Raw genomic sequence first — 55,255 nt, 5'->3', positions numbered from 1 at the left:
ATGACCACGACGATCATGACGATCACTCATCTGCTAAACATGATGACCACGACGATCATGACGATCACTCATCGGCTAAACATGATGATCATGGAGATGAAGCCTTTGAATGGGCTGGTGTCTTTGAACTTTCACGAGGAACATACAAATGGTCTTTTGCAAAAGTCGATGGAGACTATGCGGACCCTGCAATGAAAATGGTCATTCTTAAATCTGGGGATATTGAAGCATCAGAAGAACTTGCTGAAGAATTATTAGAGTCCAAAAATTCAGAAGTTAAACGCAATAATGACAAACTTGTTGCACAGGGAAAAGCCTATCTTCTTACATTTAATGAGAGAAAAGACAGCACAACATTCAATGTAGAAATTAAAAAAGCTGGTAAATATGCATTCTTTACTGAGCATATGCCTTTTGAGTTTGAAGCCAATGAACATTTCTTTAAAGATGTTTCAGGCGATGATATTGAACCGATAGCTCAAGTTCCAGATGAAGGCGGTGATCATCATCACCATGATCATGGTGGACTAGATCCCCATGTTTGGCACGATCCTCATAACATCATCAAAATGGGGAATGTCATTTCTAAAAATCTCAACACGAAAATTTCATTCTTTGATAGAGAAACTAAAAAAGTTTTAAAAGAAAGAACTCAATCTGTTAATTCTCTTTTAGAAGACTTAGATCAATGGACTCAAAAACAAGTAGCGACAATCCCTTCTAATCAAAGGACGATAGTTTCTAAGCATAAAGCTATGGAATACTACGGGGATGCTTTTGGTTTGAAAACTATTAGCTTATTAGATTTTCTTGGTCATTCATCTAGCCTTAGGCCTCAGACCATTTCTAAAGTAATCACAGAGCTAAAAGAATCAAATGTACAAGCTATCTTTGCTGAGCAAAACCCTCCTTCAAAGCTATTGAAAAACTTAAGTAGACAAACTTCTACCCCTATAGCAAAACAACAGATTTTTGTTGATGGTTTAATGCCTACAGGAAATACTATTTCTGTCGCTGTTCATAACACATGTACAATCGTTGATTCTTTGGGTGGTTCCTGCAATAAGAAAGCAGGTAATCAATTAGAAAATAGGTGGGATTCATTAACTAAACGTTAATGTAAACATCTTAACCTTCTGTTGAAGCTCACATTCAACTTTAACTAAAATGTCTAAAGCTAAAGGTTTAGAAACTTACAAAAAATACTGGGAAGGTCAAGCAAGTTTCATGGATCAATCACCATGGAACCAGCAAAAAATATTAAAGTTAACTCTAACAAATGATTTTGAGAAAAATATTCAAGAACTTGGATTTTCTAATCACTCTCTTGCAAGAGAAGGTGGGAAATTAACTTTACGCTTAAAAGTTCCCTACAACTACTCTGAGCTTGATGATTTTGAGGAAAAGGCTATCGAACTATTGGACATCGATAAAAATTACTTAATCGATATGAGCTTGACCAATTCTAATTGTACTAAAGACTTAACCAAAGCAAAATGACCGTCGAACAAAAAGTACCTGTCACCATCCTTACGGGCTTCCTCGGCTCTGGGAAAACCACTCTCCTTAATCGGATTCTGAGTGAAGAACACGGTAAACGAATCGCTGTAATCGAAAATGAATATGGTCAAGTTGGTATTGATCAGGGTCTGGTCATTAATGCTGACGAAGAAGTCTTTGAAATGTCCAATGGTTGCATTTGTTGCACCGTTCGTGGAGACCTGATTCGCGTACTGGGAAACCTCATGAAGAGACGAGATAAATTCGACTATGTGTTGGTTGAGACAACAGGACTTGCTGATCCTGGCCCTGTTGCTCAGACATTTTTTATGGATGATGAAATCCGTAATGAATTTTCTCTTGATGGCATTGTTACTCTCGTTGATGCGGCTCATATTGATCAGCAACTCGGTCGCAGTGATGAAAGCTCTGAGCAGGTTGCATTTGCAGATGTCCTGGTCCTAAATAAAACGGACTTAGTCTCTGATGAATCTCTCGATATTCTTGAATCACGACTACGAGATATGAACCGTATGGCTCGTGTTGTGCGTAGCAAGCAAGCGAAGGTGTCTATTGATACTGTGCTAAACCTGAGTGCTTTTGATCTAGATCAGGTGTTAAAGCGTCGACCCACTTTTCTTGAGCCAGAATATCCATTCGAGTGGACAGGTGTCTTTTCTCTTGAGAAAGGTCGTTATGAACTTAGCCTCGAAGAAGGTCCTGATCCCACTATGTCTCTTGTAGTTCTGGAAGACCAGGGGATTGACGAAGCAGCTCTTAATGCTGGTGCTGAATCTTGCGTAAGACTTTACGCTGACTCTGCGGAACTTCTTCATCCGGGAAGCACAGTCCCACTTGAAAAACATGTCAGTCTTCAGCTTCAGTCTAATGGGCGTAAATCTTTCTTTTTAGAACTTGATAACCCTACTCATATTGGGCTGTTCACCCAGCACACAGCAGAGGAATTTGATATCAAAGTATCCCGGCTTGATACTTTAATTGCTAAAACTGAAAGTGATGGCAAAAATGATGCTTTGGTCCAACCTGAAACTGAGCGGACTTGGGTAGCAGAGCATGAACATGATGATGAAGTTCGCTCAATTGCTATTGAGCGAATAGGTGATGTCGATCCAGAAAAACTCAATAACTGGTTGAGTCGACTCCTGTCAGAAAAAGGTGTAGATATATTTAGGACAAAAGGGTTTATAAGTTATGCGGGTGAATCCAGGCGAATGGTTTTTCAAGGGGTTCATATGCTCTTCACTGCTCAGCCCGATAAAGAATGGGGGAATGAACCTCGCCATAATCAATTAGTGTTTATCGGTCGAAATCTTGATGAAGAAGAAATGTGTCGGGAGTTCGACAAGTGCCTGGTGTAGAAGGATTCCCCCCCCAGGGGATGATTCACGAGGGCTGGAGTGCTGAAGTTGAAGACTATGTCATGGTTTGTGGGTGGATCTTAGGTGGCAAAGCACTCTTAGCAGGTGATGTTGCAGGTGGACTTTATTTATTTGAGGGTAAATCTGGAACCCCCCTTTGGCAGAAAAAAGAGGTCCATAAAGGAGGCCTACTCGCATTGTCTATACACCCAGATGGAGATATTTTTGCAACTTCAGGACAGGATGGACGTGTTCTTATTTGGAATAGCGAGGAAGGTGAGCCAACCAACGTAATAGAGCTTGGAGACGGTTGGGTCGAACACCTGAGATGGTCATTACATGGACGTTTCTTGGCTGTAGCCTTTTCTCGCAGAGTGCATGTATATGGGATTGATGGCCACGAGCATTGGAAATCAGGAGAACACCCAAGCACTGTTAGCTCGATCGCTTGGTCAAAGTCGAATGAATTAGCAACAACATGCTATGGCCAAGTAACTTTTTTTGATGTAGTTCGTGATGAGGTTAATCAAAAGTTTGAATGGAAAGGCTCACTTGTTTCTATGGCTCTTAGCCCTGACGGTGATGTTGTGGCCTGTGGCAGTCAAGATAATTCTGTTCATTTCTGGCGTCGCTCAACTAACGAAGACTCAGAGATGACTGGTTATCCAGGCAAGCCAAGTCAATTATCTTTTGACCAAACCGGTAGACTCCTTGCTACTGGAGGAAGTGATGTCATAACAGTTTGGAGCTTTGAAGGCAAGGGCCCTGAAGGCACTGTCCCTGGACAATTATCTCTTCATGCTGAATCGATTTCTAGTCTTGCTTTTTCAAATCAGGGAATGCTTCTTGCTTCAGGAGCTAGAGATGGTTCAGTTCTTGTTTGGTTTCTCAAGAGTAATGGTGATGGTGACCCACTTGGTGGAGCATTCGCAGGAGAGCTTGTCTCCGCAATTGCCTGGCGACCTGATGACTGTGCTTTGGCAGCAGTAAATTCAAAAGGAGGCATTAACGTTTGGAATTTCAAAATGCGTACTAAATCTTCCCCTAAAGGGTTCTGAAAACATTAAGCTCACGCTTCGTTAGCCAATCAGTTGCGAGACTTTCTCTTTCTTTTGAGTTCAATGCCTCATAAAAGATATATTTGTTTAAATAATCTCCTAGTTTTAATTGTGAGGATCAAGGGCATTTACATGACGAGGTTTTTTAAAATAATTTCTTTAGTTCTTCTTCTTGTTCTGATTCAGTGCAATCCTTCTCCTGTCAATGCGTGTGTCGAAGGTTTGTCATGGGGTATGGATCTTCAAAGTGTAGAAAGACATCTAGGCGTGTCATTAAACCCTGTACAGGAAGAATTAAGTAAGGACCTTTTTGAAGTCAGCGATTTTCAGATGAGCGGGTTACCTGTAAATAGAGTTCGTGTTCGTGTCGAAGATGAGTATGGTTTGAAACAGCTTGCTTATGAAATGGATTATGAAAATATGACTGAGGTATTGGCTGGATTAAGACATCGTTTTGGTCCTCCAGTTGGAACAAGTGTTGATATTGATGGAAGATCTCCTCAGCAACAATGGATTTGGCATACAGGAGAAGATGTTATTACAGCAGTTAAGAATGAAGACAGACCTTTTTTACTTTCTTATCGACCATCACTTTTAGACCCTTCTTTCCTTTGATTGATGAGGGGATATTTAGGAATGGATTATTGTTTTAGTGCCTTATAAACTGTCCCTATAACTTAGGGCTCGTACTTCATGATCCAGTAGTTAATTTCAGTCATAGTATGTAATCTTAGCGATACTCGATGGTTGGAATGGAGTTGGAATGAAACCTCATTCTTCCATCTCTTCTTTGATCTGCTTGTAATAAGCAACTTCTTCTGGATCTTCTGAACCAAGACCATATTCCATAGTTGCTGCGATATAAATTTTGTGTTGTCGATGAGGACTAAGCGTCATCTAACTATTGCTCCAGTATTTCAAGATTGATAAAACAGTGATCGTAATGACTCCGTATGTCCAAATAGTCCCACTGTTATCAGATAGTCTTTCCATCCATGGAGGAAGCCCTTTGTTGTCGATGATCAGGATGTAGATGAATCCAAGAATTAATAGAGGAAGGATCAGCGCTAGGAAGGGATTCATTCGCAATGTCACTGATTACTTCTATTATCTCTTATATGGAAACACCTAAATGGATACCTTCAGAAGAAGAACGTGAAGTAATGGAAGCGGTATGGATGCAAATTAAAGGAGCATGCGAGAAACTAAAAGAAGAAACCAATGCTCAAGACGAGCACATCAGAAAGATGCTTCAAGAAATGGCAGACCGTTATTACTCATGATGGATAAAAAAATAATGACTAGACATACAAAGGATTTTGTAGCAACAACAGCCATGAAATTTTCAGCTAATTCAACTACTACAGTCTTAGACCCAAAGACAACAAAAAAGAAATATCCAGAAGCAAGGATAATAGTTCTAGATGATAATTTTAATACGTTTGAACATGTGGCAAATTGTCTCGTGACAATCATCCCAGGAATGAGTGAAAAAAGATCATGGGTCCTTGCCGTCGAAGTAGATAGGGAAGGTTTAGCGGAAGTATGGAGAGGTCCGCTTGAACAGGCAGAGCTATATCATCAGCAACTGATCAGCAAAGGATTAACAATGGCACCAATTGAAAAAACATAAAATTTATCACCCACATAGAAACTCTCAAATATTTATGAAATATCTTCAAAGCCTTGCCCATGGGCTACGAAATAAAGATGCTTCTAGAAATGAAAGAAAAGTTGGAATGAAGTTGGAATGAAATTATCCGATTCCTTTAAAACCCAGTCATTCACTGATCTTACGTACTTCATTAACCAGTAGTTAGGTTCAGTCATATCAAGGGGCTTGGGTGAATTGCAGTGTGTGAATATTGTGTGAATGGATTTCTGCAATTTCTTCTGATCCATTCCCACCACTCAGATGCACTTGTTCATTAGTGAGTGAAGATCACAACAGGTGTTTATACTCTTTGCGAGTTGTTTTTAGTTGATTAGAAATTAGATAGGAGTCCGAGCTCGTTGGTATTAAAATAAGAGCTGGACTCAAAGGGGGACATCGAAATACGTCCCCCTTTTTTATGTCTAAAAATATTTTTAGGTGGTTCGCTTTTATGTGAATAAAATGATTTACCTTTACCTATCAAGTTATTTTCTAAGATCTAAGCGACTTGTTTAAAGCTTTTGGGCGCAATCTTAAAGTTATCTAATGAGCCTTGGGTCCTATCTTCATAGAAAAAATATTTACATAATATTCAATAATTTTTATAAAATGTGCCTAAATCAGGAAATTATCTTTTAGATTTTGAAGTTAACTTTTAACTAAAGCTGATATTAATTAAGGTTATTTTGCCATATAAAAATAGTTTTATTGATTTATCTGTAGCAATTAAATAGTATTTAAATTTAATATAATGCTCTATTTTGAGCTTTTACAATATGAATAAATCCTTTAAGAGTCAACTTTTCAGGACTAATTCTCTTCCCTGGCTCTCAAAAGTGGAAACACAATCTACACACTCCGTAATATTATCTGTTATAGTTCTTAACAGGTCGAGTTAATCGGCTCACCTTCTTTCAAGCTTTATTTAATCAAATGAAAAAAGTATCACAAAAAACGCCCGTTGAGCCTGAAAAGCTTATTGCAGAGCGTATCAATGGCTGGGCTGCAATGATGGGTTTTTGGGCCGCTATTGGTGCATACCTAACAACAGGTCAAATTATTCCTGGCCTTGTATAGAAATGGAATTCAATCCTTTCAAGCCTTTACAGCAATTTGCTCAGGCTACTTACAAAAAGATCTTTGCAAATTAGTTTTGGAGAGGTCTTAAATGGGAGTAGGTAAATTATTCCTTGCATCTATTTCATCGGGAGTTATCACTTTAGATGAACTGCAATGGATTGCTAGAAACCAACTAAGGTTCTCTAGATGCGAACAAGCGGCAGCTTTAAAGCTAGGTTATTTATTGGACTCTGGCCAGCTAAGCCTAGGCTGTCGGCTTTGATTTATGTACTAATTCTGAATCATTAATTCACTATCACTTTTTATACCATGACACCTGACGCAGAAAAATTTAATGGCTGGGCTGCAATGCTTGGCTTCGTTGCAGCCTTTGGCGCTTATGCCACTACAGGCCAAATGATTCCTGGAATTTTTTAAGAAATTACAGCTGCAACTCCTTTACTTACTACTAAGAAAAGCTTGGTAGTCACTAACATTCCAAGCAAAACATGTTTACTTATTAATCTCCAATGCAATTAGAAGAAAATTCCACCAACTATACAGAAGATGATTAAAGGCTAATTTAAGATCGGCAATGGTTGGGTTTATGGCACTTCTTTATAGCTATAGATTAATAAGAAAAATACTTCCAGTAGTTTTCTAATAACAAATAACTACTGGACTTTAGCCTAAAGAAACAATGATAGATTGACTATGATTAGTTTCTTTGTACTGATCATGAATTGTCAATTCTTTTAGTTTTGTCAAAAAGCATTTTGAAAGAGCTTAATGGACTCGAAGCTTAATTAACTAAGAATCTATTTTTTAATCTTTTACAAACTTTGCATATGACTCAAACAATTCTTAATTCTAGAAAGACACCATTTCACTATCTAATTGAATTTGGCTTCTTTTCTGTGATTGTTTTCACTGTTGTATTCCAGAGAATTTTATGAATTTTTCTTCATTCCTTTTTATTATCTCATGGACTGGATTGTTTTATATCGGGAACTTACTTTGGAGAGGTTTATCTAGTGATGTCAGTTCTCTTTAGTGATCAGACTCTTCAAAATTTGCTACAATTTATTCCTTGCTATTCATCAAATGTCTTTAAACATTGGAGATAAACTACCTGATTTTTCCCTATTTGACCAAGAAGGAAAAATTAGAACTAGTAAGCAATGTAAAGGTAAAAAGCTTGTTTTATTCTTCTACCCTAAAGATGATACGCCTGGATGTACGGCTGAAGCATGTGGTTTTAGGGATAAGTATGATTTATTTAAATTATTTGGAGCTGTTGTTTGGGGAGTTAGCAATGATAATCAGTTAAGTCATCAGAAATTTGCTGAGAAGAATAAACTTCCTTTCCCTCTATTGTGCGATGAAAATAATTCATTGAGAACGCTGTTCGGGGTACCTAAAGTCCTTGGGTTGTTGGATGGACGAGTAACTTATTTGGTTGACTCCACAGGGGTGATTCGTCATATCTTTAATGACCTGTTAAACAGCACCAAACACGTCACGACTGCTTTAGAAATACTAGAAGAAATTAAGTGAATATTAAAAATAAGAAGTTATTCTCTCGAGACTGCTTGAAGATGCAAATGTTTGCTTGTGTAGGGATTGCTTATGTAGTCTAAATTTGGCTCATATTTCATGATCCGGTAGTTATCTATTGGTGATGAAGGTGTTCCCATTCGAGAATCGTGTGGACTGAGTAAAGTCTCAATCTGATCTTTATAAGTCTCTATACATAGCTAGCTATAAATTTTCAGAGCATTGGAAACTTGTTTTTGTTTAGATAGAATCAATAATTCCGTGATGTTGAGCTATGGATGTTGAAAAGAACAAAGCATTTACTTTGATTGAGATGGCAGTGGTAATTGCTGTTCTTTCCATATTAAGCACTTTATGGGGACCTAATTTACTTCGATTGGTTCGTAGGGGAAATTCAGTTAGTGCAGGACAGGCTATGCGCCAGATAAGAAATGAATGTGAAAGCGATTATGTTTTTGGATCGCCCGGTACTTTTACACCTAGAAGAATCCCTCAATATTCATTGACCGGTAATTGTGACTCTGCGAGTGCAATCCCTAAAGATGAAAAAAATAACCCTACATATAGTTATACCTCAGCAACTGGACTAATAACTTGTAGCTATAAGAACGCAGAATCAACTTCATTCCCAAGCTGTAAGAAACTAGCCTTAGGAAGAAACGATGCTTCTTCTAATGACTTGGCTGCACTTTCTAGCTCAGTAATTGGTGCGCAAACAATAGACGAAGATCACAATGAAGGAAATTCTGCTGATCTTCCGAGTTTTTATTTCCTTAATGACGGCATGGGCATGGTTTCTGAAGGGGCTGCAAGGTGCGGCTACTTCAAACATAGTATCGCAACTGAATGGCAGCCTTTGAGTAGAAGAAGACCCGTACAACTTTGGACAAGCCCTGAGCGCCAATCCACCAGCAATCATGGTTAACTCGCCCTCTATTGGACATGTTTGGTCTGACAGAGGTCCCTGCAAAGCAGTAAGGATTCCCGCAAGCTTCTTTGAAGGAGGCGTTCTTCCTCGCCCATTTGAAATCAAAGCTTCAAGAGGAATTCTCCCAAGGGAAGAACTTTTGAATGACCCAGGATATAGAGTTGATCAGCTCGAGGGCTTGGCACCCAGAAGGTTATTTGATGCAGAGGGTTACCCAATAGCAATTATTGGAACAGATGTCGACCTGGAGTGGTTAAAGCAAAGGTACCCAGATGTTGACACATCGATTACTACCTTCGGAATAGATGATCCACGGTGACAAGTAGGCTGTTTTTGTTTAGCCGAAAACCTGCAGGGAAATACCTTAATCAGCCATATTCTCCAGCAACCTCAACCAACCCTTCATTACTCTTTTTGTGAAATTGAGCTATGACTCAATCTTCAACTTACAGATATGATCCTCAATTAAATGGATTTGGTTAAACCTTGTGGATCCAACTATATATGAAGCAAACCCTTAGAAGAATGGGAAGAAATGGGAGTGCTCTAGGGGATTTCAGGGTTCGAAGAGCCACAAAAGTTTTCTCTATAGCATTCTTTCTCAGTTGGCTCGTTTGTGCTTTTGTCAGTAGCTCCGTAAAGATTGTTTGTTTTACAGGCAATTTGTTTTCTGATATGAGAACCTTCAATTCATATGAGATTTACCCATGACTGTATTTGATGCTTCAACCCCTTTTATCCTTATTGCGCGTATAAAAGTTAAGCCAGGAAAAGTTCAGGAATATTTAGAACTTGCTGCTAAAACTGACGCTGCAGTAGAGGCTTCTGAACCAGGTATGTTGCATCATACCTTTGATCAAGACCCGGAGAATCCTCTTTGCTTTACATGGTCAGAAGTCTACAAAAATGATAATGCTTTTCTTGCACATTTAGCTAATGCACCAGTTGCAGAGTATTTGCAAGGTCATGCGCAGTTAGGAGATGGATTCACTGTTGAGGTTTACGGAACAGTTGGAGATCAATGCAAAACTGCTCTGGATGCAACAGGCCTTCCTGTGAAAATTTTCGAGACTAAGTGTGGATATAGCAGGGTATAAAAATTTGCGAATAGGTTGGAAGAAGGTTTGAATGGATTTATCCTTATCGCTTAGAACCTAGACATTCAATAGTTTTATCTGCTCTAGTTGATTATCAGAGACAATATAAATAGTCTTCATTGAAGAAAAGAATGAATTGAAGAAAACTTTGTCAAAGAAGGGTGCTCATGATCTTCTGTGTGGTATCACTATTAGTTTGCCTTTAATTTTAGAAAAGATTAATTATATAAACTGAAGAAATGTTTATGGTAGATGACACCTTATTAGGTTAATAATACTTTTACCAGTATGAACCAGTAAGTCTAAATGCTTACGAAGAAATACTAATTTGAATTCAGATACATGTGCTATAATAAAAGTAATCGAACAGGAGGATTATGAAACTAAGAACTCCTTTTACTGTCTTTCCAAATCCATTGAGAGATCTCGACCATATGCACGATTTCTCTTATAAGTTACCAGTGGAAAAAAACACTGGTTTTTGGGAAAAGGAATGCACACTTAACCCCAGTAAATCTACTTGCAAAGTCTACGAAGTGTAGACAGAATTCTTTGCCGTTATTTGGGAGATTTGCATTCAGAAGCTAAGCATGTGAATTCTGGAGAAAAACTTAGAACTGATGCACCTGTTGATCATGCAGGAAAAGGCGAAAGTTTTGCCCCTACTGATTTATTAGCTACTGCTGTTGGCACTTGTTTCCTTACAGTGATGGGGATCACTGCAAAAGAAAGAGGTTGGGAATTAGATGAAATAAAACTTGAAATTGATAAGAAAATGACAACTCATGGTCCACGCAAGATTAAATCTTTATTACTTCAAATTGAGATGCCAAATAATTTGGAACCTGATCAATTAAAGGTTCTACAAAAAGTAACGAAGGACTGCCCTGTTTTGAGAAATTTAAACAACTCAATACGAATAAATGTTCAGTGGAATCAATTAAAAAGTAAAAAAAAGACTTCTTTAAACTTTATTCCTACAAATGTGTTTAGGGAAACACCTCAGGTCACTTTCTTTGATGCAGGAGTCAAGAACTCTAATGGATCTGATGTGGTTATTCATCATGGAAGTGCAATTTCTCCTCCTAATGACGATGAAATTGAGCAGTACTATGTGCATCATCACCAAGTTGACCACAACTTCGTCCTAGAGGGAAAGCGTACTTTTACCTTGCTTAATCCCGAATGGGAAGAGCCGCATCATGTAATTTACCTAAATCACAAAATGGGCGCTCTCGAGATACCTATTGGCACTTACCATCGCTCTGTTTCTGACTCAGAGGGCAGCATTGTCTTGAATCAGGCCGTGAGAGATAGCGATTTCGATCCAACTAAGGAGTTTAAACCTGTTAGTTTGAGAGATAGCGCTGATTTGGAGAAAGCAAAAGCCGCCGATCCTGTTTTTTGGATTTGGGACGATGGAAAAATTAGAAGATTGAAGGCTGGTGGCATTGCAAATGGCAAGAAAAAGATCACGGCTTAATTGCAATTTGTTTTTCAAGTTCTGCTGACTCACTTTTGTATAAATTTGCGTCTTTCGGGCCCCTAGGACTGTAAGAGAAGTTGTACAACTTTATGGCTGATCTCTCGGCTAACACAGTTTTTACTATTAGTACAATCTCTTAACTCGAGAAAAGAATGTTTCAATTGCATTAATCCGTTATTGATATTCCCATGTTCCTTTTTTGTCTATCTTGTTTCATCTTTTTTTGAGCTCCTTAGTTATTACTGAAGTATTTAAGGATAGATAGAAGCGTGATTGCAATAACTCCATAAGTCCAAAAAATACCACTATTATTAGCAAGCCTTTCCATCCATAAAGGAAGACCTTTGTTCAGGATGATTAGAAGGTAGACGACTCCTAAAAGTAGTAGAGGGATAATTAGGGCTAGAAATATTTGCATAAGCTGTCTAGATAGGAAAATGCTGAGCTTTTTCTTGGGCACATTATTGCCTTTACTTATAGCCTTAATAGGCTAATTGGATTTGAAATATAAGTTGAATTATAGTAGTCGTCTCAATTAAGCAACTGGACTATATCTTTACGTAAGACTTTTAGTAACCACGGCACTTAGGAAAGTCTCGTTTAATTCTTCTAAGGAGTCATTGGACCATTCCATTAGAGCAGTCCTCATTGCGCAAGATCCATTCCTATAGGCCGTTGTCATTTCTAACCCTGTTAAATGATGATGGCCTAATAGAATTTGGAAGATTAGTTCGGGAAAGCTATGAGGAAGTCTTTGGAGAATCGCAGCAAGTTGTTTTAATCCCTCCTCTTTAGAAAGTCCCTTCTTCCCTAGGTGTAACTCAAACAAGCTCTTGGCAACTTCACCATATTTCTTTGCTCCCTGATCAGTAAAAATTGCATCAAGCTCTATTTCTGAATCAGGTGAATTTTTGCTTAGATTAAGATGTCCTTCTATTTTTGCGAGCCTGGCTTCAAGAACATCAATCGTCGATGTTGAACTTATGCTTGATAGTTTTGAAGTGACAAATTGGGTTAAAGTCATTCCATTTTTAATTGCTTCAGCCTTAAGTTGTAAAAGTAGTGCTGGATCAATATTGATATTCAGCTGAGTTCTTTTTTGTGTCATTCTTGTGTTGTCCCCCTACTCTGCTCAGGTATTACATTTTTTACTTTAGCGCGTATCTCTAGAGATTCGACTTCACTAGACCCCCTAGATTCTCTAGATTATGTTCCATAGTTAATGTAGGTAAAGGTCGACTAGTGATTGCTTGCCAATGGTTAAGAGACAAAAGTCAGAGAAAGTTTGAGCAAATCTAGACGATTGGCTGAAAATGCAATTCAGAGCTAATAGTGAAGTCTTTATTGGCTAGTTAGGTTTTTATGCCATAAGCCTCAGTGAAAAGTGATTATTTGAACAGAGCTTAGATAGCCCCTCAATCTCGAGGTTTTGTTTGATTGATTAGTTACCCCACGATAGTTTTTGAGTTTCTTATGTACTTCCCAGACAGATAAAATCTCTTGAGAGAGTACAACTAGATCAAGAGTCTTCATAATTTAGTCAGCAAACATTCCGTTTACTGATATCTCTCTTCTTGTATCTGGCGATGGATATTGACGGTAATACAAGACCATTCCACCGGTCAGAGTTATTGCAATCAGTATCCAAGCAATCAACCCTTTCTTTTTACCAAGAGTCTTTGGTTGTATTGCAAGTGGTTTGGCTTGCATCTCAGGGAAACAGCTAGTTATTTGGATTAGATCCCAGACCTCATCTCGGTCATATGAAGACAAACTTTCCTCTGGGACACCACTACCCTCTTGCAACCCTTGGGCTTTCATTTTTGCTCTTATTAATGCTTTCCTCTCAAGACTAGTCATCGCCTTGAAGCGCTCTTTCATCTCGTCATTGCTTTCATGAATTGCCATATTGTTTTTCTAGCCTAAAACTTTCAATAGATCTCAAGTTCAACTGAAAAAGGAAATGCTTAAGGGGAAAGATGTTCTAGGTAAATTTAATGGAGCAACTAATTGTAAGGACTTTTATGTCTAACTTGGTTTGAGCCAAATTCTTACTTTTGCCCCACCCAATTCTTTAGATGAAGAGAATTCAATCTCGCCGCCATTATCATCTATTACTCTCCTAACAATCATTAAACCAAGTCCCATTCCACCTGTTTTAGATTTAATTCTTTCCCTTCCATCAGGCATGGATGAAGGGGCAAACCCCGATCCAGTATCTTCTATCTCGCACACAACATAACCCAACATTAATCCAGCATTTATTCGAATAACTCCATGCTCTCCTGCAGCTTTACTAGCATTAGAAAGTAAATTCCTTATAGCTGCCTGTAACTGGACTTGCCCAGAACTAACTTCAGGTAATTCTTGTTTGATTAAGACAGAAAGATCTTGATCAAGTCGATCAAAATCTGATCGAAGTTGAGCAGATGCCATTGCGATCGCATCTGCTAAATTAGCCGCATTAGTATCGCGGATTCCAGCCAATGTTAGGTCTTGAATTGATCTAGTATTAACTACTACAGCATTTAATTCTTGAAGACTTTTTTCTGCTTCATTCGTTATATTTTTATTAAAGGGAAAGTCTTTATTTTCAATATTTGAGTTTTTTTTATGCCATTTAACAATATTTTCAAGCCTTAATCTTAATCGAATTAATGGCTGTCCAATTTCATGGATCACTGCTCCTGCTGCATCTCCCGTTAATCGAGAGCGGCTCAAAAGTTTTTCTTGCTCTAGATATTTGCCAGAGATTTGTAAAATCAATCCCAAAACACCAAGAGCAACAACAATCCAAGCAAAGGTAGATAAAAGTCTTAAGCCTTGAATGGGCTCTAACATTTGAGGTGTGATATCAATGCGCTCTAATAGCATTCTTTCTAAGAATGACCCCGTAATCAGCAATGCAATCATTGCTAAAAGTGGACTAAGCAGATAAGTTCGTCGCTCTAGCCATATGGGTCTTTTGAATGGCAATAGCAAAAAAAGCAAAGGTAATAACAGCAAGGAGCCAAGAGAGTCTCCAAGCCACCAGAAGAATGAGCCATTAACGTAATTTGAATCAAGGAGTGAAAAATTATTTATGTTCAAATTGCCTGAATTAGCAATTCGATAGGACAAAAATGTTGCTGCTGCTGGCCAATTCCCTAAAGGCCCAATAATTAAGAGAAAGGTTATTAGTCTAGGAATTCGCGTTAAAGGGTCATTTAAAAGATTCTTACGGATTAGCATCCATCGAACAAACCCTGCTTGGGCTGCAGCTGCAATAGCCACCGGGAGCATAAATGGTTGAAAAGAAAAACCTGCATTGGGATCAAAAGCTGTTCCAAGAAAATTGCCAATTGCTATACCAGGCAGAGCTATCCAACCATGAGATATCAATAATGCATTAGCCAATCCAGATGCTGGCCATAAGGTTATAGCTGTCGATTGCCAAGCAAAAGCTTCTTTAGCTAATAATGCAAGTAAAAAATATCCTGATATTGCAGCTAAATTAATAGAAATTAAATCAACAAATTTTTTCAATTTATAATTGATCAGCATTTTATGAAACCTTAGGTAGGTTCCTTGAAAGAGTTACCAAGGCAGAACCTTTAATTCCTAACTTTCGTGTAATTTGCCGCCTATGTGTCTGAGCAGTAGAGAAACTAATATTCAATTGCTTTGAAATTTGGGCAGTATCTAGTCCTTCACCAATAAGGTGAAGAAATTCTAATTGTCTTGGAGTAAGACTACTTAAGTTAGGGAAAGTACTATCAAATTCTCTACATATCTCCCAAACTGCTTGCCTTAATGGGGCCAAACCATCAGCCTTATTAATCAAGGCATGCATGTTCTTCAAAAGAGATGCAGGTAATGCATATTGATCAGCTTGAGCTGTAAGTATTAAAACCTTAGCTTTTTGCTTACTTTGAACGAACTCTTCTGCTAATTCAACACCTGAACCATCTGGAAGGTGAAGATCAAGCAAAAGCCAATCGGGTATTTTCTGAGAAATTAAATACCTAGCCCTCTCAACAGAAGATGCCTTCCTTACTCTTCTCTCAGGAACATTGATCTGATTAGAAACCTCTTGAGTTAAAAAATCCAAAAGGATTAGATCATCTTCGACAATTAATACGTCCACAAACGTTGTGGAAGACTAAATAAATCATAGACAGCAAACAAGGTATTCGCAGGAGCCTTAAGAAAATATAAATATACTTCTTTTCAAGGCTTGGGAGTGGTATTTTTTGTTTACTGAGTCTACCCATTAATGGGTAGAGCTTCTAGATTCTGTTTGATTTAGTCGATAGTGAATGCTGGTGATGGGGATCACAGTTTTCCAAAGTCTTTGTTTCTTATGGCTTTTTTCCAATATCTAACGGAAATTCAAGGAGATTGTTTGTTCAGCAGCTTCACTCAGGGGCTTGAGAATGCTGGTTTACATGTTTTACAAGACTTAAGTAGCCCTGCTCAAATCTTTGCAGAGTGCCAAAATATCGATATTAATTATAAATCAAAAGTAAACGTATTAATTTCCTGGAGTGATAAACTTAAAAGAGAATGTTCTGTTGAAATTAGAAGTGATGAACCTTATTTAAGAAGAGATACTCGTTGTGAAAAGGTCCATACTCAATTGCGTAAGTTTATTCCACCTAAAGACTCTTCATCCCTTCCGATAAATGGTCAGGATTAATAATGTAAAACAAATTATCTGTTGCAATGGAAGATGAAATTTATCCTTAGCTTCTTTGGATGTCTATGATTAATGTTCATAATCCATTGACTTACAATAATAATTATCTATCTAGTCAGCATTTAGAAGTTGTAGGAAGTCAAAACAACGCTCAAGACATACACATTAGACAGATTCTTCAAGGAATGATAGATCGTTATTATTTATGAAACGCCTACCTTTTTAATTATTTCTAGATTTAGCAGATTTCATAGTTTTTGGCGAGAGCTCAACCATGACTTTTACAAACTTCTTTGGTGTATAGCATTGCCTTATAGGGACAAAAGCCCTTAAATATTCGCCTGGATTCTTGTAATCACTAATTTTTTCATCTGATCTACAACCTTCACTCGTACAAGTAGACCCCATAAATCTTAGGATTTCTATTGTTGCATCAGCTTTTGCTTTGCTTAATGCATTAATAACATCTTCTGTTAGGTCTGAATTAACTGATACTTGGGAGACATGTTGAACTTTGACACCACCTTCGACCATAGTAACTTTCGTCCCAAAAGCTTGATTGCTAGAAGAGCGACATGGATTTAACTCTAAGGCAAGTGTACTGTGCGAAGAACTCATAAATAAAATTGAAATCCCTATGAGAGAGGTGTAGTACGATTGAATAGGCATTGCATTTAAAATGTAATAGCAAATGATTGCTATCTGTTGAGAGTTTGAAGAAGTTTTGAGGAGCGTTTATCTTACAAACCACCTTCTTAACAATGGCTCATTTTTATGGTCAGGTGGTTCCATTGGTGTGATGCCATAGGCTCTTAGTGAAAAGAAGATAATTGGATGGATTAACACCTCGCTCTCTTACTCTTTTAATTAAATCCAATTTTTGCCTTAATAACTAGAGGTGTTGAATGACCTTTAAAATACTGGCTTAAAGGAAGAGCTGAAAAGAATGTAGAAATTGGATCAAGGAAACTTGTCATCCGTATTTGCTCAAAAAGTTAAAAAGATACAGCTTTATTGCTTCATGCATGAGATCCTTTAAAGATATGGCTTTTAAAACATTGTCTTCAGATTCTCAGTCAATAGAAGCTCTTATAAAAGGTTTTGCAAATAGATCTGAAAATAAGTCTTTTTTGATTTCTAATGTCACAGAAAATTTCTTGGCTATTCGACCGAGTGGAAACCCCATTACTGCAGAAGATCTAGTTGGAATGTATAACAACGCAGACTTAGTTGTTGAAGTTTCTGAGTTAGTCAAGATTCATCGACTTGAGGCTAATGCAGATTGGGGATTTGCCGCTTTTACCTTAAAAGAACAATTTAGTTATAAAGGTGAAAACAATAATGATTTATCAAGTTATTCAATGATTTTTCAAAAAAGAGATGGAGCTTGGAAGATTTCTTGGATGCAAAGATCATCAGGGACTACAGATCTTTCAACTTGGAACTAATCTGTTGACTGCTCATCAATTAATTACATCATCTCATGGCAATCGAAACCACTGTTGTAACCTTCAAACTTAATGGACCTTTTGCTGAGTGGGCAGCTATTTTTGATAGTGATGAAGCCAACAAAAGGCATGCACAGTATGGTATAAAGCCACTATATAGAGGAGTTGATAAATCAGACCCTCAGAAAGTGATTGTTATTCATCAGCATCAGGAAGGGGATTTAGATAAGTTCCTTGCAGCTAATGGTGATTGGATAGCCACTCATGATGTTGATATGACCAGTTTTGATCAGTCAGTTTGGACGGCAGATTAGTTGCTTAGTTAGTAGGTTATCTTCCTTTGAAGCCAAAGACTTACAGCGATAAGGGATGGTTGGAATAAAGCTTTTTCTCTGCTAACTCTTTTGATCCCTAAAGTTTAGTTATTTAATATGTAGTATTTTGATCTCAGTGTTTGAGTATTAGAGCAAACTATGAAGTTTTAGAATTGAAGAGAAGGTAAGTCATTTCTAGCAGACCATATTCTGCTATTAGTCCATCTATCCACGATTTTCTGTAAAGCACCTTTGTCTATAGAACAGTATTTCAGAAAAATCTCGGTAGTTTCTTTAGATGGAGCTTGGCAATCAAACTTGTTAACTAATTGAATCGCTTCATCTCTTTCTAGAACCCCTTCTCTTAATTCATGGGCGGCATCCGAGGTCGCTCTTCCAATACCAAATTTTAGCAACGCAAAGTAATAATGAAATGGATCTATTGAATCATCAAGGCTTGCATAGCGGGAAAAAGTACATTCAGATCTATCAGGGTTAGAGACGAAACCTGCATTTTGACTTGCGTAATAGTAATGGTCGTGGGGCATCCAATTATGGTAATAGCTAAAAAATACTCTACGAACATTAATTTGCTGCTTAGGTGGTTGATAAATAAACAACTCGGAATCGGAATAACCATATTTTTGCCATTCCTCAACTGCCATACCAGATTGCCAAAACTCAACTGATTCATCATTCTGAAAACCAGTCAATTGTTCTGTATTGTCATCTCCTCCATACTCAACTTCTCCATTCTCTCCATCAACTATTAAAGGGATATCATAGGCTTTGGCTATTCTTAATGGAACATTGCATTGACCATATACAAAAGGTTGAAAAGGATCACCCATAATAATTGTTGAACTTCTACATAGTCGCCTATGAACCAATCCATTCGCTGTTACTAAAACATTGTCTAAGCCATGATGTATATGGTTCTGAAAGTTTTCAAACCCTATCTCTGTATATAAAGAAGGTGACCATGTAACTGTAAGAGGATGCATATCGTATTCATCTCTTAATCTATAGGCAACATAGGAGCTATCTTTACCTCCACTAGAAGGAACTAATACGTCATATGAACCATCTGATGAGCGATACTTGTCACACAGCTCTCGAAATTCATCTGCTAATGAATTCCAGTCAAATGAGGAATGCTTTCTCGCCCAGTATTTGCATGGATTACATATACCATCTTCATTAATAGTGATCCTTGGGCGTTGGTTTGTAATTACACATTTATGACACAATTTTATTTCTTTTGGCAATTTATACTTTGAATCAATATCTACTTTTTCTTCTAGAAGTTGCTTCTCAATATCTGTTAAGGGTGGAAGTTTGGGAAGATTGCTAATATTTAAGAGTGACTTTCTCATGGCCTTATGATTTAAACATATTATAACACATGCCTAAACTGCTAAGGAAGCAGCAATGCCTTAACAAATTAGCAATTATAATGATTGAAAAATGTGTATATTTATTTTCTAATCTTCATAATATTAGTTATTTTATCTAATAAATTAAAATCATGCGGTTTCAACTGGAAAAGATTTATTAGCTTTTCTGATGCTAGAGCAAAGTTTTCAAGACTATTGGTATTATTTTTAAGCTGTTGAAGTAAATTACTTATTTGAGAAGGCGTAAGACAAAGCTGATCTAAAGTGAACGATATATCATCATTTTTTATTTGAGAAAATGAAAAATTACATTCCTGGTAATTGAAAGAACCATCAACTAAGAAAATAATAGGGATATTAAATGCAGCTGATGCTTTAAGCGCTGCACCTTGAAACCCAATTGAAATTATTATGTCGGAGCAGGCATTTAGGCTTAGGTCACCGTGCATTGTATTAAGTACATTTAAATCAAATTCTCTTATTAATGTATCTAGGGTGCTGCTATGCCGTTTCGTATTACTAATAATTAGGGAAGTGCTTGAATAGCTATCAATTATATTTAATAATTGCATAGCATGCTCTTCAATGCAAAACGTATCTTCTCCATAAATATTGTCAAAAATAGAAATTACAAGAGGGTTTGATAAAGAAGACTTTATAGATTTAACATGCTGAATACTTTTCTTTTGTTTGTTTAGTGAATGAATTACTTGAGGACAGGTTGTCGATATATTTACTGGAATTAAGCCTCCTTTTTCTCTTTTTGCAGCTCTTCTATAACGCTCTGAAGGAATAAGACCAGAAGACAAAATGTAATCAGGATATTGAGTGCAGTCACTATGCCATTTTAGAATGGATGATTGTTTCCATGGATAGCCGAAGGAGTAATCACAGAAAATAGAAACTACGGCTTCTTTCCTGAATGCTAAGAAAAGAAGTTTTTCTAAATGCCTACAGTGGTATGAAACGAAGATACCTTTTACTCTATATTTCTTGATTGTTCGTCGTACACTAAGAATATATAGCTCTGAAATTAACGAGACAAAGAAATCTGATAATAAAATAGGATGTTTATTTCTGGTTAAAACACTTGCAAGCATTACATCAAAAGCTCTTTTAAAACTCGTTTTAATATTTCCAAAATTATTAGCTCCATATTTAGAAATATTCTTATGACTATAATAAAAAGTATTATATTCATTGCTTATTTGGGTAGGCAGGTATTGATATGCTTCATAGTTACTATTCCTTGGATGAGTAATCAAGGCTATATGGTTGGGAGTTGGTAGACTCGAAAAAATCTTAGGGAAAGATATAATATCTCTCAGACGCCCAAGGCATTTAATCCAATATATATTCTGTCGGTAGTAACACATTCTTTTGTCCCTAGGAAAATTAATAGCAAATTGTTGAAAAGTTATTTTTATATTCTTCTCCCTTAATGCTTTCCTTTTGATAAGTTCATCAACTATTTTGTTGCCAGTTGACTGACAAAACAATTCACTACTCTTTATTTCATTATTATCTTTACTTGAAGAGAAATCGATAATGCTGCAAAGAAGTCTAGCATTAAACTCTACATTCTCCTTGTATGGAATTGTGTAATATTCTTTCCATGTATATATAATTGAACTGTATTTCTTTTTATACCTAATCGCTACTTCTACAAAATATGAAGCAAAAGCTCTATACATAATTCTATCAATAAACTTAGTAGTTCCTTGAGGTAAGATTTTATCGGAGAATGTTATATAGGAAAGCCCTTTATGCTTGATTAATTTCTTTGGAGTTAATTGCGACCTTAGTAAGTCTATACAGTAATTGAATGAAAAACATGTATGTACCCTTTTACTATACTTTTTTATGTTCATTAGTTGCTAGAAAGTTTAGTAATTAGATTTATGAATGACTTATAGTATTAATATAGAGTGAATATTCATAATTCCTTGTGTTCCATAGAATCTGAAAGCATTTATTGCTTCATTAAGTATATATATTCCTGAGTTTAACATGGTTGAATTATCTGTAGTTCGTTCTGCTACATACATATCTTCGCTCATCCCTATAAATGTATAGTCATTATTTTGATCAATTCCCCTAATAAAACCTGGGAATTTAGCAATAATAGAGTCATTACCTTGAATAAATTTTCCAGTCATTGAATCTAGAATGCGAATAGAAGTATTGTTTATAAAGGGCGAATGAGGTTTGCTTAGATTGGAAATCAATTCTGAAGTAATTTTCATTTCAGTTGCTGATTCCAATGATTTAGTATCAGTGCAGGATAAACCTCCGTCTAAGAGACCCATTTTCCACATTCCCATTTTTGAAAAGTATGAATAGTAAAGTATGCCATTGTGAAAAGCTAAATCATTAAGGTGGTGTCCACCAGCTTTACTAAGACCGTCTACACTTAATACCTTTACTTCATTAACTTTATTAAAGCTATCCAGAGAATATATTTCTATTAAATCTTTTCCTGCGTTTGCTATATAAACTCTATTACTTTCTTCATCTATACATATACCACATGAATTAGGATAAGGTAATTTGTATTCATTTTGAATACTTAGTTCATTTGATAGATGAATTACTTTTTTGTCTACATAGTCTACAGTTAAATATCCTTTTGAATATTTAGCAATTTGTCTGTAAGAACCTTTGGAAATTCTAGAGAAAGTTCCTTCAGGTGTCTTTAACTTATATAAACCTCCTCCTTTTCTGCTGGACCTGGCTCGTTTAAGGTCATTGTAGTCAGAGCAGGTAAATAGAACTTCAGAACTATAGTCTCTAAGGGAAGTAAGATCTGTATAGCTAGAGAAATCTGGAGATATCACATAATGGGAGTTCTCATGGAAATTATTATCTTCAAGAAATTGAACAATACCCTCATAGTCTCCTGCCGTTATAATAATAAAAGCATCTTTCGGAATTTGAAGATCTGCAAAAGGTGCAACTCTTACACCAAGATATATAGTATTAATGTATGCACTGTCTCTATCAATAATAGCAACTGGTTTTTTCTCTAATTTAGAGATAGCTTTATGAACCCAATCTTCGGATCGACCATAAAGATATATTGGTCTTGATCCAATTACACTATTAATCTTATTCCAATTCATAACCCTAGTTCATTCTTGATTCATAATACAACGATTTAATATAAATGTTTTAATGTTTTAACAATGGAACATTTTACTAGAATTATCATTGACTTCTTACCAACCTTAAAACTTCATCTGCCAAAAGATTAAGTCCAGCTCTTCCACTACGTTCGGGGTGAAACTGAAAACCACTTATGCAATTTTTGTTTACGGCAGCTATAAAGTCATTTCCAGCATAATTACATTCATAAGTTATATACTCTTTTGGTACATCTATAGCAGCATAGCTATGAACGAAGTATTGATTGAATGACTTTTCACAGCTATTTTCAGCCTCATTATGTTTATAAATCTTATTCCATCCAACATGAGGTAATACATTTATAGTATCTGGTTTCAGACTAACTGATAGCATTTCAACCTCACCTTCAATTAAGCCAAGACCTTTAGTATGTTTGAATTCATTACCACTTTCAAATAACATTTGCATACCCAAGCAAATACCAATTAGTGGATGATCTTTCTCTGCTCTATCTTTTAAGAAATCAATAAGATCTAGTTCTTTTAGCATCTCCATACCTTTTGGGAATGAGCCAACCCCTGGAAGTGCTAGTAAATCTGTTTTAGTTAATTTTTCAACGGAAGAAGTCAAACAAGTGCTAAGACCTATTTCGGTGAATGCATTTATCAGACTTTGTTGATTACCCATACCATAATCGATAATTCCTACATTGATATCACTAAGCTTTTCTTTTAATTCTTCTCTTTTAATTGAAGCAGGAATCCTAATATTAAAATCAGAAGACAATAAACGACTTTTTATTTCTTTTACCTCTATTTTCCTATGGTGTAATGAAGCAGCTAAACTTACACCGGTAATAATTGTTTTTCTAAAAGAATCTTCTATCTCTTCAACAGTTGATATTCCTCCTCCAACTATTAAAGGTACTTCTGCAACATCGGCAGCAGCATTAATAAGTTTCTTATCTGGCCCTTTGCAAGTTCCATCTTGGTCAACTGATGTAAGTAATATTTCACCAGCACCTAGCTCTTGTACTTTTTGTATCCAATCAATTACAGAGACATCACTTCTTTCTCTTCCAGCTTCTGTCATACATTCCCATTCTTGGGAAGAAGGCTTTGCTCTTGCTTGTATAGAAACCACAATACACTGAGAGCCAAACTCCTTGGCTAATTGATTAATCAGTTTTGGGTTTTGAATGCATGCAGTATTTACTGCGATCTTATCTGCACCAGCGGCTAATAGTCTGGCTGCATCTTCTATATTACGAACACCTCCTCCTGCAGTAATTGGAATAAAAATACTTTTAGCCGTACTTTTTAGAATTTCTGTCAGGCTGTTTCTACCATATAAGCTTGCAACTGAATCTATATACAAAATCTCGTCTACACCTGAATTGAAATAATTAATAGCTGCTTCACGAGAATCCCCCATTACTCTCAAGCCTTCGAATCTGATGCCTTTAATTAACCTTGTTCCTTTAACATCAAGTCTAGCGATCACTCTTTTGCATAATGACATAATAAATAATTACCCCCTCTTCTCATTCCCTTCCCAATGTTGAGCTACCTTGCTCCCAATTTTCTGCTCTTCTGTGAATATTGTCTTCCTCATTTGCCAACCTTTTTGATCGTCCCATAACCAAAGATGAGGTGATCTAAAATTATCACATAATAAATTATAATATTCCTTATTAAATAATGGTTGTTCGAACATCTTTGCTGAACTTGGAAAATCTTTTGTTGGAAGACTTAAGTAGTTGAAAATCTCTTCAGACCATCTTTCAGGAAATTCGCCATCATACTTTTTGACTAGAGCTATTCCTTCTTCCCTCATTAAATCTCCCGACCTTACTTCTTGAGATGCGTCATAACTAGCTCTACCTATACCAAATTTAATCCAAGTTGTATGGTAATGAAAATCATCAATCTTATCATCTATAGAATTATAAGTACTGTAAGTTCCAACAGTTCTTTCTGGTGAACTTTGGAATCCACCATGCTCAATTGCATAATAATAGGCATTTTGTGGGTGCCATTTCTCATAGTAACCTAAATAGTGAACTTCTATATTCTTATTTTTAATCTTGTCTGGGTTAATAGGCATATAAGGCTTCCAATCAATTTCTTCTAGTCCTAACTCACGTAGCTCACTAAGTGATGCACCACCAATAAAAATATCATTCTCATCTGAAGCACTAAAATAATCCCAACTACGTTGAGCGGATTCCATATCAACCTTTGGATTGCCATATTCAGCTTCATTCTCACCATAGAAAATTAAAGGTATGTCATATAAGTCAGCAATTTTTGGAGCTAAATTTTTCTGCCCAAGAATAAAAGGTTGGAAAGGGTGCAATAAATTTTCTACTGCTAGTCGTGTTATTAATCTATGAACAAGTCCATTAGGAGTAAATAAAATATTATCAAAACCTGCATGAATCCAGGCATTATGATTCTCCCAACCCCAATTAGTATATATATGTGGTGCCCATGTACATGTTAATGGATGCATTCCATATTTATATTTTAAAAGATGTGCTTGGATGAAACTATCCTTACCACCACTGCCTGGCACTAAGCAGTCATAAGTACCATCATTTCTCCTGTATTTATCACAAAGTTGTCTCAATTCTTGTTCTCTTGATTCCCAATCTATAGATGATTTTTTTTCCTTGACTCTGCAAGCATCGCATATACCCATTTCATCTAGATTAATTACTTGTTTTGAATCTTTCCCATCATTTTTAAATTCAATTGTGCTCGAAGGCCTTTGATTGCTTATTACACATGAACGGCAAAACTTAACTTCTTGAGGCAATCCATACAGGGTTTCAAGAGACTCTTTACGTTTAAATTTTTCTTTTTCTACTGGACGAGGATAAGAATAAAATACCATGAATATTAGTTTTAATTAAGTATTCAGAGTGGTACTCTGCTGCTGAAGTGAAGTTTAGATCCTTCAAGAGGATTGTTAGGGTTAGTCATTTCTATCTCTATTTCTTCCATGTTAGAAAAAAGCAGCGCTGGCGTAAAGAACTATATTAATCTGTTTTTTTTTAATGACATCTTTCAGTATTGCTAGCACAAGAAGGATGGCTTAGATACAAAAAGTATATACAAAAAGTTGGTTTTTTGGTTGGAGTAGTTCCTGGCCTTCTTGAGTAAAGCCTTAATCTCAGGACTCTTTGTTAGATGAACTCTGGCTTGTTTAGATACAAAGGTGAGCTTTTATATTCACACGACTCCTAATTGCATTGCTCCTTTTACCCTTTTTACTATTGCATCATCAATATCGTTATCTGTTTGAAGGGCTAACCATTCCAGAGCTGAAACGATCCAAGCTTTCATTTGTTTCTTGAAAAGCTTTTTCAGGATCAGGAACAACATTGGCTTGAATAATAAAAAAAAGAATCCTGTAATCATGGTCATGCTTTAATCTCATTAAAGTAAAGCTAGCTGTTCTCAGAAGCTCTGTAGTAGATATTCTGGAATGGAGGGAGTAGCTCTGCAGGCTTGCTAAGTGAATTCAAAATGTATGACTTCTAAAGGAGGCTTTGATCCTTTGACAAATTACACAGAGGAACAACTATCAGAGTTCGTCAAGGCGAATGATGCTTTGGAGAAGGAAGAGGCCAAAATAATAAACGACGAGATAGTGGAAGAAGCAAAAAAAATATCTGAGAAGAAACCTATGAGGCGACTAAGGAAATCGCCACTTGAAATTCTTAACCGATCCTTATTCATTTTATTCTTAGGTAGTTTCCTCTTCTCATTTGTTTCTGTTTATGCCATAAGTCGTTGGTGGTTCTTTTGGTACCTTATTAGTGCATTCTCTTGCATCATGTACATCCCCAACAGAAGAGCTCTGAAGGAATTGCTAGATGCTTGGCCGAATATTCATGATCTATTAAACAGTTCAATGAAGAAATGAAATGCTTACTTCTAGTGATTACAAGTTCGAAAACTTTTTATTAGAAGGTCTTTTGGCCTAGAGCTATTGATCCCCCCGAACGGAATCTTTCATTAGTTAGTAGTTGGAGCATTGTGATGCATCGTTTTCAACGACCTTCCTCGATAGGAATCAATGAGTTAGAAGAAACTATCGATTCTCTAATTGTATTAGTGCACTCTCGAATTACAAAAAAGGAGGTGTTTATACTCTTGGTATATTTTTCTTGGCTGGCTAGAAAAGAAACAGGAGTCCAAGCTCGTTGGTGTACAAATAAGAGCTGGACTCAAAGGGGGACATCAAAATACGTTCCCCTTTTTTATGCCGAGCCATTTCATTACACCACCCACTTTTTTTCAGCGAACAAGGCTGGCACACTTATTAACTGCTGTTATTGCAGTTATCTCTGTAAGAAAATGCTTGGACTTTATTGTTGATGCATCATTTAATTTTTCTAGTACTTGATACTTATCAAAACCAAATGGAGGCTGGATATCAAGAACAATCAATGCTGACTAATTTATTTACTCAAAATAAATTCTGGGGATGGACTGGTTTGACCGCAATCGCAATTGCTATAGGAATAATTCTTTGGAGTTTTTATCCAAAAGATGAAACTAAGTAAAGGGATTTTATGTCCTTTTTAATATGGTTAAAGATTGGTTAAGAATCCTTCAACCATTTGAATAATGCTTTGTCAGGATTCGTGATCTCATCAATAGATGTATAGAATGAATTTTGCCAGTCCTCGGGTGGCAAACCAGAAAAAAGCATCAAATTTAATGGGTAATCTTCTGAGTCTGTGCATTTTCTAAAGTCATCACGGAATAGAAAAGTTGGTTTGCCTAAAGCAATTGCTGCACCGAGTTCAACCATTACACCTTCATCAGGAGGGGTCCCATTAACGATGGCAAAAATGGCATCTGATTCTTTGACATCTTGAAGATCCGCCATGGCTACTTTGTATGCCCAGCCAGGTTGAGTAAAATCAATTTGATTATTTCGTGCAAAGGGTTCCCAGACCTCAGCACCTAATTTTTTGAGATTAGATACAAACTCTGGGAGAAGCTTTGTTCTCCATTGATTGGAAAATCCATAAGGAGAAGCCAAGTAGATTGTTTTTTTTGTCATAAAGCTAAGCCTCTCGATATTTTATAAGCCTTCATATCTGCCTCAGCCTGGTCCTTGTTTTCCCATGGGAAAACAAGCCATTCATCTGCATGAGAGAGCTCTACAGCATTCCACCATGTCGGCTGGACCTTACTGTGCCAAACAAAAGTAGTTGTATTGGGTATTGTTAGCGCTCGATTAAGAGTTTTCCCTGTTTCATATACATCATCAACAACAAGGCAACCAGGTTGCATTTCTTTTAATAAGGGAATATTCATTGAATGGCTGAGTGCAACTGCTAGACAAAGTCCACCTCTAGGGAAGCCATATACTCCAGAGAACTGATTGTCCATACAAGAATTGCTAATGCTCTTAATACAAGAATTAAATTCTGACCATTGTAATATCCTCATAACAATATGCTTTTAATAAGTTCTTTGAAAAAAGATCGTTTGAATAAAGTTTGGATAATTTTTCGATCTCATTTATTTAATCCTATTGACTATCTAAGCATAGATTTTAATGGTAAGGGAGTAATTACTTCTTTAATTCTTTTCTAAAAATAACCTCTAACTTGTAGCCATATTAAATAAGTTCTGTCCAGATTAGAGGCTTATCGACCGTCTAAAAATCTTATGGAATTTTGAGGTATGCATTTTTCATTATTTAATTCTTTCGTTTCCTTTTACAAGCACGAAGCTGTTCAAGATTAGTGGAAGTGGAAATACATGTTCTCATTTTATCTAGACGTTCAAGTTTCGTTTTTTTTATTGCTGAAAAATCAATCTTTTCAGAACTCCCGCTAGGTTCGTGAGCTAAAGTCTGAAGAGATATTCCCATAAGAAAGATAATGAGTGAAATACTTCGCATAGTGTCTGCTTAAATTCAAGTTCATAATAATGATGATTATGATTTCTACAACCTCTCGCTTTCAAAGTTTGAAAAGTAATTGTTGATTTTACCTTACCCTCCTAGACAAACTAAGAGCCAATTCTAATGAATACTGCTTTCGTATTCTCGAAGTATTTAAAGCTAGATAAAACCGTTATTGCAATGAAAACATATACCCAAAAAGAAATACTATTATTTGCCAATTTTGTGATCCTTAAACGAAGACGATAATTTTTGATGATTAGAAGCTATACGACTCATAAAATTAGTAGAGAAATAATTAGTTCTAGGAGTCAAGTAAAATCTTCAATATTTGAATTTGGGCTTGTTCTTTCTGCATGTCGCAATGTTTTTTCTAGAGCCTCCTTCCATTGTCCAGGCATGAATTGATGGGCAGAGCCATGGCCAGGTAATAACCAGCTGATTTTTAGATCTAGAAGTCTTTTTACTGATTTCAATTGCTCGCTCCAATCCCACCAGCAATAGTCTTTTGATGCAACTATCGCTTCCCTTTCCTTATTCCACCAAAGGTGATCTCCACTAAAAAGAATTTGCTGTTGATCGCCAAGTACAGCGACCATAGAACCTTTTGTATGGCCAGGCGTTGGAATTAGCGTGAGGTGTTCTCCCAGGGGAAGAGCGTCTAGTCCTTTGACTTGCTTTTCTGCTTCAGGTGCTGCGTCTGCATCATCTTGGTGAATCCACCTTGCACAGTTAAAAGCTTTGGCCCAATTAGCGTGGTCTGCTACATCATCTCGATGAGTTAGAACTATGGTATTAATGCCGCCCATCTTTTTAATTTTTTTAGCAAGTGGAGCACTCCAGCGCGGAGAGTCGATAAGTACGTTGCCTTTTTTACCAAGAATAAGCCAGCTACTAGCACCAAAGCTACGCTTGGAACTCCAGCCACAGTAATAGACATCTCCAGCAGAATGCTTAGTAACCATTATCGGGAACGCATCAGCAGATAAGTTTGCTGTCAACTCTTTTGGAGCGCAGATTGCTGCTACAGGACAGTCGATTAGAGCTAAATAAGCTTGAGCAATTTCTTGTTGTCCTTTTGGCTGAGTGTGAACACAAGAGCTGCTACCAGTCTGTGCAAAGTGTTCCGGATCTAACTGCCAGCAACTCCCACAATCAATACAACTTGAATTAACAAAAAATGGACCAGGTGAATTACTTTTTAGTCGATTTTTGATCTTAGTCATAGCAATTTACTGACGTTTAACCTTTCATTTCACCTGGTATACCTTGGAACGTCCATTGCACTTTCTGACTCCCCATGAAATGGGAGCCTGAGACTTGGCGACTTCTTGAGCAACACAGACATTTTGATTAGTTGCCCATTGGGCTACTGGACGCAAGTAAAGAGCAATAAAGGCAAGAGATAAACAACATAAAAGCAGGGCAACACCGTTAAAAATTTTAGTCCAGTCTAAGGTTTTTATATCTGGAGTGTTAGCCATCTAATTCATGCGCTTTCTTATGACTCACACTATTTTCTCTAAACCACTTTTGCAACGTCTCTAAGTTGTCTTTGAACAAATACTTCAGTTATTTCTCGCGAAGGGAATTTACTTGAAGTGTTTCTTTGGAGAGATTTCTAACCAGATGACATTGATCATCCACCATTTAACCGAGAGACTTGGATATATCTCTCATTTGTTTTAAATGCCTTCTTTAATGACTTTGTCGATATACCTACTTGCTGGTGCAACTTTGGGTTCGTTAATGCTTCTAAGTGGGATCCCTGCCGCACCACTTTTAGGAGCTATGTTAGGTGCTGGCTTGTTAAGCATTAGTGGTCAGCTTGATGTCGCAGCTTGGCCTTTAGGTACTAAAACGGTACTTGGAATAGGGATAGGAACAGTTATTGGTACTGGAATTAATAAAGGGACAATAGAAGAATTGCTAGTGCTTTGGAAACCAGCACTAGTTATAACTTTCAGCTTGATGATAACGGGAATTCTTGTTGGATTATTTATTCATCGATTCTTTGGAGTATCAACAATCGTAGCTCTATTAGGAGCAGCGCCTGGAGGGACTATCGGAATGAGTCTTGTAGGAGAGGAGTTTGGGGTTGGTGCAGCAGTTGCAGCCTTGCATGCTGTCAGATTAATGACAGTTCTTTTTTTGATACCTGCAGTAGTGAATTTTTTCTCTCCATTGGGGAGTGTTGACATTCCCAAATAATATCTGTCGTTTAAAACACATTTAAAAATGTGCGGTTCATTAGATCTCTAATGAGAACTCATTAGTTCATCTCTTCTCTTTATTTCATTTAATTTGAAGTGGCAGAGAATAGATACTTACTTGAGAGAGGAGATTGCATCTATGTATGGATTCTTCCTTTGAGGATTTAAAAGACTTACTGAATCTGCTAGAAAGTTAATTAGGAATTGGACACGAAATGAGACGTTTTTTTGCAGGGATCACGAGCATGTCAATGCTTTTAGTGGGTTGTGCTACAACAAATGAAAACGACGTATCTAGACTTGGTTTAATAAAAGAACGAAACGAACTCATATGTGGCATTAGTGGAAAGATACCAGGTTTCAGCTTCCTTGAAAGTGATGGCAATTATCAAGGGATAGATATTGATATATGCAAAGCATTTGCTGCTGCTTTTACAGGTGATTCAGATAACGTTCAATACAGGCCATTAACTGCTGCAGAAAGATTTACAGCTGTTAGAACAGGAGAAATTGACCTTTTGTCACGTAATACCACTCTTACTCTAAGCAGAGATTCTTTGGGGGGAACGGACTAACTTTTGCACCAGTTGTATTTCATGATGGTCAAGGGTTAATGGTAAAAAAGAATAGCTCTATATCTAGTATTGATGACCTTGTTAATCAACCAATATGCGTAGGCTCTGGAACGACTACTGAGCAAAATATAAACGACGCTTTTGAGGCAAGATCTATTCCATATACTCCTATAAAATATCAAGACCTAAATCAAGTAGTCGCTGGGTATTTACAAGGAAGATGTGCCGCTATGACTTCAGATCGTTCTCAATTGGCAGCAGCCAGATCTGGTTTTAGCAATCCTAAAGAGCATATTATTCTTAAAGATATTTTAAGTAAGGAACCTCTCGCACCTGCTTCATTAGGAGCAGACCAGAAACTTGGAGATGCAATGAGGTGGGTCATTTACTCTCTTATATCAGCTGAAGAAAAGGGGATTACTAAAGTCAACATTAATGAGAAATTAAAAACCGCAAAGGCTAACCCTCAATTGAAACCACTAAGAAGATTTCTTGGTGTTGAGGGTGATCTTGGGGAGAAAATAGGGTTAGATAATAGTTTTGTTGTGAATGTAATTAGAGCAACTGGGAATTATGGAGAAATTTATAACAGACACTTAGGCCCTAATAGTAATGTTCCTATACCTCGTGGGTTAAATGAGCTTTATATAAAAGGAGGTGTTCAAATATCACCTCCTTTTAATTAATCTTTGGAAAGAAGAAAAGCTATCGTTTTGCAAGGGGCTATATGTGCCGGAATTTTTCTAATATTAGCGATTTTAATCAATAACCTTTCAGTAAATCTTTTGAGAGCAGGCCTTGGTATTAACTTTGGTTGGTTGCTTCGTCCGGCTGGGTTCGCATTAGCTGAGCACTCCTTGAAATACTCACCATCTGATAGCTATTTATGGGCGATATTTATGGGCTGGTTAAATAGTTTAAAAGTTATCTTTGCTTCTTTGCTAATAGCTACTATTATAGGATTTCTAGTAGGTATTGCAAGGACAGGTAATAACATTTTAATTGGCTTACTTTCGTCAGCTTATGTAAGCTTAATTCGACAAATACCTCTTTTGTTGCAGCTTATGTTTTGGTATTTTGTAGGTTTCTTAAGTATTAGCAATTCATTTTATCCTATTAATAATATCGTGGAAATATCTAACCAAGGCCTTATCTTTTTAGGCTTTAATTTCTCGGCTGAGTTCTCAGCTTTGTTATTGGGACTAAGTGTTTTTACTGGTGCTTATATATCTGAAGTCGTTAGAGGAGGTATTCAGTCTGTTGCTAAGGGGCAATGGGAGGCTTTCAGAAGCCTTGGCTTGTCTGAGACTGCAGGCTTGTATAAAGTTATAATGCCTCAAGCACTACCTGCAATATTGCCAGGGTTGACAAGTCAATATTTAAATCTTGCAAAAAATAGTACTTTAGCAATAGCTGTTGGCTATGCTGATATTTATGCAATAAGTGATACAGTTATAACTCAAACTGGTAGAGCTGTTGAGGGATTTATTTTACTTTTAACAGGGTTCTTATTTTTAAACCTTATTATAAGTAATCTAATGGAGATAATTAATACTTTAATTCTCAAATTTATAAAGCGCTAACTAACAATATATATGAATCACCTATCTGAAAAAATTAATTATGTTAGGAGGGTTGGATTCTCTAATGTATTCGATGGCCTGATAACTCTTTCCTTTATTTTTTGTATTGGCTTTCTCTTGAAAAACTTACTCCAATGGTTATTTTTTCGAGCGAACTGGACAGTAGTCACGCATAACCTTTCGTTATATACCTTTGGGATTTTCCCCCCTGATCAAAGGTGGCGACCAACCCTTTGGTTGTTTAGCTTATTGGCACTTACAACGGTTACACTTTTAAGACCAGGCTTGCCTTGGGTTCGTAAACTTATACCTATAGCTTGGATAAGTGCAGTTCCAGTAGGGATCTATCTTCTTTCTGGTGGTCTTGGGCTATTGCCTATTTCTAGTAGATATTGGGGTGGTTTGACTCTTACACTTTTTTTGATGGCATCTAGTGCATTAATAGCTTTTCCTTTGGGAATGATTTTTGCAATTGGAAGACAAAGTGAACACTTTTTAATTAAATATTTAAGTGCAATATATATAGATACTTTACGAGCTATCCCTTTAATCGCGATTTTATTTTTTGGTCAGCTTTTAATACCTTTATTTCTCCCTTTTGGATTAGAAATAAATAGAGTCCTTAGGGCTGTAATAGCTTTTGCTTTATTCGTTTCGGCTTATGTGGCAGAGGATATACGCGGAGGCTTGCAGGCGATCCCTACTAGTCAAATAGAGGCGGCAAAAGCCCTTGGATTAACTGATTTTCAAATTAAGCAATTCATTGTTCTTCCTCAGGCTATAACTATCGCAATACCTGCTCTTGCAAATCAAGCTATAGGACTTCTTCAGAACACTTCTTTAATGGCAATATTGGGATTAGTGGAATTACTTGGTATTAGTAGAAGTATACTTGCTAACCCTGAGTTCATCGGCCGTTATGTAGAGGTCTATGTATGGCTTGCTTTAATCTATTGGCTTGTATGCACCGTTATAGCTATTCTCTCTAGACATATTGAACAGAGAATGAAGATTGGAAAATCTCACTCTTAAACAAATGACTAATCATGTAATTAAAGCTTCAAATTTAGTGAAAGTTTATCCAAAAGGATTACGAGCGCTTGATGATATTTCCATGGCAGTTTACAAAAAAGAAGTTCTTGTAATTATGGGCCCCTCCGGTTCTGGGAAAAGTACACTTATACGGACATTTAATGGATTAGAAGCTTTTAATTCTGGAAAACTTGAAGTTGTAGGGATCCCCTTGGATTCAGCTTACAATGAACGTAATGTACGTGAAATAAGAAAACGTGTAGGGATGGTTTTTCAGCAATTTAATTTATTCCCTCACCTTTCGATCTTAGAAAATATAACTCTTGCACCTATTCAAGTACAGAAGTGTAAGCGAATAGAAGCTGAAGAAGATGCTATTCACTTGCTTGAACAAATGGGAATAGCTCAGCAGGCGATGAAATACCCAAGTCAACTTAGTGGTGGAGAGCAACAAAGAGTAGCAATAGCAAGATCCTTAGCACTTAAACCCGACTTGCTTTTGTTTGATGAGCCTACTAGTGCTTTAGACCCAGAAAGAGTTCATGAAGTGTTAGATGTGATGCGAACTCTTGCTGGGAATGGAATGACTATGGTTGTGGTAACACATGAGATTAGCTTTGCTAAGGAAGTTGCAGATAGAGTTTTGTTTATGGATTCTGGGAAAGTAATTGAGACATCTACTCCAGATACCTTTTTCTCAAATGCAAGACATCAAAGAAGCAGAAAATTCTTAAATCAAATTGAGAAATGATATGAAATATTGATTGAATTTGGAACCGATATTCTTAATCGATCCCTGTTATTTAAAGTCGACTCCCCTAGCTAGGCGAGCATGGATGATTAGCTAAAAAAACAAAGTTATAGACTAAACTTAGCTTGCCAGTGTCAACTAAATACCCAAGGTGTAGCGCAGTAACTTGCTTATATCTTCAAAAAGTTAGTTGATTCCTGTGGATCCATACCAATTACTTTGGAGGGATAATTGCAGATGAAATAAATGTAAGTAATAACTTACATCTATTCCCATTTAATATTGATCCAAAAACTAATTTGTAGAGATTTTTTTGTAAGCAGCCTGAACAAATTGCTGCAAAGGCTTAAAAGGGTTAAATTCCATTGTCAAAAAACTCCAGGAATAATTTGGCCTGTAGTGACATATGCGCCAAAGGCTGCAACAAAACCAAGCATTGCTGCCCAGCCATTAAGTTTTTCTGCTTGAGGAGTCATTACAAATAAAAAAGGTGGTTGTAATTGAGATGTAGCTGCTTAGCAATAAGCAGGATGATTTGACCAGCGAGAAGGCATGTGCCGAAAATAAACATGAACCCAATCATGGCCACTTTCCAAAGCAATGCTTAAGAGCGAAGCGCTGGATTAATCCGTTCGACGAACAGATGTAACAAAATATAACACCAAATATTAAGGACTGTGAAGTGGTTGGTTCAGTTGCCTGGCTGGTTAGTCAATACGATTATTTGCTGAGCCTCTAATTTCGTTTTTGCAATTCCTTATTGGTTTAAAACTGGTTAGCATCGTGACCTGTTGATTACCTAACCATTGATGCTCCAATAATGCATAAAAGTCTGTTCAATGCGATCGTTGCCTTATATATGATTGGTTAAATAACCATCTGCAGTGATTGGAGTTGGATTCCTATCAATAAAGAAGACCCTGAACTTCCTTACTAGGACTAGTGGGGCAATATTTGGCAAATATTATTAGTAGTAGACAAGGTCAATCCCCTACTCTTTCTGATGAGAGTTGTAGTTAATTGCTAGAAAATTATTTGTGATTCTACAGGGAATGGTAGATAAGCTCTAGCGTTGAGTTGGCCCAACTCAACAACCACTGATAAACCTGTTATGTCTTTGCCTGCCTCTTTCAGCATTTCTGAAACGCACATTGCTGTCCCACCAGTAGCTAATAAATCATCAACAATTACAAATGACTGGTAATTTTCTATTGCTTTTTTTTGGATTGAAAGTGAGTTCTGGCCATATTCCAGTTCATAGGAATGCGTTATAAGTTCCCCAGGTAACTTGCCAGGTTTCCTGGCAACAATCATTGGTTTAGATAATTTCATTGATATTGCAGTTCCAAAAATAAAACCTCTTGCATCAATGGAGACAATTGCATCTGATGATTCAAATATTTGACCTGTAGACATGCCCTGAATTAGCCCCTCTAATTCATTTGGATGTTGTAGAAGTGGTAAAACATCTTTGAAGACAATTCCTTTCTTAGGAAAGTCTTTATGTTGACTGATTAGTTGGCTAAGATAATTTGACATCATTGTTTTATTTTGATCATTAATTGTCCACTTCAATATCTTGACTACATCTCAATTATAATTGCTGCAAACTAGGCTTTTATGCTCATATCTCAAGAAATAAGATCAACTATCGAGAATGTGGAGAATTCTTCCTTGAATATCTGTATCAGTATAGATAGATAGAGTCCCCACAAGAGAAGTAGGCATAAAATATACCAAATTAACTGCAGCTACTACTTGTTCAAGCAGCATCAAGTGCTATTCCCTAGCATTCGTCAAAATGATCCATATGGCTTAATCAATTTTTCGAGCTCAGAAATTTCGATTCGGTGACTGGCTTTGGTTTTTGATTCACTACTCAGGGACTGAAGATTTCTATAAAACCCCAGTTTCACTAAGGATATTTTCCAAAGTAGCGTTGTTACTACTTTATTTAATAAGTAACTGCCTTGGTTTGTGGGTTCTGGGGGGGGGAAGCCCTTTGCGTATTGGCACATTAATTAGTATAGTTTGCACCCTGGGCAAAATCTTATGCTATTAGGCCTTATAATCAATAAGCCATTCTGATTTTGTTTTTCAACTACCGGAGATCTGAATTTTTTTGATCTAAAAGTTATTTATGACTTCTACACAACCAAATCAAAATATTAATGAGGGGCATGAAGATCAAATTTCTTGCAAATTAGTTTCAGAAATAATTCGCTCTCGTATTAAGTCTGACAAAGTTAGATTTCATGCTAATGATAATATCGCAGATTATATCTATCCAGGCGAGTTGGAAACCTTAGAGAAGGAGGTTGCATCTAGAGTAAGAGAATTACTTAAGACACTTTTAATTGATGTAGATAATGACCATAACACTCAAGAAACTGCAGAAAGGGTTTCTAGGATGTATATCAATGAGGTCTTTAAAGGCAGATATCATAAACAACCAAAAGTTACTAGTTTTCCTAATGATAAAAACCTAGATGAAATATATACAGTTGGGCCTATAACAGTCCGCTCAGCTTGCTCTCACCATTTGGTACCAATTTTGGGTGATTGCTGGATAGGAATTAAGCCTGGAGAGAAAGTAATTGGCCTTTCAAAGTTTGCAAGAGTTGCAGATTGGGTTTTTTCGAGGCCTCATATTCAGGAAGAAGCAGTAATGATCCTTGCTGATGAAATTGAAAATTTATGTGAGCCAAAAGGTTTGGGAATTATTGTGAAGGCTCAGCATTACTGTATGAAATGGAGAGGAGTTAAGGAGCCAGACACTAGCATGATTAATTCAGTGGTTAGGGGGGATTTTCGACATGATCCAATCCTTAAACAAGAATTCTTTGAACTAGTTAGGCAACAATCAACTGTTGGCAAGAATTATTAAGTACATTCTCTTTAATGAGGTTGTGTTCAATTCTTTAATAGTTTGACGGCATTAACCTCTGTTTAGCATTCATTGGATTTTTTGATTTTAGAAATATCCAGATCAGAGGTTTCTAGTCCATAAAGATCAGATATTTTTGTTATAGCCAGAGCTTCTGCGCTTAGCCAAGATTCTGCTAAAACTTTCTAGGTTCTTTGACTAAATTCAATACCCAAGGCTTCATTTTTAGCTTTGTTCTCGTCTATTTCAAAAACTTTTTTTAAGCCCTCTGCACTTAAATGACTTTTGATTCTTAGGAAAACAACTTCCAACATGGAATAATAGAACTTTTCTATTACATTTTTGTATGCCCATTCAGCATCTTTTTGAGCTTTTTTGACATATTCAGCCGTGAAAACTTTGCCCATTTGTTATTTCTATTTGGTTGAATCTCTAAATTTTATAGCTCTCAGCCTCAAGTCTTAGAATAAATATTCTGAACATTTTTTGACCTAGTTGGCATTGTTCCCTTTAGTTATATCCGCAATACTTCTCAAAGTATTAGGAACTTCACCCAACAGTTCATGCTATTTCTTTTGCCCCTATAGGCTTCTCAAAAAGAAAGCTTTTTGCTAGGAATGCAAGCATTAATTGCTAACAGTTTTCAACTTTGGTTCATATACCGCTCCATTACATACTCCTACTGCAAGAGATTCTTTGGCTTTGTTGCTCCACTTGGTTAGATCTGGCTTTTCATTAATCCATCCAATAGTGCTATCAAGGCAAAGGTTCCAAGATGCAGCCTGCCTAGATACAGGGATTAATTCGATCGCGATACAAGAAACTCCTAAGGCAATAACTCCTAAGAAAGCTTTCTGCATTGAATCACTCATGATGTTGGTAAATAGACAATAATTGGCTCTACGAATTTAAGCCCATTGAAGACATAAAATCTATGAAAGAGCTTTTTCAAAAATCATCCATCAAGTACTTTGGGATTAAAAATTTTAGGAGCGTATATTTTTCGGTTCATCCCCACTTTTTTTAATAGGTTTGAAGGATTGATTGTTCAGTAGTTAATTACCCCCCCTTATCCAGTGACCTAAGAAAAAATCTTATTGGAAGGTGGAATTGTATTGATCAAGGTGAGATTCATTTCGCTTTGATTATCTTTTATATATTTCTAATGCTCAACAATTTTAAAACTGTACTGACATGAGTCGCAGTCGACTAGCTGTATGGGGTATAAATATCACTTCTTTGGATTTAGTAATGCAATCACAAAGTGGCTTTTCCGAGATTGGGCCTCAAGAACGTATAAAACAGTTTGCACTCAATAACTGGGAAAGGCTGACTGGTCGCCAAAAGACTTATGCCAAAAAGGTTTGGGGAGTTCTTACTTATAAATGGCGCTGGCAGATCGCCATGAACATACCATATCTTGCAATTTTCCTTTTGGATCGAACCATCCCCGCAGTCCATCAATTTGACATGGCTTTATTGGAAGTTATTAACTCTAAACTTCCAATCCCAGCTTTTATATCGTCATGGATGGGGTTTTAGAAAGATTCTTTTGATTGATTTTTCTAAAAAGTGGTTTTGGGATCCTTGTATAGGGATCCTTAATTGGTTGCTGATCTCTATTACTTGATACTAAAGACCTAAAAATTTCTATCTGTTCAGAAATTAGCTTGTTTGTATTTGGAAGATTGTCTTAATGCTTGCAAAAGCAATCTCTTTTTTAGCTAGGTTTTAATCAGTTTCATTACGGAGGTGATCCATTGTCGTATCTACCGAACGGTTTGGAGTCAATGGGAAAATTATTTGATGACTCAATGTCTTCTGCCTTAAAAGGTTTCATAATTAATAGGTTTATTTAGGAACCCTTTTTAGACCGATTAATTAGGAGCTCGCTATTGATTAGCGGGCTTTTTTCTTGACTTGGCTGCTTTATTTCAATACAAAGCAGCTTTTTAGTTAACCCCCATTGCAAAAGCGAACTGCAGCGGATGTACTTTTGCCACTGCCCTTAAACTCTTTAACGCATTCATTGAAAACTTTTGACTCTTGCTTTATTGCGCAAAAGCTTAAGGCTATTGCAGATAGGGATAATGCGGAGATAACACCAGTTCCCAACTGGATAAATCCATAAGCGAGCATTGCGCCTTTCTTGCTTCCACAATGCTTCTTTTCGGCTTTGTTCTCTTCTGTCATAGAACTCGTTGGTTAATAATCGAAATACTATCGAATAGTCTTAATTGCCGTAAGAATGAGGATGCAGCAAAAACCGTAAACCAATTTCATTAGAATTTTTCATCTTAACTTAATCAAATGATCTGGTCAGTCGACTCAATCCCTAATCAAGAAGGTCGCATAGTACTCGTGACTGGAGCTAATAGTGGGCTTGGCTTTGACACTGCAAGATTTTTGCTTAACAAAGGTGCAGGAGTAATTCTTGGCTGTCGTACCATGCAAAAAGCTGAACTAGCTCGGCAGAAGCTTCTTGAGCAAACTCCTTCTGCCAATATTGAATTATTAGAAATAGACCTTGGGGATTTAAATCAAGTAGATAGAGCTGCAGATCAAATCGCTATTAAATATAAAAAATTGGATCTTTTGATTAACAATGCCGGTGTTATGGCTCCACCATTTACCTTGAGCAAACAAGGCTTGGAACTTCAATTTGCTGTAAATCATCTGAGTCATATGGCATTGACTCTTAAATTGTTGCCATTAATGTCCAAACAAGATGGTGCAAGAGTCGTTACCGTATCGTCTGGAGCTCAATATATGGGCAAAATTAATTGGAATGATCTTCAGGGAAATAATCATTATGATCGATGGGCTTCTTATTCTCAAAGTAAATTGGCGAATGTAATGTTCGCTTTAGAACTTCATAAGAGATTAAAGAAATCAAATTGCAATGTTGCCTCGCTTTCTTCGCATCCAGGCTTAGCTCGAACAAACTTGCAGATAGCATCAGTAGCCGCTAATGGATCTTGGCAAGAGGGCTTCGCTTACAAATTAATGGGCCCTATGTTCCAGAGTTCAGCCATGGGGTCTCTTCCTCAACTTCTTGCTGCAACTGATCCGAACGCAAAAAGTGGTGAACAATATGGACCTCGGTTTAATTTCAGAGGTTATCCAAAATTATGTCGTGTAGCACCATTAGCTTTAAATATGGAACTCAGAGAAAAGTTATGGGAATTGAGTTTAAAATTGATAAGAAATTTTATTCAGATAAACTCATTCAAGGAAATTCTCTGAGAGTAATAAGCTTTAATTCCAATTGATAGATCGAATAAACCATTTATTTTTTCTGGCGTTTTGCTATTTCTGAACAGAAGCCTTGATGGTTAATTCAATTAGGAGTTTGATAATAAACATTGCCAGTGCAACCATATCAATGGAAATAAAGTTGACTCTCGACTTCTCTGAAAACTATTTAAGATGGATATAAATTTCAATACCCTAGTGAAAAAAATTCTTACATTGGCATTTGCGGTTTCAATGAGTACTTCCCCTTTACTCGCTTGGGGTTGGGGCGGTGATGGTGATTGCCCTTATTCCAAACATAAAACTCAAACGAGTCAAGAGAAGACCGAACAAGTTGAAGATTCAGAAAAGTAAGTTTTGCTAGGTATTGTTTCTGCCTTAGGAGCAGCTGGTTCTTGGACATACGCGTGTTATTTGTGGAGACAGCAGGCTAAATATTTTTCGGCTGCACAAATAAACATCACGAAAAATATAATTGCTTTCGTTATTTTCACCCCAGTGATATTAACTTTCGACTTTCAATCTAGTTTTAAAGAAATATTGATTCTTTTATTAAGTGGAATCATTGGAATTTCTCTTGGAGATACTTTTTATATAATTTCTTTAAAAGAACTAGGGACACGTCGGACACTTACTGTTGAAGCTATCTCGCCAATTCTTGCGACGCTTTTAGGCTCAATTCTTTTGAAAGAGATGCTTGCTATGAAAGTATGGCTGGGTGTGCTTCTAGTAAGTATGTCTTTGATAGGAGTGGCTCTTCAAAATACAGAAAGTATTCAAGATAGAAAAGCTAATATTGATAAAAAGAAAGGCTTTACTTACGCTTTCCTTTCTATATTATGTGCTGTGATTGCAGCTACATTGTCAAGATTTGTGCTTACTACTTCTGATCTGAATCCATTTCAAACGACGGAAATCAGATTACTTGGGAGCATTATCGGAATGCTTCCTTTCTTAAGTAATAACTTTATTGAGCCTATTAAAACATTGCCTTTACATAGACAGCTCAATATTTTATATGCAACATTTATAGGCACAAATATAGGAATTGTGTTACAGCAAAATGTTTTCAGATTACTCCCTATTGGACTAAGTTGGACCCTTTTAAGCACTTCCCCAGTTATTGCACTTTTCTTTTCAAGTTACGAAGGAGAGAAGATTAATTTGCAAACGTTGCTATTAACGCTAACAACAGTATTGGGAATTGGTATAGTATTTATTTGATTATTATGTTTTAACCTGTAGTCTATTTTCTGGAATCTATACAAGCTTCCAGTTGTCTTTTTAATTCTTCATGTTGAATATCTTTGCCTATAAGAACAATCTTATTTTCTCTTTTGACTACCCTTTCTGTATCATCAAGAGTGAATCTTTTCCCTGACAAATGAAATATATGAGTTATTTCACTTTCTGTAAACCAAAGTAAACCTTTGGCTCGATAGACAGTAGAGGGCAATTGATTATCTAAGAAATTCTGAAAACTTCTTAGAGAAAATGGATGATACGTTTGAAATGAGAATGAAGTATAACCTTCTATAGAATTCTCACCATGCTCATGCTCATGCTCATGCTCATGCTCATGCTCATGCTCATGCTCATGCTCATGCTCATGTTTAGTCAGATTGTTAGCTATAAGATCTGACTGGAATAACCCTACGCTTAGGAATAAAGCTAAAGGCACATTCGCATTAATACTTCTGAGAAGTCTTGGATCTGTTTTGATTGTAGATAACTTTGACTCGATATCGGCCAATCTTTCCTCTGAAACTAGGTCACATTTATTGATCAATAGAATATCCCCATATATAATCTGAGAACGAGCAATCTGGCTATCTAAAATATCATCATTAAAATTATCTGCATCAATTAATGTAATAATAGAGTCAAGTCTTAGCTTGTCCCTGACATCATTAATTGTCATTGCTACTGGCAAAGGATCCGCTAGTCCAGTAGTCTCAACTACTATGTATTCAACATCTTTATTAGTATCTAATATTTTATTGATAGCTTCTAATAGTTCGCCGTTAATTGTGCAGCAAATGCATCCATTTGTAAGCTCAATAATGTCTTCACCAGTTTTCACAATTAAGTCATTGTCTATCCCTATTTCGCCAAACTCATTTACCAAAACTGCTGTTTTTAGTTTTTCTTGACTAGTTAAAATATGATTGAGAAGAGTTGTTTTACCTGCTCCAAGGAACCCTGTCAAAATTGTGACAGGAATGCCTTGCAAATTATTCTCTACATTAGATTCGTTAGACATTCAAAAACTTAACCTTCATATCAAAGATAATATATTTGGAATATTTTATGGATTTTCTTTTGGCCAGCTTTATATTCATCAATAAGAGTGAAAGAGAATCTCTTTTTGGCTCATGATCAACTCAAGAGTAAACAAGTTACCCGAGAAAGTTAATACTCCTACATTTTCTCCATATGCATTAGTCAGGGCGAAAATAGGTTTCGCCTATAGGTGCTTTATGAGAACAGAGATGGATGTCTTGGTTCTTGAGAACCAAATTCTCTTCAAAATTGAACAACCCAGAGTTGAAAAGGACGAATCCTGGATGCAGGAGTTTGAACTCGATTGACCATGAAAGAAAAGATTTCTACAAAACAACTCCGCGAATTCGGTTTCCTAATTGGATTCGGATTCCCAGCTCTAATTGGTTGGATGCTGCCCGCTTTTGTGGGGCATGAATTCAGAGCATGGACACTTTGGGTAGGCGTGCCAGGGATAATTCTGGGACTGACTGCACCTCGTCTACTTTATTATCCATATAAAGGTTGGATGGTATTTGGGCATGGACTTGGATGGGTTAACAGTCACATTATCCTTGGATTGGTTTTCATTGTTGTTCTTCAACCCATTGCTTATGTAATGCGACTTTGTGGACATGATCCACTAAGACGTCGACGAAAAGGTGAAGAGACTTACAGAGAAAATAGAAAAGGCCACCACACCGACCTCACCCGCATCTTTTGATGCATGGAAGCATTTCTTGATCTTGTTAAGGACATCTGGGACTTTTTGAAAGTCCGAAAAAAGTATTGGTTGGCACCATTGATCATTACTATCGTCCTGATGGGGACACTTATTGTGATTACTCAGGGATCAGTAGTTGCACCATTTATCTATTCAATCTTCTAGAGCAATGAAACCTTCTTCCAAAGCGATTAATTTTGCATTGGCAACAACTTCATTGCTCATACCGATAGCACTCACAGAGGGGTCTCTCCGTATCGCCGAAAGGATTTCATATATGTCTCAAACTCACATAAAAAGGAGTACCATCAAATCTACAGCGATGAGCGAGATAAGCCTTATGTTTTTCATCATCACAAAAATATTTCAGTAACTTTACGAGGAAATGACAACTATAACTTCACATTCGATACGGATAAAAATGGGTTTAGAGGTTTCAATAAAGAAACAACATCAAATGCAAGTATTATTTTAATTGGCGATTCAATCGTAGAGGGTTCTTCTGTTGAAACAGCAGAAACATTTGGAGCAGTTCTAGAAAAGAAGACTGGTATTACAACTTACAATTTAGGAGTTGGCTCTTACAACACAAAACATGCGTATGAGCTTTTGAAGTCAAAATACGACTCAGACCTCAACGCTAAGCTCATCATATTAGGCTATTGCCTGAACGACACAGCTCAGAATATTTATCTCAGATACTTCGACCCAAATCTGTCAAATTGGAATATATACAACTATCTTGATGAAACAGCTGACAAAAACACTGGCCTTAAGGCAATCAGGACAAATGAAGTCCCGATTTCCGAAAAGGTTAAAAGAATTTTGCGGAAGACCAAGATTTATCATCTTCTAGTAGAAGCAAAAAATCGATTAATCAAAAAAACTGAGAACAATGGTATGTACCTTCTAAAGGACGTCAAGCCAGTTGACTTGCACTATACAAAAAAACATCTGCTGGACATCAAGAATTTTTCTGAATCAATAGGGGCAAAGTTGGTAGTCATAATTTTCCCTTCTCAGGCGCAATTAGAATCGGATTTAACTATTGATGAATTGCAGCAATCTGCGATCATTAAGATCTTGAACACTCTGGAAATTAGACATATCGAAATCTATGAAGCATTCAAGAGAGAATACAATGAAAATCCAGAGATTCGATGGTTTCACGACGTAATTCATCCATACAAAGCTGGTCATGAGTTCATAGGCAATTATCTTTCCAACAATCTTGATTTAAGTCGTTTCAATTCATCAAGTCAGTAGTTGTCTAAGCAGGATAATGCGCATGACATGAGCTATAGGACTCATGTCATGTAACCGTGAAGCAAATGCACCCTTTAAACATTCCACAGACCTCTTCATCAGCATCAATGACAAATCCTCTCTTGTCCTAGTTAGTTCCATGGCTGTAGTTGCAGTAATTCTTGTGATTGCTTTGATTGCAGTATCAACTTTATTGGCATTAAACCAGTCGCCATCATTATGGGTTGCGATGGTTCGATCTTCATTGTTTGGTGTGTCAACATCACTCCTAGGACTCTTATTGGCGATCTTTTACTTGTCTCCAAGCTCGCTTATAGCTGCTATTTAATAGACCTGCAGCTCCTTTTAGAAGCTCCATATTTAAAGAGTTACCTTTCTAAAATCTTTTTTTTGTACGAAAAATAAAATAGTGATGTTAGGCAGCTTTCCTTTTATGATGGCTCATTCGGTAAGTAGATAAATAAATAGAATCACTAAGGTAGCTGGTCCTTTGAGGATTATAGGTGAGTAATTCTCTATATATATATGGAGTGAGCTCTATCATTTTTTCATTATCAACAATTTTTAGGCTAGAAGTTGACATGCAAAACCTTGCAACTTGTATTTGTTATATCTAAAAACATAGGTCTCGCCATAAGTAAGAATTACGATTGACTTTCAGAATCATTTAAGTTTCCTAGCGGGGATCCCATGGCATGACTTGATTTGGGGATCTTCGATAACTTTTCAAAGATTTTACTTCCAGACGTCTTTAAGACCTCCATGGATGAACCCGTTGCATGACTTGACTTAGGCATTTTTGGAATTTTTTCAAAGATTTTATTACCTGAAACTTTCAGGGCTTCAAGAGTCTTTTCCCTAGCATTACTTGAGTTGGGTAGCTTAGATAATTTGTTGAAGAATTGACTGCCAGAAGTTTTTAAGGTTTCTAGAGATGAACCCATCGCATTTCCAGATTTCGGCAGCATCTGCATTCTGTAAATCTTTTCAAAAACCTTTTCACCCGATACCTTCAAGATTCCTAACGATGAACTTGTGGCATTGTTTAGAGTTGTTTTGCTTTTTTCAGCAACTTTTTTCTCTTCAGCAGCTTTTTTCTCTTCAGCAGCTTTTTTCTCTTCAGCAGCTTTTTTCTCTTCAGCAGCTTTTTTCTCTTCAGCAGCTTTTTTCTCTTCAGCAGCTTTTTTTTCTCTTAATGGGCTTTGCTCTTCAAGAACTTCAATGGAGTTGATATCTTGAGAAGGTTCTTGAATAGATTGAACTTTTTTTTGCTCCCAAGCTTTCTTAGCTTCTTGAGTCTTTAATTGTCTTTCAAGAACTTTTTTATCCCATTCGCCTCTCTCCATATCCTTTGCTATCGGGTCTTTACTTTTAGAGTCTTTTCCAGAAAAGAAACCAACTTTTGAATCCTTCAATTTGAAAAACGCCGTCAATTTTTTTGCGAGAGCGGTTGCCTTTTGAAAAGAATCGTTCTTTTGATAATTACTTGTTTTCATTACCATAAATCTTTTAAAACAAGGTTAATAGATTGTCTGGATATTGCCAGTCTTCGCAATGTAATAAGAGATAGGAGACTTAGTTGACCCATCAAAGCTAGACACTCAAGGCTTTTGAAAAGAAGATTTTATTACTCTAGTTGTCCTTAGAGGGATGAGACCTAGATAACTTTCATTGGAAATTTTATTCGCCTTCAACTTCTAGGAATGACTTTATGATTTGTGAATCTAGTTGATGAGAGGTTTCTACATCCCTACAAGCTTCGTTTATTGCTGATGATGGTTTTTTATTGGACAGCTGAATTTAATTTGATCCAATCGAAAATGAGATAAATAGCTAAAAGCACCCCTAAGTACAAAGGCAGTCTGGGAAACTTGATTAATAGACCTGGTGCTTTTGGTCTTAAATCCTTATTGGGATTTTTAGGTGCCAATCCTTGGTCTTGTCTTCTTTTTGCTTCTCCCATAGGCCTGACTTTTTAGTTTGAGCTTTATCTATTAAATACTGCACCTTATAACTAAGCGATGCAGTTTATTTGATTAGCCTTGAGAAGAAAAAGTACCAAATCAAAATAATCGTATTCAACATAAACGTGATTGATAAGGCAATAATCTTGAAAGTATTCCCCAGTTCTTCTCTTCTGGATTTACTTTTACTCTTTATATAAATCTATCCACTCTAGTCAGCGGAACCTGTCTTAGGAAACGGGTCTTGTCCACTTTTTAGTGGTTTTCTTCTTTGGCCTGAGAATAAAGAATATGAAAAGAGGTGCTATACCAACTAAAGGGACAGCAAGATTCATGAGATAGTTATGCTCCATGGGAAGACAGTATCTAATTAATTTCTAGCAAGGGCTGATTGATTAAGCAGCCAATTTCTTTCTCAGCGCAAGATTTTGAAGTTAAAGTTGCTTTTGGAACTCGATTCTCCTATACCTTTACCCTAACTGAGCTATAAGGAAAAGCATTCCTTTTGAGAGTAGCCAACCAATAATTAAACAAATGGCAATAGTTTTGAGTAAGGACATGGTATCCATCCAACCTTTCTGCATAATCTCGCAGAATTTCTGCAATTATGTGTGAAGGTGTGTTCTCCTGATACTTTTTGGATAAGTAAAAGAATTTTTGCATGAACTCTTTTCGTGGACTTTCTATCATTACGAAATTTTGCTAAAGCTTTCGTATAATTACCATCAAAGCGATTTAAACCTTTCTTTCATTGCTCCACAAATAGGACATTTCCAATCCAAAGGTAAGTCTTCAAATTTAGTTCCTGCCGGAATTCCGTGTATGGGATCTCCATTCTCTCCTTTGTAGATATAGATGCAATCCCGACATTGGTAGTTCATAGATTCCGACTGTTTTAAGCCCAGTTTTGATGAAAATACTATTGTATTAACTATTATTTTTTCTTTATCAGGATATCAAACTAGTAATATTCCATTGATGCCTTGAAGCTAGGCCACTGATTATTCTCAGTCTTGCCAGTTTGATTCAGTCAGCATATCCATCGTCATCCTGCGAGTGAATTCGTTGGGGTGAATTACCTGTTTGCTCATACCATGGATGAACATAAGCTTCTTTGTCTGAGTAAACTTCGCTCTTTAATTCGTTTAGTAAATTCTCAAGATCCTGAATGATCCTTTTTAGATTTCTTTTCTCCATTTATTTGATTTAATAGAATTATAATATTCTAAGACTGTTGTATATAAAATTTTTGCTAAATGCTTATAAATATAAATTTGACTTAATCAATAGCCAAATAGCCATTTTTGATTAATTCATCAAATACCTTTGACCCTCTTGCTTGAGTTCCTAAAGAAGGAGGCTTGATTTTATCTAAGACAGCAGCTAGGCAGGTAATCCAGAGACTACCTCTGCAAACACTACAAGCCTTAGATATATGATCTGGAGCCACTTCAAGACAACCTTGAGATGAGGATACTTTTATGCTTTCCAATTGAGAATAGAGCTCTATATCTAAAAGATCTATCTCTTGCAAAGTGAAATTTGTTCCTGAGGAATAATATTCTAGTAAGAGTTGATAATTCATTTTTGCTGCTAATAGAAGTCTCCTCTTATTAGATTTGATCTAATACATTGAATAGCTCAGTAGAATATTTCCTTTGCGCTTTAAAACTCCTTAGAATATTTTCTACTCAGTAAAAAAGCTGAGAATAATTCTCAGCTTTCAACCCTTTAGGTAGGAATCTTCTGCCTAATTACTTTAGTTGATGAAATTAAATTAATTGTCTTCTTGCTGGGCGTAATAGAAAAATTGCGAAGCGCCAAAAAAGGCTCCTAATCCAGCAAGCGCTGCCCCAAGATTAAATCCTGATGATGGCTTGATTAGGCCTATGTCAGATGGGTGAGGTAGCTGTGTCGCGAAATCAAGGAAGTGAGTTGGATCAATCATTGAATTGGATAGGAATTTTGTTTTATAGATAACCCAGGTGGGCTCCTTTGCCAAACCCGCGTTGAGTGACTTTACATCAGCTTTTCGGATGGGAAAAGAACTAGATACATTGACAAACAAATAAAAACCTTTAAGTATTCCGTCCAAATAGAAGAAACTACATGTAATGTTCGTTTGATTAGCGCATTTTTTCGCTCAAAAAAATTATGCAGACCTACGGTAATCCAGATGTCACTTATGACTATTGGGCTGGTAATGCTTCTGTTACCAACCGATCTGGTCGATTTATTGCCTCGCATGCAGCGCATACAGGCATGATCGCTTTTGGGGCTGGTTCAAACACACTTTTTGAACTATCACGTTTTGACCCCTCTTTACCTATGGGTGACCAAGGGCTTATCTTCCTTCCCCACTTGGCATCTATAGGTATTGGTTTTGACGAAGCAGGAGTTTGGACTGGTGCAGGAGTATTAACTATTGCAATTGTTCATCTCATCCTCTCCATGGTTTATGGAGCTGGTGGCTTAATGCATGCCATTTATTTCCCAGATGACATGCAGAAAAGCAGTGTGGCTCAAGCAAGAAAGTTCAAACTAGAATGGGATAACCCAGATAATCAAACTTTTATTCTTGGTCACCACTTAATTCTATTTGGGATTGCTTGTGCTTGGTTTGTTGAATGGGCAAGGATTCATGGAATATATGACCCTGCAATTGGCGCAGTAAGACAAGTCAATTACAATCTTGACTTATCAATGATTTGGGAAAGACAGGTTAATTTCTTAACCATCGACAGCCTTGAAGATGTTATGGGAGGTCATGCCTTCTTAGCATTTGTTGAGATTATTGGTGGTTGTTTTCATGCAATAGCTGGTTCAACAAAATGGGAAGACAAGCGCCTTGGTTCTTACGACAAACTCAAGGGTGCAGGTTTACTTTCTGCTGAAGGCATTCTTTCTTTCAGTCTTGCTGGTATAGGTTGGATGGCTATTGTTGCTTCTTTCTGGGTTTCACAAAACACGACTGTTTTTCCTGTTGAGTTCTATGGAGAACCTTTGAACCGTGCATTTGTAGTAGCGCCAGCTTTTGTTGATTCTATTGATTACAGCAATGGAATAGCTCCATTGGGTCATTCTGGACGTTGTTGGACTGCAAACTTCCATTACATTGCAGGATTCTTTGCATTGCAAGGACACCTTTGGCATGCACTTCGTGCAATGGGCTTCAATTTCAAGGATATTGGAGCAAAACTAAGGTCTGCACCATCAACTTAGAAACTACTATTTAGCAATAGTGTGACCCCGTCTTAGGACGGGGTTTTTTTTTGCGAGTTCCCTAAAGCGCAGCTTTGTAGGCTTAGAGAGAATGTTTGATTTGCCTTTCTAAAATTTGAAGTATTAATTAATTATTTAAAACCTAATTAGTAAAGTTACTAATTATTATTATCCATCATTACTTAAGTTCAATTAAAGTCTAGTCAACTGCAATGCCACCTTGTCTACTTACTTAATAACAGGCTCTAACCGAGGACTTGGATTAGAGTACTGTCGGCAGTTGAAAAAAAGAGGAGATAATGTTATTGCAACATGCAGGACTTCATCTGCAGATTTAGATGATCTTGGTGTAAGAGTTGAATCTGGAGTTGATATAACTTCAGGTGCATCAGTTCTAACGCTTAAGAAAAAATTAGAAGGTATTAATATAGACATATTAATTCAAAATGCTGGGATAGCAGAGTTTAATTCTTTGTCAAATCTTGACCCACAAAGTGTTACCCGCCAATTTGAAGTTAATGCATTGAGCCCTTTATGTTTTACTCATGCATTTCTTGAAAATATGAGTAAAGGTTCAAAAGTTGTCTTTATGACAAGTCGAATGGGATCTATAGATGACAATACTTCAGGGGGCTCTTATGGATACAGGATGTCCAAAGTTGCGCTTTGTATGGCTGGCAAATCTTTATCTATTGACTTAAAGCCAAATGGCATAGCTGTTGCTCTCTTGCACCCTGGATTGGTAAGTACTCGAATGACAGGTTTTACTCCCAATGGGGTGTCACCTCAGGAATCTGTAATTGGCCTTCTTTCAAGGATTGATTCATTGACACTTGATAATTCAGGAACTTTTTGGCATTCAAATGGGGAAGAACTCCCTTGGTAAGCATTACTTAAGAATTAGTAAATCAGTAATTTATTAATCCTAGTGCCTTGACTTGCTAATTTTTAGTAAGGGACTTAATTTAATCTTTCTTTTTGACACTTATATTTTCACCATTTGGTTGTGTGAAAATTTTCTCTATTACTTGACCTCCCGAAACTATTAATGTTTTCAAAGAAGATTCATTGTTATTGTTTTCTTCTTCTATAGAGTCTTTTAGATCAGCATTTGTTTTAATATCTTGGCTATTTTCTTCTTCTATAGAGTCTTTTAGACCAGCATTTGTTTCAATGCCTTGGCTATTTTCTTCTTCTTCTATAGAGCCTTTTAGATCAGGGTTTGTTTCAATGCCTTGGCTATTTTCTTCTTCTTCTATAGAGCCTTTTAGATCAGGGTTTGCTTTAAGATCTTCTTTCCCATTCGTCTTTATAGGCTTTTCTAGGTCATCAATACTCTTGATATCTTGAGTGACTTCATTCTCTTTTTTTAATGTTAGGGATTGAGCAGCTTTTTTCTCTTCCCACTTTCTTTTTGCTTCTTTAGCCTTAAGCTCAACTGCAATTACTTTCTCTTCCCAGTTATCAATTGGTTTATTTGACTCAGATATGTTTATCAGGCCGTTTCTATCTTTAGAGGTTTGTTTGTATAAAAAGTTCATTAAGACATCTTTTGAAATCTTAATAAAATCAACGACATTTTGATATATAGACTTTTCAATTTGAGTTGGCAACTCTTCATTTTCCTGTGAAGGATTGTCTTTCAATTTGCTAATAAGATCATCACTGCTTAGTTTTAATCTTTCAGCTATTCTCTTTGTCATCCCTATTATTAAGACTCTTTCTGGCAATAAATCGAGCTGGGCACTCTCTATTGCAACAAGCTTTTCTTTATTAATTCTTAAATCTTCAGAAAGAGCTTCAATGGAAATATTCTGTTGTTGCCTCGCTTCATGAATTAATGCTCCAACTATCTTCAGTTGATTTAAGTTGATCGCACTGTAGTCTTTTGTACCCTTTAGATATGGAATAGTCTTCAAAATCATGGTAATAAACTTATCTAATAATACTTAGCAAGACCTTGTTGTCATTGTAATATTTGTAATACTTATCTCAATTTCTATGAGATCTACTCTTCTGTAATCCTTGGATCTGGTTTTAGATTTGGAAGACAGGACTAAAAAGTACTTTTCCTAACCGGCAGAGACCTTGATGTAAAAGGCGAAAAGATAGGCATTTGAAATTCATATTTCCTTGTTATAGGAGTAAATGCTAGGTAATAATCACCTGGTAAGAAAAACCGAGGTTGAAATACTCGAGCGTAAAGACGGATTTACAACAGTCCAGGTTTTGATTACATATCTAATAGGACCCTGGGTAAATCACCCTAATAAATAAGTCCAAGTAGTTAGGAGGGGCTTGGTATTTAGGTCTTAATTATAAAAAAAATAAAGGATAACCCAAATGATTAATCATTATTCCAGCGATGGCAATTGTGAACTAAAAAATTCTCATTTGCAGAAAGATGGATATCGAAAGAGGCGACAACTTGAGGTTAAAAGAAGACTTTCAATTTTGCAACATAAAAAAATTCAATTAGAGAGAGAGCTTAGAACCATCAACTCTATGCTTTTCTCTTTAAATAAGCAAATAGAAAGTTTTTATAACTATAAAAAAGTATCGATAAAATCTTGAAGGTTCGTTAGTGCTACTCTTGATATGCTGACCCTTGTTATTTAAGGGGGGGATTATATCTTAATCTATCCTGATAAGTTGATTGACTATTTAATAAATATCTAATTAATTTGTATCTACTTGTTAATTGGGTTCGCGTATACTGATCCAATTTGACATTGTTTAGTAAATTAGCGTTTTCAAGCCTGGTGGCTTAAAGTCGCTCTCTTTCTCAATTGATTGATCCTTCATATAGTTGCTAAAGGTTGAAACTTGATGAATTTAAAGCTATCAATGCAGTTGATTTACCTTTAAAAGAGAAGGCCTTTTAGAAACGATAAGAGTGCTTGAATAAATCAATACATACAATATGGACTTACAAGTGGCAGCAAGCAAACAAGGAGTTGATAAACAAGCCGCTGCCGCCAAGAAGGCAGCTGCAGAAAGGCAAGCCGCTGCCGCCAAGAAGGCAGCTGCAGAAAGGCAAGCCGCTGCCGCCAAGAAAGCCGCTGCAGATAAGAAAGCAGCTGCAGAAAGGCAAGCCGCTGCCGCCAAGAAGGCAGCTGCAGATAAGAAAGCCGCTGCAGAAAGGCAAGCCGCTGCCGCCAAGAAGGCAGCTGCAGAAAGGCAAGCCGCTGCCGCCAAGAAGGCAGCTGCAGATAAGAAAGCCGCTGCAGAAAGGCAAGCCGCTGCAGATAAGAAAGCCGCTGCCGCCAAGAAAGCTGCTGCAGATAAGAAAGCAGCTGCAGAAAGGCAAGCCGCTGCCGCCAAGAAAGCCGCTGCCGCCAAGAAGGCAGCTGCAGAAAGGCAAGCCGCTGCCGCCAAGAAGGCAGCTGCAGAAAGGCAAGCCGCTGCCGCCAAGAAAGCCGCTGCAGATAAGAAAGCAGCTGCAGAAAGGCAAGCCGCTGCCGCCAAGAAAGCCGCTGCAGATAAGAAAGCAGCTGCAGAAAGGCAAGCCGCTGCCGCCAAGAAAGCTGCTGCAGATAAGAAAGCAGCTGCAGAAAGGCAAGCCGCTGCCGCCAAGAAAGCAGCTGCAGAAAGGCAAGCCGCTGCCGCCAAGAAGGCAGCTGCAGATAAGAAAGCCGCTGCAGAAAGGCAAGCCGCTGCAGATAAGAAAGCCGCTGCCGCCAAGAAGGCAGCTGCAGATAAGAAAGCCGCTGCAGAAAGGCAAGCCGCTGCCGCCAAGAAAGCCGCTGCAGATAAGAAGGCAGCTGCAGATAAGAAAGCCGCTGCAGAAAGGCAAGCCGCTGCCGCCAAGAAAGCCGCTGCAGATAAGAAAGCAGCTGCAGATAAGAAGGCAGCTGCAGATAAGAAAGCCGCTGCCGCCAAGAAAGCCGCTGCAGATAAGAAAGCGGCTTCAAATGCTCAACAAAAGCCAATACAGAAATTAAAAACGGTTTCTGAAAAGAAGAGAGAAGAAAAGAATGAGCTTTTGAAGATTTCTGTTTATTTAGATACAGGCAAGGTGATTGGCCTTGTATCGATAGGGGTTTTTGCTTCAGCAATTTTGATGACTGCTTTTGCTTTTATTGCAAGGTGATTGAAATAGGAGCATTTCAAACTCTCTTTTTTTATGGCGAGTTGTTGCCAGTCAAATAGCAAGTGCTTTTGGGTGCTTGAATGGTGTTTGATTTTGAATGGATCAATCAGTGCTACGAGAAAGACTTAAAGAAATTATCGAGTTTGCTAGGTCTGAGTCCCCTTACCGCTCAGCAAATAAAGGTTGGGTAACTGATGATGTTTATTTAGAGTGGGGCTCTAATAAACAAAACTCTCCCACTAACTTCGATCAGTTATTAAAAGTATCCTTTTATTGGCAGCCAATTATTCAACTTGCATCACTTCTTTTAGTTATTATTTTTGTCGCATCAATTTTTGCATTTACACCACGTGCTTTCTCTCATGGCAAATTCTCATCGATTAGTAATTTTGTTGAGTTGATTCCTAAACCTGTACCAGTTGAAGAAAATATTGATTCTTTAGTATCCAGTGCAACTACTCTTAAAGATGAGTCAGTTAAGATTGATTCACCCATAATAGAAAATAGCACTATTCTTACTAATCAAAACTCTTTAAATGATTCTAAATCAACTCGCAGTACAATTACTGCAACTGACTTATTTCAGCCAAAACATTAGATTAATATATGAATTTGCTTGATTTGTTTTAAGCTATATTTAAGTTCTCTTAGCTCAAGATAAATTGATAAACATATTTTCTTTTGTACTTAGCTTTTTCCTTTCGATTACACCATCAACAACCTTTTATTGTGATGGTGAGATGCTTACTGCGACTATTAGAAATAATTTAAATGGGGATTTTGCTCTAACAAGTGATCTGGAATCAATTGACG

At 36.9% G+C, this 55,255-nt stretch carries 69 protein-coding genes and 1 pseudogene (1 of these 70 cut by a window edge); 40 read left to right on the top strand and 30 right to left on the bottom strand.

The genetic code is table 11. From position 1 onward, the window contains the following. The 5 genes from P9211_RS07370 to P9211_RS07350 form a co-directional block, all read left to right on the top strand. Positions 1–1,118: metal ABC transporter substrate-binding protein (locus tag P9211_RS07370; RefSeq protein WP_012196074.1), on the top strand; the 1,118-nt coding region annotated here is incomplete at its 5' end. 49 nt (positions 1,119–1,167) lie between these two features. Beyond that, on the top strand, positions 1,168–1,500 hold the full coding sequence (locus P9211_RS07365; RefSeq protein ID WP_041391210.1) for a hypothetical protein: 333 nt from the start codon (positions 1,168–1,170) through the stop codon (positions 1,498–1,500). After that, positions 1,497–2,879: a CobW family GTP-binding protein gene (locus P9211_RS07360; RefSeq protein ID WP_012196072.1), complete on the top strand. Its 1,383-nt coding sequence runs from the start codon at positions 1,497–1,499 to the stop codon at positions 2,877–2,879. Before P9211_RS07365 ends, P9211_RS07360 begins: the two co-directional genes overlap by 4 nt. Continuing rightward, the gene (locus P9211_RS07355; protein ID WP_041391207.1) at positions 2,867–3,937 is read left to right on the top strand and encodes a WD40 repeat domain-containing protein; all 1,071 of its coding nucleotides are present in this window, start codon (positions 2,867–2,869) and stop codon (positions 3,935–3,937) included. Before P9211_RS07360 ends, P9211_RS07355 begins: the two co-directional genes overlap by 13 nt. A gap of 132 nt (positions 3,938–4,069) precedes the next feature. After that, positions 4,070–4,552, top strand: coding sequence for a hypothetical protein (locus tag P9211_RS07350; protein ID WP_012196070.1), 483 nt, complete (start codon positions 4,070–4,072; stop codon positions 4,550–4,552). Between the two features lie 156 nt (positions 4,553–4,708). Here the strand turns inward: P9211_RS07350 and P9211_RS09985 are convergent, their stop codons facing one another. After that, complete coding sequence (locus P9211_RS09985; RefSeq protein ID WP_012196069.1) at positions 4,709–4,834, bottom strand: hypothetical protein; 126 nt, start codon at positions 4,832–4,834, stop codon at positions 4,709–4,711. A 191-nt stretch (positions 4,835–5,025) separates the two neighbouring features. Between P9211_RS09985 and P9211_RS07345 the strand changes: the two genes are divergently transcribed. The 10 genes from P9211_RS07345 to P9211_RS10025 all read left to right on the top strand — a co-directional run bounded on the left by P9211_RS07345 (position 5,026) and on the right by P9211_RS10025 (position 11,715). After that, positions 5,026–5,220, top strand: a complete 195-nt coding sequence (locus P9211_RS07345; protein ID WP_012196067.1) for a hypothetical protein — start codon at positions 5,026–5,028, stop codon at positions 5,218–5,220. A 53-nt stretch (positions 5,221–5,273) separates the two neighbouring features. Continuing rightward, positions 5,274–5,570 carry an ATP-dependent Clp protease adapter ClpS gene (gene clpS / locus P9211_RS07340; RefSeq protein ID WP_041391604.1) on the top strand — a complete coding sequence of 99 codons (297 nt, stop codon included), beginning with the start codon at positions 5,274–5,276 and terminating at the stop codon, positions 5,568–5,570. A gap of 954 nt (positions 5,571–6,524) precedes the next feature. Then, positions 6,525–6,668, top strand: a complete 144-nt coding sequence (locus tag P9211_RS07335) for a high light inducible protein (RefSeq protein WP_012196065.1) — start codon at positions 6,525–6,527, stop codon at positions 6,666–6,668. 91 nt (positions 6,669–6,759) lie between these two features. Then, positions 6,760–6,933, top strand: coding sequence for a hypothetical protein (locus P9211_RS09815; protein ID WP_012196064.1), 174 nt, complete (start codon positions 6,760–6,762; stop codon positions 6,931–6,933). Positions 6,934–6,980: 47 nt separating this feature from the next. Then, positions 6,981–7,088, top strand: coding sequence for a high light inducible protein (locus P9211_RS07330; RefSeq protein ID WP_012196063.1), 108 nt, complete (start codon positions 6,981–6,983; stop codon positions 7,086–7,088). Positions 7,089–7,754: 666 nt separating this feature from the next. Then, positions 7,755–8,207 carry a peroxiredoxin gene (locus tag P9211_RS07325; RefSeq protein ID WP_012196062.1) on the top strand — a complete coding sequence of 151 codons (453 nt, stop codon included), beginning with the start codon at positions 7,755–7,757 and terminating at the stop codon, positions 8,205–8,207. Between the two features lie 274 nt (positions 8,208–8,481). Next, the gene (locus tag P9211_RS07320; protein WP_012196061.1) at positions 8,482–9,132 is read left to right on the top strand and encodes a type II secretion system protein; all 651 of its coding nucleotides are present in this window, start codon (positions 8,482–8,484) and stop codon (positions 9,130–9,132) included. Then, entirely contained in the window at positions 9,125–9,454 is a 330-nt protein-coding gene (locus P9211_RS07315; RefSeq protein ID WP_012196060.1) for a hypothetical protein, read from the top strand. Before P9211_RS07320 ends, P9211_RS07315 begins: the two co-directional genes overlap by 8 nt. Before the next feature lie 388 nt (positions 9,455–9,842). After that, on the top strand, positions 9,843–10,232 hold the full coding sequence (locus P9211_RS07305) for a putative quinol monooxygenase (RefSeq protein WP_012196059.1): 390 nt from the start codon (positions 9,843–9,845) through the stop codon (positions 10,230–10,232). 520 nt (positions 10,233–10,752) lie between these two features. Further along, on the top strand, positions 10,753–11,715 hold the full coding sequence (locus tag P9211_RS10025) for an OsmC family protein (RefSeq protein WP_012196058.1): 963 nt from the start codon (positions 10,753–10,755) through the stop codon (positions 11,713–11,715). A gap of 235 nt (positions 11,716–11,950) precedes the next feature. Here the strand turns inward: P9211_RS10025 and P9211_RS07295 are convergent, their stop codons facing one another. The 5 genes from P9211_RS07295 to P9211_RS07275 form a co-directional block, all read right to left on the bottom strand. Continuing rightward, positions 11,951–12,136 (bottom strand): hypothetical protein, encoded by a 186-nt coding sequence (locus P9211_RS07295; RefSeq protein WP_041391602.1) that lies wholly within the window; start codon positions 12,134–12,136, stop codon positions 11,951–11,953. A 138-nt stretch (positions 12,137–12,274) separates the two neighbouring features. Continuing rightward, a complete protein-coding gene (locus P9211_RS07290) occupies positions 12,275–12,826 on the bottom strand; it encodes a hypothetical protein (RefSeq protein WP_012196056.1) in 552 nt (183 codons plus the stop codon). A 428-nt stretch (positions 12,827–13,254) separates the two neighbouring features. After that, complete coding sequence (locus P9211_RS09885; protein ID WP_012196054.1) at positions 13,255–13,626, bottom strand: hypothetical protein; 372 nt, start codon at positions 13,624–13,626, stop codon at positions 13,255–13,257. A gap of 120 nt (positions 13,627–13,746) precedes the next feature. Next, a complete protein-coding gene (locus P9211_RS07280) occupies positions 13,747–15,243 on the bottom strand; it encodes a sensor histidine kinase (protein ID WP_225866204.1) in 1,497 nt (498 codons plus the stop codon). 19 nt (positions 15,244–15,262) lie between these two features. Then, positions 15,263–15,844, bottom strand: coding sequence for a response regulator transcription factor (locus P9211_RS07275; RefSeq protein ID WP_012196052.1), 582 nt, complete (start codon positions 15,842–15,844; stop codon positions 15,263–15,265). A 216-nt stretch (positions 15,845–16,060) separates the two neighbouring features. On the opposite strand from P9211_RS07275, the gene P9211_RS07270 reads away from it, so the two are divergent. Next, positions 16,061–16,396 (top strand): hypothetical protein, encoded by a 336-nt coding sequence (locus P9211_RS07270; RefSeq protein ID WP_012196051.1) that lies wholly within the window; start codon positions 16,061–16,063, stop codon positions 16,394–16,396. 222 nt (positions 16,397–16,618) lie between these two features. On the opposite strand, the gene P9211_RS07265 is transcribed toward P9211_RS07270, so the two are convergent. Continuing rightward, the gene (locus P9211_RS07265; RefSeq protein WP_041391203.1) at positions 16,619–17,014 is read right to left on the bottom strand and encodes a hypothetical protein; all 396 of its coding nucleotides are present in this window, start codon (positions 17,012–17,014) and stop codon (positions 16,619–16,621) included. A 425-nt stretch (positions 17,015–17,439) separates the two neighbouring features. On the opposite strand from P9211_RS07265, the gene P9211_RS07260 reads away from it, so the two are divergent. Then, positions 17,440–17,844 (top strand): DUF3804 family protein, encoded by a 405-nt coding sequence (locus P9211_RS07260; protein ID WP_041391600.1) that lies wholly within the window; start codon positions 17,440–17,442, stop codon positions 17,842–17,844. A 35-nt stretch (positions 17,845–17,879) separates the two neighbouring features. Continuing rightward, complete coding sequence (locus P9211_RS07255; protein ID WP_012196048.1) at positions 17,880–18,158, top strand: DUF3764 family protein; 279 nt, start codon at positions 17,880–17,882, stop codon at positions 18,156–18,158. A gap of 167 nt (positions 18,159–18,325) precedes the next feature. Here the strand turns inward: P9211_RS07255 and P9211_RS07250 are convergent, their stop codons facing one another. The 5 genes from P9211_RS07250 to P9211_RS07230 all read right to left on the bottom strand — a co-directional run bounded on the left by P9211_RS07250 (position 18,326) and on the right by P9211_RS07230 (position 25,579). Continuing rightward, entirely contained in the window at positions 18,326–19,534 is a 1,209-nt protein-coding gene (locus tag P9211_RS07250) for an N-acetyl sugar amidotransferase (protein WP_012196047.1), read from the bottom strand. Between the two features lie 101 nt (positions 19,535–19,635). Continuing rightward, complete coding sequence (locus P9211_RS07245; protein ID WP_041391201.1) at positions 19,636–21,249, bottom strand: hypothetical protein; 1,614 nt, start codon at positions 21,247–21,249, stop codon at positions 19,636–19,638. Positions 21,250–21,465: 216 nt separating this feature from the next. Continuing rightward, entirely contained in the window at positions 21,466–22,677 is a 1,212-nt protein-coding gene (locus tag P9211_RS07240; protein WP_012196045.1) for a DUF4915 domain-containing protein, read from the bottom strand. 85 nt (positions 22,678–22,762) lie between these two features. Beyond that, entirely contained in the window at positions 22,763–24,202 is a 1,440-nt protein-coding gene (gene hisH, locus P9211_RS09130; RefSeq protein WP_012196044.1) for an imidazole glycerol phosphate synthase subunit HisH, read from the bottom strand. A 9-nt stretch (positions 24,203–24,211) separates the two neighbouring features. Then, complete coding sequence (locus P9211_RS07230) at positions 24,212–25,579, bottom strand: N-acetyl sugar amidotransferase (RefSeq protein WP_012196043.1); 1,368 nt, start codon at positions 25,577–25,579, stop codon at positions 24,212–24,214. 624 nt (positions 25,580–26,203) lie between these two features. Here P9211_RS07230 and P9211_RS07220 point away from each other — a divergent pair. Further along, entirely contained in the window at positions 26,204–26,614 is a 411-nt protein-coding gene (locus P9211_RS07220) for a DUP family protein (RefSeq protein WP_225866203.1), read from the top strand. Positions 26,615–27,068: 454 nt separating this feature from the next. After that, positions 27,069–27,257: a hypothetical protein gene (locus P9211_RS07215; RefSeq protein ID WP_012196039.1), complete on the top strand. Its 189-nt coding sequence runs from the start codon at positions 27,069–27,071 to the stop codon at positions 27,255–27,257. A 38-nt stretch (positions 27,258–27,295) separates the two neighbouring features. On the opposite strand, the gene P9211_RS07210 is transcribed toward P9211_RS07215, so the two are convergent. From P9211_RS07210 to P9211_RS07195, 5 genes are all read right to left on the bottom strand, one after another. Further along, entirely contained in the window at positions 27,296–27,763 is a 468-nt protein-coding gene (locus P9211_RS07210) for a nucleoside 2-deoxyribosyltransferase (protein WP_012196038.1), read from the bottom strand. Then, positions 27,760–28,095 (bottom strand): phosphoribosyltransferase, encoded by a 336-nt coding sequence (locus P9211_RS07205; protein ID WP_225866202.1) that lies wholly within the window; start codon positions 28,093–28,095, stop codon positions 27,760–27,762. The genes P9211_RS07210 and P9211_RS07205 overlap by 4 nt, the downstream gene beginning before the upstream one ends. Positions 28,096–28,408: 313 nt before the next feature. After that, positions 28,409–28,582 (bottom strand): hypothetical protein, encoded by a 174-nt coding sequence (locus P9211_RS09620; protein ID WP_159088382.1) that lies wholly within the window; start codon positions 28,580–28,582, stop codon positions 28,409–28,411. A 344-nt stretch (positions 28,583–28,926) separates the two neighbouring features. After that, positions 28,927–29,841 carry an MBL fold metallo-hydrolase gene (locus P9211_RS07200; RefSeq protein ID WP_012196035.1) on the bottom strand — a complete coding sequence of 305 codons (915 nt, stop codon included), beginning with the start codon at positions 29,839–29,841 and terminating at the stop codon, positions 28,927–28,929. Between the two features lie 24 nt (positions 29,842–29,865). Next, the gene (locus P9211_RS07195; RefSeq protein ID WP_012196034.1) at positions 29,866–30,099 is read right to left on the bottom strand and encodes a hypothetical protein; all 234 of its coding nucleotides are present in this window, start codon (positions 30,097–30,099) and stop codon (positions 29,866–29,868) included. Positions 30,100–30,304: 205 nt separating this feature from the next. Between P9211_RS07195 and P9211_RS07190 the strand changes: the two genes are divergently transcribed. The 5 genes and pseudogenes from P9211_RS07190 to P9211_RS07170 all read left to right on the top strand — a co-directional run bounded on the left by P9211_RS07190 (position 30,305) and on the right by P9211_RS07170 (position 34,769). After that, the gene (locus P9211_RS07190) at positions 30,305–30,826 is read left to right on the top strand and encodes an AbrB family transcriptional regulator (protein ID WP_012196033.1); all 522 of its coding nucleotides are present in this window, start codon (positions 30,305–30,307) and stop codon (positions 30,824–30,826) included. Positions 30,827–31,043: 217 nt separating this feature from the next. After that, a pseudogene (locus P9211_RS07185) lies at positions 31,044–32,089 on the top strand (amino acid ABC transporter substrate-binding protein). 3 nt (positions 32,090–32,092) lie between these two features. Then, positions 32,093–32,986 (top strand): ABC transporter permease subunit, encoded by an 894-nt coding sequence (locus tag P9211_RS07180; protein ID WP_012196030.1) that lies wholly within the window; start codon positions 32,093–32,095, stop codon positions 32,984–32,986. A 12-nt stretch (positions 32,987–32,998) separates the two neighbouring features. Then, the gene (locus tag P9211_RS07175; RefSeq protein WP_012196029.1) at positions 32,999–34,018 is read left to right on the top strand and encodes an amino acid ABC transporter permease; all 1,020 of its coding nucleotides are present in this window, start codon (positions 32,999–33,001) and stop codon (positions 34,016–34,018) included. Between the two features lie 4 nt (positions 34,019–34,022). After that, positions 34,023–34,769 carry an amino acid ABC transporter ATP-binding protein gene (locus tag P9211_RS07170; protein WP_012196028.1) on the top strand — a complete coding sequence of 249 codons (747 nt, stop codon included), beginning with the start codon at positions 34,023–34,025 and terminating at the stop codon, positions 34,767–34,769. A gap of 368 nt (positions 34,770–35,137) precedes the next feature. Here P9211_RS07170 and P9211_RS07165 read toward each other — a convergent pair whose 3' ends face one another. Both P9211_RS07165 and P9211_RS07160 read right to left on the bottom strand, forming a co-directional pair. Continuing rightward, positions 35,138–35,245, bottom strand: a complete 108-nt coding sequence (locus P9211_RS07165; RefSeq protein WP_012196027.1) for a high light inducible protein — start codon at positions 35,243–35,245, stop codon at positions 35,138–35,140. Positions 35,246–35,792: 547 nt separating this feature from the next. After that, positions 35,793–36,311 (bottom strand): adenine phosphoribosyltransferase, encoded by a 519-nt coding sequence (locus P9211_RS07160; RefSeq protein ID WP_012196026.1) that lies wholly within the window; start codon positions 36,309–36,311, stop codon positions 35,793–35,795. Positions 36,312–36,909: 598 nt separating this feature from the next. On the opposite strand from P9211_RS07160, the gene folE reads away from it, so the two are divergent. Next, complete coding sequence (gene folE, locus P9211_RS07155; RefSeq protein WP_012196025.1) at positions 36,910–37,656, top strand: GTP cyclohydrolase I; 747 nt, start codon at positions 36,910–36,912, stop codon at positions 37,654–37,656. 185 nt (positions 37,657–37,841) lie between these two features. Here folE and P9211_RS09880 read toward each other — a convergent pair whose 3' ends face one another. Next, positions 37,842–38,063, bottom strand: a complete 222-nt coding sequence (locus P9211_RS09880; RefSeq protein ID WP_012196024.1) for a hypothetical protein — start codon at positions 38,061–38,063, stop codon at positions 37,842–37,844. Between the two features lie 219 nt (positions 38,064–38,282). Beyond that, complete coding sequence (locus P9211_RS07145; RefSeq protein WP_012196023.1) at positions 38,283–38,516, bottom strand: hypothetical protein; 234 nt, start codon at positions 38,514–38,516, stop codon at positions 38,283–38,285. Between the two features lie 334 nt (positions 38,517–38,850). Between P9211_RS07145 and P9211_RS07140 the strand changes: the two genes are divergently transcribed. Then, entirely contained in the window at positions 38,851–39,198 is a 348-nt protein-coding gene (locus P9211_RS07140; protein WP_012196022.1) for a hypothetical protein, read from the top strand. A gap of 414 nt (positions 39,199–39,612) precedes the next feature. Here P9211_RS07140 and P9211_RS07135 read toward each other — a convergent pair whose 3' ends face one another. Continuing rightward, a complete protein-coding gene (locus P9211_RS07135; protein ID WP_012196021.1) occupies positions 39,613–39,849 on the bottom strand; it encodes a hypothetical protein in 237 nt (78 codons plus the stop codon). Positions 39,850–39,966: 117 nt separating this feature from the next. On the opposite strand from P9211_RS07135, the gene P9211_RS07130 reads away from it, so the two are divergent. The 3 genes from P9211_RS07130 to P9211_RS07120 all read left to right on the top strand — a co-directional run bounded on the left by P9211_RS07130 (position 39,967) and on the right by P9211_RS07120 (position 42,135). Then, entirely contained in the window at positions 39,967–40,902 is a 936-nt protein-coding gene (locus P9211_RS07130) for an oxidoreductase (RefSeq protein ID WP_012196020.1), read from the top strand. Positions 40,903–41,109: 207 nt separating this feature from the next. Further along, entirely contained in the window at positions 41,110–41,265 is a 156-nt protein-coding gene (locus P9211_RS09810; RefSeq protein WP_193328931.1) for a hypothetical protein, read from the top strand. A 3-nt stretch (positions 41,266–41,268) separates the two neighbouring features. Then, a complete protein-coding gene (locus P9211_RS07120; RefSeq protein WP_012196018.1) occupies positions 41,269–42,135 on the top strand; it encodes an EamA family transporter in 867 nt (288 codons plus the stop codon). Positions 42,136–42,157: 22 nt separating this feature from the next. Here P9211_RS07120 and P9211_RS07115 read toward each other — a convergent pair whose 3' ends face one another. Beyond that, complete coding sequence (locus P9211_RS07115; RefSeq protein ID WP_012196017.1) at positions 42,158–43,174, bottom strand: CobW family GTP-binding protein; 1,017 nt, start codon at positions 43,172–43,174, stop codon at positions 42,158–42,160. A gap of 112 nt (positions 43,175–43,286) precedes the next feature. On the opposite strand from P9211_RS07115, the gene P9211_RS07110 reads away from it, so the two are divergent. Genes P9211_RS07110 through P9211_RS07095 form a run of 5 tightly spaced genes read left to right on the top strand, consistent with a single transcriptional unit; the run spans position 43,287 to position 45,491 of the window. After that, positions 43,287–43,502, top strand: coding sequence for a hypothetical protein (locus P9211_RS07110; protein WP_012196016.1), 216 nt, complete (start codon positions 43,287–43,289; stop codon positions 43,500–43,502). Positions 43,503–43,504: 2 nt separating this feature from the next. Next, positions 43,505–43,897, top strand: a complete 393-nt coding sequence (locus P9211_RS07105; protein ID WP_012196015.1) for an SxtJ family membrane protein — start codon at positions 43,505–43,507, stop codon at positions 43,895–43,897. 3 nt (positions 43,898–43,900) lie between these two features. After that, on the top strand, positions 43,901–44,062 hold the full coding sequence (locus tag P9211_RS09875; protein WP_012196014.1) for a DUF5989 family protein: 162 nt from the start codon (positions 43,901–43,903) through the stop codon (positions 44,060–44,062). A 36-nt stretch (positions 44,063–44,098) separates the two neighbouring features. Then, positions 44,099–45,163 (top strand): SGNH/GDSL hydrolase family protein, encoded by a 1,065-nt coding sequence (locus P9211_RS10020; protein ID WP_343205516.1) that lies wholly within the window; start codon positions 44,099–44,101, stop codon positions 45,161–45,163. Positions 45,164–45,206: 43 nt separating this feature from the next. Then, positions 45,207–45,491, top strand: coding sequence for a hypothetical protein (locus P9211_RS07095; RefSeq protein ID WP_012196012.1), 285 nt, complete (start codon positions 45,207–45,209; stop codon positions 45,489–45,491). Between the two features lie 316 nt (positions 45,492–45,807). On the opposite strand, the gene P9211_RS07090 is transcribed toward P9211_RS07095, so the two are convergent. The 6 genes from P9211_RS07090 to P9211_RS09800 all read right to left on the bottom strand — a co-directional run bounded on the left by P9211_RS07090 (position 45,808) and on the right by P9211_RS09800 (position 49,075). Beyond that, positions 45,808–46,659: a hypothetical protein gene (locus tag P9211_RS07090; RefSeq protein ID WP_143703350.1), complete on the bottom strand. Its 852-nt coding sequence runs from the start codon at positions 46,657–46,659 to the stop codon at positions 45,808–45,810. Between the two features lie 287 nt (positions 46,660–46,946). After that, on the bottom strand, positions 46,947–47,126 hold the full coding sequence (locus P9211_RS07085) for a hypothetical protein (RefSeq protein WP_012196010.1): 180 nt from the start codon (positions 47,124–47,126) through the stop codon (positions 46,947–46,949). Between the two features lie 726 nt (positions 47,127–47,852). Next, positions 47,853–48,008 (bottom strand): rubredoxin, encoded by a 156-nt coding sequence (locus P9211_RS09400; protein WP_086934888.1) that lies wholly within the window; start codon positions 48,006–48,008, stop codon positions 47,853–47,855. 145 nt (positions 48,009–48,153) lie between these two features. Then, positions 48,154–48,324 (bottom strand): hypothetical protein, encoded by a 171-nt coding sequence (locus tag P9211_RS09805; RefSeq protein WP_012196008.1) that lies wholly within the window; start codon positions 48,322–48,324, stop codon positions 48,154–48,156. Positions 48,325–48,406: 82 nt separating this feature from the next. Further along, positions 48,407–48,712: a hypothetical protein gene (locus P9211_RS07080; protein ID WP_012196007.1), complete on the bottom strand. Its 306-nt coding sequence runs from the start codon at positions 48,710–48,712 to the stop codon at positions 48,407–48,409. 192 nt (positions 48,713–48,904) lie between these two features. Next, on the bottom strand, positions 48,905–49,075 hold the full coding sequence (locus P9211_RS09800; protein WP_012196006.1) for a hypothetical protein: 171 nt from the start codon (positions 49,073–49,075) through the stop codon (positions 48,905–48,907). Positions 49,076–49,281: 206 nt separating this feature from the next. Between P9211_RS09800 and P9211_RS07070 the strand changes: the two genes are divergently transcribed. After that, positions 49,282–50,349 (top strand): chlorophyll a/b binding light-harvesting protein, encoded by a 1,068-nt coding sequence (locus tag P9211_RS07070; RefSeq protein WP_012196005.1) that lies wholly within the window; start codon positions 49,282–49,284, stop codon positions 50,347–50,349. A gap of 220 nt (positions 50,350–50,569) precedes the next feature. Then, a complete protein-coding gene (locus tag P9211_RS07065; RefSeq protein ID WP_012196004.1) occupies positions 50,570–51,235 on the top strand; it encodes an SDR family oxidoreductase in 666 nt (221 codons plus the stop codon). Positions 51,236–51,314: 79 nt separating this feature from the next. Here the strand turns inward: P9211_RS07065 and P9211_RS09125 are convergent, their stop codons facing one another. Beyond that, entirely contained in the window at positions 51,315–52,274 is a 960-nt protein-coding gene (locus P9211_RS09125; RefSeq protein WP_012196003.1) for a helix-turn-helix domain-containing protein, read from the bottom strand. 998 nt (positions 52,275–53,272) lie between these two features. Here P9211_RS09125 and P9211_RS07050 point away from each other — a divergent pair. From P9211_RS07050 to P9211_RS07040, 3 genes are all read left to right on the top strand, one after another. Next, positions 53,273–54,442, top strand: coding sequence for a hypothetical protein (locus tag P9211_RS07050; protein WP_012196000.1), 1,170 nt, complete (start codon positions 53,273–53,275; stop codon positions 54,440–54,442). A gap of 97 nt (positions 54,443–54,539) precedes the next feature. After that, the gene (locus P9211_RS07045; RefSeq protein WP_012195999.1) at positions 54,540–55,040 is read left to right on the top strand and encodes a hypothetical protein; all 501 of its coding nucleotides are present in this window, start codon (positions 54,540–54,542) and stop codon (positions 55,038–55,040) included. 64 nt (positions 55,041–55,104) lie between these two features. After that, positions 55,105–55,255, top strand: the 5' portion of a protein-coding gene (locus tag P9211_RS07040; protein WP_225866201.1) for a hypothetical protein. 242 nt of this gene lie beyond the right edge of the window; 151 of the gene's 393 nt are visible here — the first part of the coding sequence; the start codon lies at positions 55,105–55,107; its stop codon lies off the right edge, out of view.

This window comes from Prochlorococcus marinus str. MIT 9211, assembly GCF_000018585.1.
Classification (GTDB): domain Bacteria; phylum Cyanobacteriota; class Cyanobacteriia; order PCC-6307; family Cyanobiaceae; genus Prochlorococcus_D; species Prochlorococcus_D marinus_B.
Note: the sequence above shows the minus strand (reverse complement) of the source record. Positions and strands in the feature narration are given on the sequence as shown.

Excerpts from the sequence above, each read along its gene's own strand:
- P9211_RS07050 (WP_012196000.1), top strand. The coding sequence starts at position 53,273 with ATGGACTTACAAGTGGCAGCAAGCAAACAAGGAGTTGATAAACAAGCC.
- P9211_RS07110 (WP_012196016.1), top strand. The coding sequence starts at position 43,287 with ATGATCAACTCAAGAGTAAACAAGTTACCCGAGAAAGTTAATACTCCT.
- P9211_RS07290 (WP_012196056.1), bottom strand. The coding sequence starts at position 12,826 with ATGACACAAAAAAGAACTCAGCTGAATATCAATATTGATCCAGCACTA.
- P9211_RS07130 (WP_012196020.1), top strand. The coding sequence starts at position 39,967 with ATGATCTGGTCAGTCGACTCAATCCCTAATCAAGAAGGTCGCATAGTA.
- P9211_RS07160 (WP_012196026.1), bottom strand. The coding sequence starts at position 36,311 with ATGATGTCAAATTATCTTAGCCAACTAATCAGTCAACATAAAGACTTT.
- P9211_RS09620 (WP_159088382.1), bottom strand. The coding sequence starts at position 28,582 with ATGGGAATATCTCTTCAGACTTTAGCTCACGAACCTAGCGGGAGTTCT.
- P9211_RS09885 (WP_012196054.1), bottom strand. The coding sequence starts at position 13,626 with ATGGCAATTCATGAAAGCAATGACGAGATGAAAGAGCGCTTCAAGGCG.
- P9211_RS07165 (WP_012196027.1), bottom strand. The coding sequence starts at position 35,245 with ATGACTCCTCAAGCAGAAAAACTTAATGGCTGGGCAGCAATGCTTGGT.
- P9211_RS07245 (WP_041391201.1), bottom strand. The coding sequence starts at position 21,249 with ATGTATAGAGCTTTTGCTTCATATTTTGTAGAAGTAGCGATTAGGTAT.
- P9211_RS07070 (WP_012196005.1), top strand. The coding sequence starts at position 49,282 with ATGCAGACCTACGGTAATCCAGATGTCACTTATGACTATTGGGCTGGT.
- P9211_RS07210 (WP_012196038.1), bottom strand. The coding sequence starts at position 27,763 with ATGACAAAAAAAACAATCTACTTGGCTTCTCCTTATGGATTTTCCAAT.
- P9211_RS07265 (WP_041391203.1), bottom strand. The coding sequence starts at position 17,014 with ATGAGTTCTTCGCACAGTACACTTGCCTTAGAGTTAAATCCATGTCGC.
- P9211_RS09815 (WP_012196064.1), top strand. The coding sequence starts at position 6,760 with ATGGGAGTAGGTAAATTATTCCTTGCATCTATTTCATCGGGAGTTATC.
- P9211_RS09400 (WP_086934888.1), bottom strand. The coding sequence starts at position 48,008 with ATGAACTACCAATGTCGGGATTGCATCTATATCTACAAAGGAGAGAAT.
- P9211_RS07095 (WP_012196012.1), top strand. The coding sequence starts at position 45,207 with ATGTCATGTAACCGTGAAGCAAATGCACCCTTTAAACATTCCACAGAC.
- P9211_RS07360 (WP_012196072.1), top strand. The coding sequence starts at position 1,497 with ATGACCGTCGAACAAAAAGTACCTGTCACCATCCTTACGGGCTTCCTC.
- P9211_RS09125 (WP_012196003.1), bottom strand. The coding sequence starts at position 52,274 with ATGATTTTGAAGACTATTCCATATCTAAAGGGTACAAAAGACTACAGT.
- P9211_RS07195 (WP_012196034.1), bottom strand. The coding sequence starts at position 30,099 with ATGGCTAACACTCCAGATATAAAAACCTTAGACTGGACTAAAATTTTT.
- P9211_RS07200 (WP_012196035.1), bottom strand. The coding sequence starts at position 29,841 with ATGACTAAGATCAAAAATCGACTAAAAAGTAATTCACCTGGTCCATTT.
- P9211_RS07045 (WP_012195999.1), top strand. The coding sequence starts at position 54,540 with ATGGATCAATCAGTGCTACGAGAAAGACTTAAAGAAATTATCGAGTTT.
- hisH (WP_012196044.1), bottom strand. The coding sequence starts at position 24,202 with ATGTCATTATGCAAAAGAGTGATCGCTAGACTTGATGTTAAAGGAACA.
- P9211_RS07170 (WP_012196028.1), top strand. The coding sequence starts at position 34,023 with ATGACTAATCATGTAATTAAAGCTTCAAATTTAGTGAAAGTTTATCCA.
- P9211_RS07320 (WP_012196061.1), top strand. The coding sequence starts at position 8,482 with ATGGATGTTGAAAAGAACAAAGCATTTACTTTGATTGAGATGGCAGTG.
- P9211_RS07115 (WP_012196017.1), bottom strand. The coding sequence starts at position 43,174 with ATGTCTAACGAATCTAATGTAGAGAATAATTTGCAAGGCATTCCTGTC.
- P9211_RS09805 (WP_012196008.1), bottom strand. The coding sequence starts at position 48,324 with ATGGAGAAAAGAAATCTAAAAAGGATCATTCAGGATCTTGAGAATTTA.
- P9211_RS07205 (WP_225866202.1), bottom strand. The coding sequence starts at position 28,095 with ATGGACAATCAGTTCTCTGGAGTATATGGCTTCCCTAGAGGTGGACTT.
- P9211_RS07080 (WP_012196007.1), bottom strand. The coding sequence starts at position 48,712 with ATGAATTATCAACTCTTACTAGAATATTATTCCTCAGGAACAAATTTC.
- P9211_RS07305 (WP_012196059.1), top strand. The coding sequence starts at position 9,843 with ATGACTGTATTTGATGCTTCAACCCCTTTTATCCTTATTGCGCGTATA.
- P9211_RS07190 (WP_012196033.1), top strand. The coding sequence starts at position 30,305 with ATGCCTTCTTTAATGACTTTGTCGATATACCTACTTGCTGGTGCAACT.
- P9211_RS07090 (WP_143703350.1), bottom strand. The coding sequence starts at position 46,659 with ATGAAAACAAGTAATTATCAAAAGAACGATTCTTTTCAAAAGGCAACC.
- P9211_RS07175 (WP_012196029.1), top strand. The coding sequence starts at position 32,999 with ATGAATCACCTATCTGAAAAAATTAATTATGTTAGGAGGGTTGGATTC.
- P9211_RS07145 (WP_012196023.1), bottom strand. The coding sequence starts at position 38,516 with ATGCAGAAAGCTTTCTTAGGAGTTATTGCCTTAGGAGTTTCTTGTATC.
- P9211_RS09875 (WP_012196014.1), top strand. The coding sequence starts at position 43,901 with ATGGAAGCATTTCTTGATCTTGTTAAGGACATCTGGGACTTTTTGAAA.
- P9211_RS07330 (WP_012196063.1), top strand. The coding sequence starts at position 6,981 with ATGACACCTGACGCAGAAAAATTTAATGGCTGGGCTGCAATGCTTGGC.
- P9211_RS07105 (WP_012196015.1), top strand. The coding sequence starts at position 43,505 with ATGAAAGAAAAGATTTCTACAAAACAACTCCGCGAATTCGGTTTCCTA.
- folE (WP_012196025.1), top strand. The coding sequence starts at position 36,910 with ATGACTTCTACACAACCAAATCAAAATATTAATGAGGGGCATGAAGAT.
- P9211_RS07260 (WP_041391600.1), top strand. The coding sequence starts at position 17,440 with ATGGCTTTTAAAACATTGTCTTCAGATTCTCAGTCAATAGAAGCTCTT.
- P9211_RS07085 (WP_012196010.1), bottom strand. The coding sequence starts at position 47,126 with ATGGGAGAAGCAAAAAGAAGACAAGACCAAGGATTGGCACCTAAAAAT.
- P9211_RS09985 (WP_012196069.1), bottom strand. The coding sequence starts at position 4,834 with ATGACGCTTAGTCCTCATCGACAACACAAAATTTATATCGCAGCAACT.
- P9211_RS07325 (WP_012196062.1), top strand. The coding sequence starts at position 7,755 with ATGTCTTTAAACATTGGAGATAAACTACCTGATTTTTCCCTATTTGAC.
- P9211_RS09800 (WP_012196006.1), bottom strand. The coding sequence starts at position 49,075 with ATGATTGATCCAACTCACTTCCTTGATTTCGCGACACAGCTACCTCAC.
- P9211_RS07270 (WP_012196051.1), top strand. The coding sequence starts at position 16,061 with ATGGCTTTTTTCCAATATCTAACGGAAATTCAAGGAGATTGTTTGTTC.
- P9211_RS07215 (WP_012196039.1), top strand. The coding sequence starts at position 27,069 with ATGCATCATTTAATTTTTCTAGTACTTGATACTTATCAAAACCAAATG.
- P9211_RS07140 (WP_012196022.1), top strand. The coding sequence starts at position 38,851 with ATGAGTCGCAGTCGACTAGCTGTATGGGGTATAAATATCACTTCTTTG.
- P9211_RS07230 (WP_012196043.1), bottom strand. The coding sequence starts at position 25,579 with ATGGTATTTTATTCTTATCCTCGTCCAGTAGAAAAAGAAAAATTTAAA.
- P9211_RS07135 (WP_012196021.1), bottom strand. The coding sequence starts at position 39,849 with ATGACAGAAGAGAACAAAGCCGAAAAGAAGCATTGTGGAAGCAAGAAA.
- P9211_RS07365 (WP_041391210.1), top strand. The coding sequence starts at position 1,168 with ATGTCTAAAGCTAAAGGTTTAGAAACTTACAAAAAATACTGGGAAGGT.
- P9211_RS09880 (WP_012196024.1), bottom strand. The coding sequence starts at position 38,063 with ATGGGCAAAGTTTTCACGGCTGAATATGTCAAAAAAGCTCAAAAAGAT.
- P9211_RS07345 (WP_012196067.1), top strand. The coding sequence starts at position 5,026 with ATGTCACTGATTACTTCTATTATCTCTTATATGGAAACACCTAAATGG.
- P9211_RS07315 (WP_012196060.1), top strand. The coding sequence starts at position 9,125 with ATGGTTAACTCGCCCTCTATTGGACATGTTTGGTCTGACAGAGGTCCC.
- P9211_RS07295 (WP_041391602.1), bottom strand. The coding sequence starts at position 12,136 with ATGCAAATATTTCTAGCCCTAATTATCCCTCTACTACTTTTAGGAGTC.
- clpS (WP_041391604.1), top strand. The coding sequence starts at position 5,274 with ATGAAATTTTCAGCTAATTCAACTACTACAGTCTTAGACCCAAAGACA.
- P9211_RS07240 (WP_012196045.1), bottom strand. The coding sequence starts at position 22,677 with ATGAATTGGAATAAGATTAATAGTGTAATTGGATCAAGACCAATATAT.
- P9211_RS07350 (WP_012196070.1), top strand. The coding sequence starts at position 4,070 with ATGACGAGGTTTTTTAAAATAATTTCTTTAGTTCTTCTTCTTGTTCTG.
- P9211_RS07335 (WP_012196065.1), top strand. The coding sequence starts at position 6,525 with ATGAAAAAAGTATCACAAAAAACGCCCGTTGAGCCTGAAAAGCTTATT.
- P9211_RS07255 (WP_012196048.1), top strand. The coding sequence starts at position 17,880 with ATGGCAATCGAAACCACTGTTGTAACCTTCAAACTTAATGGACCTTTT.
- P9211_RS07250 (WP_012196047.1), bottom strand. The coding sequence starts at position 19,534 with ATGAGAAAGTCACTCTTAAATATTAGCAATCTTCCCAAACTTCCACCC.